General features: G+C 68.4%; 49 protein-coding genes (1 of these 49 running past the window's edge). 24 read left to right on the top strand and 25 right to left on the bottom strand.

Translation table 11 applies throughout. From position 1 onward, the window contains the following. Positions 1-20: 20 nt before the first annotated feature. The 4 genes from ACFVWG_RS01340 to ACFVWG_RS01325 all read left to right on the top strand — a co-directional run bounded on the left by ACFVWG_RS01340 (position 21) and on the right by ACFVWG_RS01325 (position 4200). Positions 21-1055: a DUF695 domain-containing protein gene (locus ACFVWG_RS01340; protein WP_391541130.1), complete on the top strand. Its 1035-nt coding sequence runs from the start codon at positions 21-23 to the stop codon at positions 1053-1055. Positions 1056-1172: 117 nt separating this feature from the next. Next, positions 1173-2567: a M1 family metallopeptidase gene (locus ACFVWG_RS01335; RefSeq protein ID WP_391541129.1), complete on the top strand. Its 1395-nt coding sequence runs from the start codon at positions 1173-1175 to the stop codon at positions 2565-2567. A gap of 62 nt (positions 2568-2629) precedes the next feature. Further along, on the top strand, positions 2630-3130 hold the full coding sequence (locus ACFVWG_RS01330; RefSeq protein WP_391541128.1) for a SigE family RNA polymerase sigma factor: 501 nt from the start codon (positions 2630-2632) through the stop codon (positions 3128-3130). 11 nt (positions 3131-3141) lie between these two features. Then, positions 3142-4200, top strand: coding sequence for a hypothetical protein (locus tag ACFVWG_RS01325; RefSeq protein ID WP_391541127.1), 1059 nt, complete (start codon positions 3142-3144; stop codon positions 4198-4200). A 4-nt stretch (positions 4201-4204) separates the two neighbouring features. On the opposite strand, the gene ACFVWG_RS01320 is transcribed toward ACFVWG_RS01325, so the two are convergent. The 6 genes from ACFVWG_RS01320 to ACFVWG_RS01295 are packed head-to-tail and all read right to left on the bottom strand — an operon-like array spanning position 4205 to position 8645. Further along, the gene (locus ACFVWG_RS01320; RefSeq protein ID WP_391541126.1) at positions 4205-4930 is read right to left on the bottom strand and encodes an ABC transporter permease; all 726 of its coding nucleotides are present in this window, start codon (positions 4928-4930) and stop codon (positions 4205-4207) included. Then, complete coding sequence (locus tag ACFVWG_RS01315) at positions 4927-5649, bottom strand: ABC transporter ATP-binding protein (RefSeq protein WP_391541125.1); 723 nt, start codon at positions 5647-5649, stop codon at positions 4927-4929. The genes ACFVWG_RS01320 and ACFVWG_RS01315 overlap by 4 nt, the downstream gene beginning before the upstream one ends. Before the next feature lie 41 nt (positions 5650-5690). Next, the gene (locus ACFVWG_RS01310) at positions 5691-6257 is read right to left on the bottom strand and encodes an HDIG domain-containing metalloprotein (RefSeq protein ID WP_391541124.1); all 567 of its coding nucleotides are present in this window, start codon (positions 6255-6257) and stop codon (positions 5691-5693) included. Next, entirely contained in the window at positions 6254-6856 is a 603-nt protein-coding gene (locus ACFVWG_RS01305) for a TetR family transcriptional regulator (protein WP_391541123.1), read from the bottom strand. The genes ACFVWG_RS01310 and ACFVWG_RS01305 overlap by 4 nt, the downstream gene beginning before the upstream one ends. Further along, complete coding sequence (locus tag ACFVWG_RS01300; RefSeq protein WP_391541122.1) at positions 6853-7707, bottom strand: sugar phosphate isomerase/epimerase family protein; 855 nt, start codon at positions 7705-7707, stop codon at positions 6853-6855. Before ACFVWG_RS01300 ends, ACFVWG_RS01305 begins: the two co-directional genes overlap by 4 nt. Positions 7708-7712: 5 nt before the next feature. Beyond that, positions 7713-8645 carry a Ppx/GppA family phosphatase gene (locus tag ACFVWG_RS01295; RefSeq protein WP_391541121.1) on the bottom strand — a complete coding sequence of 311 codons (933 nt, stop codon included), beginning with the start codon at positions 8643-8645 and terminating at the stop codon, positions 7713-7715. Positions 8646-8732: 87 nt separating this feature from the next. Between ACFVWG_RS01295 and ACFVWG_RS01290 the strand changes: the two genes are divergently transcribed. From ACFVWG_RS01290 to ACFVWG_RS01265, 6 genes are all read left to right on the top strand, one after another. Then, positions 8733-9476 (top strand): hypothetical protein, encoded by a 744-nt coding sequence (locus tag ACFVWG_RS01290; RefSeq protein WP_391541120.1) that lies wholly within the window; start codon positions 8733-8735, stop codon positions 9474-9476. 63 nt (positions 9477-9539) lie between these two features. Beyond that, positions 9540-10172 carry a VOC family protein gene (locus tag ACFVWG_RS01285; protein ID WP_391541119.1) on the top strand — a complete coding sequence of 211 codons (633 nt, stop codon included), beginning with the start codon at positions 9540-9542 and terminating at the stop codon, positions 10170-10172. Between the two features lie 49 nt (positions 10173-10221). After that, positions 10222-10575: an ArsR/SmtB family transcription factor gene (locus tag ACFVWG_RS01280; protein WP_391541118.1), complete on the top strand. Its 354-nt coding sequence runs from the start codon at positions 10222-10224 to the stop codon at positions 10573-10575. Next, positions 10556-11041 (top strand): SRPBCC domain-containing protein, encoded by a 486-nt coding sequence (locus ACFVWG_RS01275; RefSeq protein ID WP_391541117.1) that lies wholly within the window; start codon positions 10556-10558, stop codon positions 11039-11041. The genes ACFVWG_RS01280 and ACFVWG_RS01275 overlap by 20 nt, the downstream gene beginning before the upstream one ends. Positions 11042-11124: 83 nt before the next feature. After that, a complete protein-coding gene (locus ACFVWG_RS01270; protein ID WP_391541116.1) occupies positions 11125-11604 on the top strand; it encodes a peptidoglycan-binding protein in 480 nt (159 codons plus the stop codon). 42 nt (positions 11605-11646) lie between these two features. Beyond that, positions 11647-14865: a BTAD domain-containing putative transcriptional regulator gene (locus tag ACFVWG_RS01265; RefSeq protein WP_391541115.1), complete on the top strand. Its 3219-nt coding sequence runs from the start codon at positions 11647-11649 to the stop codon at positions 14863-14865. Here the strand turns inward: ACFVWG_RS01265 and ACFVWG_RS01260 are convergent. Both ACFVWG_RS01260 and ACFVWG_RS01255 read right to left on the bottom strand, forming a co-directional pair. Next, positions 14836-16275: a wax ester/triacylglycerol synthase family O-acyltransferase gene (locus ACFVWG_RS01260; protein ID WP_391541114.1), complete on the bottom strand. Its 1440-nt coding sequence runs from the start codon at positions 16273-16275 to the stop codon at positions 14836-14838. The genes ACFVWG_RS01265 and ACFVWG_RS01260 overlap by 30 nt on opposite strands. A 122-nt stretch (positions 16276-16397) precedes the next feature. Next, the gene (locus tag ACFVWG_RS01255) at positions 16398-17468 is read right to left on the bottom strand and encodes a LacI family DNA-binding transcriptional regulator (RefSeq protein WP_391541113.1); all 1071 of its coding nucleotides are present in this window, start codon (positions 17466-17468) and stop codon (positions 16398-16400) included. A 99-nt stretch (positions 17469-17567) separates the two neighbouring features. Between ACFVWG_RS01255 and ACFVWG_RS01250 the strand changes: the two genes are divergently transcribed. Then, positions 17568-19355: a glycosyl hydrolase family 28-related protein gene (locus ACFVWG_RS01250; RefSeq protein WP_391541112.1), complete on the top strand. Its 1788-nt coding sequence runs from the start codon at positions 17568-17570 to the stop codon at positions 19353-19355. Positions 19356-19379: 24 nt separating this feature from the next. On the opposite strand, the gene ACFVWG_RS01245 is transcribed toward ACFVWG_RS01250, so the two are convergent. Beyond that, a complete protein-coding gene (locus ACFVWG_RS01245; RefSeq protein WP_391541111.1) occupies positions 19380-20804 on the bottom strand; it encodes a beta-N-acetylhexosaminidase in 1425 nt (474 codons plus the stop codon). Between the two features lie 91 nt (positions 20805-20895). On the opposite strand from ACFVWG_RS01245, the gene ACFVWG_RS01240 reads away from it, so the two are divergent. The 7 genes from ACFVWG_RS01240 to ACFVWG_RS01210 all read left to right on the top strand — a co-directional run bounded on the left by ACFVWG_RS01240 (position 20896) and on the right by ACFVWG_RS01210 (position 29998). Further along, a complete protein-coding gene (locus tag ACFVWG_RS01240) occupies positions 20896-22104 on the top strand; it encodes an MFS transporter (protein ID WP_391541110.1) in 1209 nt (402 codons plus the stop codon). Continuing rightward, positions 22101-22796, top strand: a complete 696-nt coding sequence (locus ACFVWG_RS01235; RefSeq protein ID WP_391541109.1) for a class I SAM-dependent methyltransferase — start codon at positions 22101-22103, stop codon at positions 22794-22796. The genes ACFVWG_RS01240 and ACFVWG_RS01235 overlap by 4 nt, the downstream gene beginning before the upstream one ends. Before the next feature lie 476 nt (positions 22797-23272). Beyond that, positions 23273-24670: a DNA repair protein RadA gene (gene radA, locus ACFVWG_RS01230; RefSeq protein WP_391541108.1), complete on the top strand. Its 1398-nt coding sequence runs from the start codon at positions 23273-23275 to the stop codon at positions 24668-24670. Positions 24671-25607: 937 nt separating this feature from the next. Next, positions 25608-26546, top strand: a complete 939-nt coding sequence (locus tag ACFVWG_RS01225; protein WP_391541107.1) for a beta-ketoacyl-ACP synthase III — start codon at positions 25608-25610, stop codon at positions 26544-26546. A 218-nt stretch (positions 26547-26764) separates the two neighbouring features. Next, positions 26765-27820, top strand: a complete 1056-nt coding sequence (gene disA, locus ACFVWG_RS01220; protein WP_391541530.1) for a DNA integrity scanning diadenylate cyclase DisA — start codon at positions 26765-26767, stop codon at positions 27818-27820. A gap of 133 nt (positions 27821-27953) precedes the next feature. Next, entirely contained in the window at positions 27954-28526 is a 573-nt protein-coding gene (locus tag ACFVWG_RS01215; RefSeq protein ID WP_391541106.1) for a PadR family transcriptional regulator, read from the top strand. Then, positions 28502-29998 (top strand): DHA2 family efflux MFS transporter permease subunit, encoded by a 1497-nt coding sequence (locus ACFVWG_RS01210; RefSeq protein ID WP_391541105.1) that lies wholly within the window; start codon positions 28502-28504, stop codon positions 29996-29998. The genes ACFVWG_RS01215 and ACFVWG_RS01210 overlap by 25 nt, the downstream gene beginning before the upstream one ends. Here the strand turns inward: ACFVWG_RS01210 and ACFVWG_RS01205 are convergent. Then, entirely contained in the window at positions 29969-30625 is a 657-nt protein-coding gene (locus tag ACFVWG_RS01205) for a hypothetical protein (protein WP_391541104.1), read from the bottom strand. The genes ACFVWG_RS01210 and ACFVWG_RS01205 overlap by 30 nt on opposite strands. A 23-nt stretch (positions 30626-30648) precedes the next feature. On the opposite strand from ACFVWG_RS01205, the gene ACFVWG_RS01200 reads away from it, so the two are divergent. Further along, the gene (locus ACFVWG_RS01200) at positions 30649-31533 is read left to right on the top strand and encodes an A/G-specific adenine glycosylase (RefSeq protein WP_391541103.1); all 885 of its coding nucleotides are present in this window, start codon (positions 30649-30651) and stop codon (positions 31531-31533) included. Positions 31534-31668: 135 nt separating this feature from the next. Here ACFVWG_RS01200 and ACFVWG_RS01195 read toward each other — a convergent pair whose 3' ends face one another. Further along, positions 31669-32619, bottom strand: a complete 951-nt coding sequence (locus tag ACFVWG_RS01195; RefSeq protein WP_132401660.1) for a DivIVA domain-containing protein — start codon at positions 32617-32619, stop codon at positions 31669-31671. Between the two features lie 72 nt (positions 32620-32691). After that, on the bottom strand, positions 32692-34971 hold the full coding sequence (locus ACFVWG_RS01190) for a kinetoplast-associated-like protein (protein ID WP_391541102.1): 2280 nt from the start codon (positions 34969-34971) through the stop codon (positions 32692-32694). A 106-nt stretch (positions 34972-35077) separates the two neighbouring features. Between ACFVWG_RS01190 and ACFVWG_RS01185 the strand changes: the two genes are divergently transcribed. Next, a complete protein-coding gene (locus ACFVWG_RS01185) occupies positions 35078-37837 on the top strand; it encodes a hypothetical protein (protein WP_391541101.1) in 2760 nt (919 codons plus the stop codon). Beyond that, complete coding sequence (locus ACFVWG_RS01180) at positions 37834-38475, top strand: hypothetical protein (RefSeq protein WP_391541100.1); 642 nt, start codon at positions 37834-37836, stop codon at positions 38473-38475. The genes ACFVWG_RS01185 and ACFVWG_RS01180 overlap by 4 nt, the downstream gene beginning before the upstream one ends. Here the strand turns inward: ACFVWG_RS01180 and ACFVWG_RS01175 are convergent. The 7 genes from ACFVWG_RS01175 to ACFVWG_RS01145 all read right to left on the bottom strand — a co-directional run bounded on the left by ACFVWG_RS01175 (position 38412) and on the right by ACFVWG_RS01145 (position 49427). Beyond that, entirely contained in the window at positions 38412-41285 is a 2874-nt protein-coding gene (locus ACFVWG_RS01175; RefSeq protein ID WP_391541099.1) for a BTAD domain-containing putative transcriptional regulator, read from the bottom strand. The two genes, ACFVWG_RS01180 and ACFVWG_RS01175, sit on opposite strands and share 64 nt — an antisense overlap. 137 nt (positions 41286-41422) lie before the next feature. Beyond that, complete coding sequence (locus tag ACFVWG_RS01170) at positions 41423-42250, bottom strand: helix-turn-helix domain-containing protein (RefSeq protein ID WP_391541098.1); 828 nt, start codon at positions 42248-42250, stop codon at positions 41423-41425. A gap of 38 nt (positions 42251-42288) precedes the next feature. Beyond that, positions 42289-43113: an alpha/beta fold hydrolase gene (locus ACFVWG_RS01165; RefSeq protein ID WP_391541097.1), complete on the bottom strand. Its 825-nt coding sequence runs from the start codon at positions 43111-43113 to the stop codon at positions 42289-42291. Positions 43114-43252: 139 nt separating this feature from the next. Continuing rightward, positions 43253-45787, bottom strand: a complete 2535-nt coding sequence (locus ACFVWG_RS01160) for an ATP-dependent Clp protease ATP-binding subunit (RefSeq protein WP_391541096.1) — start codon at positions 45785-45787, stop codon at positions 43253-43255. Between the two features lie 351 nt (positions 45788-46138). Further along, on the bottom strand, positions 46139-46468 hold the full coding sequence (locus ACFVWG_RS01155) for an Lsr2 family protein (RefSeq protein ID WP_132164573.1): 330 nt from the start codon (positions 46466-46468) through the stop codon (positions 46139-46141). A 216-nt stretch (positions 46469-46684) separates the two neighbouring features. Beyond that, a complete protein-coding gene (lysS, locus tag ACFVWG_RS01150) occupies positions 46685-48205 on the bottom strand; it encodes a lysine--tRNA ligase (RefSeq protein ID WP_391541095.1) in 1521 nt (506 codons plus the stop codon). Positions 48206-48215: 10 nt separating this feature from the next. Beyond that, positions 48216-49427: an MFS transporter gene (locus ACFVWG_RS01145; RefSeq protein WP_391541094.1), complete on the bottom strand. Its 1212-nt coding sequence runs from the start codon at positions 49425-49427 to the stop codon at positions 48216-48218. 56 nt (positions 49428-49483) lie between these two features. Here ACFVWG_RS01145 and ACFVWG_RS01140 point away from each other — a divergent pair, with 56 nt between their 5' ends. Both ACFVWG_RS01140 and ACFVWG_RS01135 read left to right on the top strand, forming a co-directional pair. Beyond that, positions 49484-50041, top strand: coding sequence for an ArsR/SmtB family transcription factor (locus tag ACFVWG_RS01140; protein WP_391541093.1), 558 nt, complete (start codon positions 49484-49486; stop codon positions 50039-50041). Positions 50042-50103: 62 nt separating this feature from the next. Then, positions 50104-50748, top strand: coding sequence for a DedA family protein (locus tag ACFVWG_RS01135; protein WP_391541092.1), 645 nt, complete (start codon positions 50104-50106; stop codon positions 50746-50748). Here the strand turns inward: ACFVWG_RS01135 and ACFVWG_RS01130 are convergent. Genes ACFVWG_RS01130 through ACFVWG_RS01105 form a run of 6 tightly spaced genes read right to left on the bottom strand, consistent with a single transcriptional unit; the run spans position 50745 to position 57065 of the window. After that, positions 50745-52043, bottom strand: coding sequence for a hypothetical protein (locus ACFVWG_RS01130; protein WP_391541091.1), 1299 nt, complete (start codon positions 52041-52043; stop codon positions 50745-50747). The two genes, ACFVWG_RS01135 and ACFVWG_RS01130, sit on opposite strands and share 4 nt — an antisense overlap. 54 nt (positions 52044-52097) lie before the next feature. Further along, positions 52098-52862, bottom strand: coding sequence for a type III pantothenate kinase (locus tag ACFVWG_RS01125; RefSeq protein WP_391541090.1), 765 nt, complete (start codon positions 52860-52862; stop codon positions 52098-52100). Then, positions 52862-53716, bottom strand: coding sequence for a carboxylating nicotinate-nucleotide diphosphorylase (gene nadC / locus ACFVWG_RS01120; protein ID WP_391541089.1), 855 nt, complete (start codon positions 53714-53716; stop codon positions 52862-52864). Before nadC ends, ACFVWG_RS01125 begins: the two co-directional genes overlap by 1 nt. Continuing rightward, positions 53709-55373 carry an L-aspartate oxidase gene (locus ACFVWG_RS01115; RefSeq protein WP_391541088.1) on the bottom strand — a complete coding sequence of 555 codons (1665 nt, stop codon included), beginning with the start codon at positions 55371-55373 and terminating at the stop codon, positions 53709-53711. The genes nadC and ACFVWG_RS01115 overlap by 8 nt, the downstream gene beginning before the upstream one ends. 22 nt (positions 55374-55395) lie before the next feature. After that, positions 55396-56223, bottom strand: a complete 828-nt coding sequence (gene panC, locus ACFVWG_RS01110) for a pantoate--beta-alanine ligase (protein ID WP_391541087.1) — start codon at positions 56221-56223, stop codon at positions 55396-55398. Continuing rightward, positions 56220-57065 (bottom strand): Rossmann-like and DUF2520 domain-containing protein, encoded by an 846-nt coding sequence (locus tag ACFVWG_RS01105; protein WP_391541086.1) that lies wholly within the window; start codon positions 57063-57065, stop codon positions 56220-56222. Before ACFVWG_RS01105 ends, panC begins: the two co-directional genes overlap by 4 nt. Before the next feature lie 82 nt (positions 57066-57147). Between ACFVWG_RS01105 and ACFVWG_RS01100 the strand changes: the two genes are divergently transcribed. Further along, a protein-coding gene (locus ACFVWG_RS01100; RefSeq protein ID WP_391541085.1) for a 2'-5' RNA ligase family protein crosses the window boundary here: on the top strand, positions 57148-57671 show its 5' portion. Its footprint extends 34 nt past the window's final position; only the first 524 of its 558 coding nucleotides appear in the window; its start codon is at positions 57148-57150; the stop codon falls past the right edge of the window.

Genomic DNA, 57671 nt, shown 5'->3' with positions numbered 1-57671 from the left:
GGCGAGGGAGGATAGGACGTATGCCCATCTTCAAGCGTCGCAAGGCGGCCGTTGTGGAGGCCGACCCGATCGGCGCGTTCTGGTCCTGGTGGACCTCGGTCGGCTCCGAGCTCGTCGCCGACGCGATCGCCCGCAAGCAGCCCGCGGACATCGGCGCCACGCTGAGCGAGTGGGTCAACCGCGTCCACCCCGAACTCGACTGGGAGCTCGGCCCGGGCCTGCACGCCCAGCACGCCCTGATCGTCACCGCCGCCGGCAACCCGAGCCGCCGCGCGACCGCCCGCCGCTGGCTGCGCTCCGCGCCGGCATCGGACCACCTGTGGGAGTACGCCGACCTCCGGCGACCGGGTCCGGTCAGCACGATCCAGTTCGAGGGACTGCCCGCCGTACCGATTGAGCAGTCTGTTGTTGAGGTCGACCCGGATGCGTCGTCGATCCATGTCGGGGTTTATCACCCGGCGTTTCCGGAGCTGCCGGTCGACGTGCGGCAGCGGGTGACGTTCCTGATCCTCGATCTCGTGCTCGGCGAGGAGATGGTCGAGACGTGGATCGGTGCGATCGACACCCTGGACGTCGTACCGCCAGAGCCGCGGCCGATCTCGGCGCTCCTGCCGGCTGTTGCTGCCTTCGCCGCAGAGCACACGCTCGAGGACGGCAGTCCGGCGTGGAAGATGCTCGAAGGTACCCGCGACGGGCACCGCCTGATCGCGACCGCCGAATACCCGCTGCGCTCGATCCGGCGCCCGCACCTCGACACCCACGTCGAGATCTCCGTCGGCTACCCGGTCGTCCGCGACGACGGCCTGCCCGAGTCCGACATGCTCGACGAACTCCGGGCCTTCGAAGACCACCTCACCGCCCGCCTCGGCGGCTCCGGCAACCTCCTCGCCCACGAAACCTCCGCCGGCACCCGCCTCCTGCACTACTACACCGACGGCACGACCCCCGCCGCCGCCCAACTCCAAGCCGCCACCCCCGGCTGGACCCACGGCAAGGTAGCCGTCACCACCACCCAAGACCCCGCCTGGGACAACGTCTCCCACCTCTCCGGCTGACCCCCGGTGACCGCAGCTAGCGTCCGAAAACACGCCGACCACGTACTCGGTCCTTTCGGACGCTAACGGTCGCTTAGTCTGCAACGTGCCGGTTGTCGTGAGTGTCTAGGAGGACTTGTGGGACGTCGTCGTGGGTTGCTGTCGGTCATCTTGGCTGTGGGGTTGGCTGGGGCATCGGGTTTGACGGCGAATGCGACGCCGTTCTCGCCGGGAGCCGCCGGGGCTGGGGATCCGTACTTCCCGGATATGGGGAACGGCGGGTACGACGTCAGCCATTACGACATCAAGCTCGGGTTCGACCCCAAGACCAAGGCGATCGATGCGACGACGACGATCGTTGCCCGGGCCACCCAAAACCTTTCGCGGTTCGACCTGGACTTCCAGGGGCCGTTGAAGATCAGCAAGCTGACGGTGAACGGGCGGGCCGCGTCGTTCAAGCGGACTGGCGCGCAGGAGCTGGTGATTACGCCGCGGCACGGGTTGTGGCGTGGGAGCAAGTTCGTCGTCTCGGTGACGTACGCCGGTGTTCCGCAGAAGATCGATGACCCGGCGCTCGGTATCTCCGGGTGGGCCGCGACCAAGGACGGCGCGGTCGCGCTCAACCAGCCGATCGGCGCGGCGACCTATTACCCGGTCAACGACACCACGGACGACAAGGCGACGTACACGCAGACCATCACGGTGCCGACCGGTCTGACCGTCTTGGGCAATGGTGAGCCCGGCCGGACCACCACGCACGGCAAGCACACGACCTTCCGCTGGCAGATGAACCAGCCGATGGCCAGTGAGCTGAGCATGCTGGCGATCGGGAACTACAACGTCACGCACGGGCGGTTGGCCGACGGGCGGCAGAACATCACGGCGATCGGCAAGTCGGTCGACACCAAGGCCGGCCAGGGCAAGGTCTTCAACGAGACCACGGCGCAGATCGTCGAGTGGGAGTCGTCGGTGTACGGGCGCTACCCGTTCGGCTCGACCGGCGGGGTCATCGGCGATATCGGCGTCCACTACGCGCTGGAGAGCCAGGGCCGGCCGGTGTACGACCAGCGCAGCAGCAACGTCAGCGGCGGGCTGCTCGCCCACGAGCTCGGTCACCAGTGGTTCGGCGACAGCCTCACCCCGGTGCGCTGGTCCGACATCTGGCTCAACGAAGGCTTCGCCACCTACTCGGAGTGGCTCTACCAGGAGAAGTTCAAGGGCGTCCCGGCGCAGAAGAGCTTCGAGGAGGCCTACGCCGGCGAGGACAACTGGACCGGCAAGGTGGCCGACCCGGGCCGCGACCAGATCTTCGACGACCTCGTCTACACCCGCGGCGCGATGACGCTGCACGCCCTGCGCCTGAAGATCGGTGACAAGGCCTTCTTCCAGGTCCTCAAGCAGTGGCCGACCACCCACCGGCACAGCAACGTCTCCACCCAGATGTTCATCCAGTACGTCGAGCGGCTGACGCACCGCGATCTCGATGGCTTCTTCCAGGCCTGGGTCTACCAGCCGGGGAAACCGGCCCTCTAAGGGTGCAACCTGGGTGAGCAGGCTTTCCGTCTTGGGGGAGACATGGAGAGTGGGAGGCGCGGATGAGCGAGCGGGACCAGGCGTTTGTGGAGTTCGTCGAGGAGGCGAGTCCGTCGTTACGGCGGACCGCCTACCTGATCAGCGGGGATCGGCACAAGGCCGATGACATCGTTCAGGAGGCGCTCTACAAGCTGTACCTGCACTGGCCGAAGGTCGCCCGGGCGGGTAACCAGTTCGCTTATGCCCGCCGGATGGTGGTCAACACCGCGTACGACGGTGGCCGTCGGCCGTGGCGCCGAGAGGTGGCGACCGCGGTGATTCCCGAGCGGCAGGCGGCCGGTGACTTCGCGTCCGGCCATGCGGATCGGGACCAGGTGCTGGACGCCCTGCGATCACTCGGCCCCCGCCAGCGAGCGTGCGTCGTACTCCGGTACTACGAGGACCTGTCGGTCGAGCAGACCGCGGAGGCCCTCGGATGTTCGGAAGGCACGGTCAAGAGCCAGGCGGCTCGCGGCCTCGAATCTCTCCGCAAGGCCATGCGACGGACGAGCCCGGCGCTGTGAAGGAGAACCTGATGAACAACGACCCCGAGGTCGGTAACGAACTACACCGGCTCGCCCACGCCGAACCCCTGACCGATTTCGACACCAACGCAGTACTCACCCGCGGCCGCAGCGGCGTCCGCCGCCGCCGTTTCCTCGGCGTCGGCGGCGGCATCGCCGGCGTCGCCGCGATCGCCCTCGCCGCCACCCTGATCCCCAACCTCAGCTCGGCCGGCCAGGACCCGGGCGTCGCGGGCACGGACAACTCCCAGTTCGAAGCCGTCCCGGGGCTGCCGCACGGCGAGGCTGCACTCTTCGTGGACGTCACCCAGGCGCAGGCCCAGCAGCTCTGCGATCTGCGGTACCCCGGCGAGCATCAGAAACTCAAGTCGACCACCGCACGGACACACCGGGTCGGCAGCAAACCGTCGTTCGAGATGCAGAAGCTCCCGGCGAATGGTCGGCATTTCTGCCAGATTCCCGGCGGCGACAAGCCATCGGCGAAGCTGGTCGCCGCGGCCGCGGCCGATCCGCTGCCCAAGGACGCCGCCGGCCAGCTACGGAACTGCTCGGTGCAGACCTGGGTCGACGTCACCGGATGGCGCATCATGGCCGCCGACCGGTCGGCGGCGCTCAAGCAGGCACAGATCGTCGCGGTCTCTCCGTCGGGCCGCAGCCTGATCGCCTGCAGCCTCGACAGCCGCGAAGGCCCCATGGGCGACATGTCGAACACCTTGTTCTCCCGCCTGCAGGCCCCGGACCCCAACCTGGATCCGATCCTCACCCCCGCCAGCGGGACGAAGTGGGCGGAGATGATCGTCTCCGGCTACGGCGGCGGAGCCTGCGACAGCTCGACGAAGAAGTGCGGCAAGGGCTCCGCCACCGCCTGGGGGCGCGGTCCGGCCGAGACCGCCACGGTCGAGGTCAGCTTGCACGGCAAGTCGTACCGGACGCCGGCCACGGAAGGTTGGTGGGCCAGCACCTGGTCGATCCCGCCCCACACCTGGACCGGCGACCCGAAGAAGCCCGACTACCCGGTCTACAAGGCCTACGACAAGAACGGGAAGTTCCTGAAGAAGCTCGGCAGCTGAACCTTCAGGCCGTACGACGTTTGAGGGTGGCGGCGCCGAGTCCGAGCGCCGCCACGATGAAGGCCAGTACGACGAGGATGTCGAGCGCCGGACTGTTGCCTTGGGCAACTCCGACCACCGCGTCGACGGCGTAGGACAACGGCAGCACCGTGCTCACAGCGTGCAGTACGCCGGGTAGGTGATCCCGCGGAAGCAGCAGTCCGCACAGCAGGATCTGCGGGATCATCACCGCCGGCATCATCTGGACCGCCTGGAACTCGGTGGCCGCGAAGGCGCTCGCGAACAGACCCAGCGCCGTACCGAGAACTCCATCGAGGACAGCGACCACGCCCAGCTGCCAGGCAGCGCCTTGGATGTCCAGACCCAAGGCATACAAGGCGATCGAGACCACCACGAGAGCCTGTACGACGGCGATCACGGCGAAGGCGACGGCGTACCCGAGCAGGAAGTCGAGCTTGCCCATCGGCAGTGTGAACAGCCGCGACAGCGTTCCGCTCGATCGTTCGCGCAGCGTCGCGACCGAGGTCACGATGAACATGATGATCGCCGGGAACACTGCCAGCAGCGGTCCGCCGACGCGGTCGAAGGTGGTCGGCGAGTCGTGGAACATCCACCACATCAACGTGACCAGCAACGCCGGCAGCACGATCAGCATCGCGACCGTCCGATGATCCCGCCGCAGCTGCGCAAGTACCCGGCCCGCGATCGCGAGCGTTACCCGCAGAGTCATCGCGCCTCCGCCTTCCGGTCGATGAGCGTCAGGAACGCCTGCTCAATGTCGTCCGTGCCGACCGAATCCAGCAGCGCCCGCGGCGTCTCATCCGCCAGCAGTTCGCCGTCCCGCATCAGCAGCAGGCGATCGCAGCGCACCGCTTCGTCCATCACGTGACTGGACACCAACAAGGTCGCCCCCTCCCCCGCCAGCCGGTGGAACAGCTCCCACAGGTCCCGCCGCAGTACCGGGTCCAGCCCCACCGTCGGCTCATCCAGCACCAGCAACTCGGGCGACCCCAGCAGCGCAGCCGCCAGCGACGCCCGCGACCGCTGCCCGCCAGACAACCGATCCACCCGTACGTCGGCGTGCGAGCGCAGGTCCACTGCGTCAACAACCCGCTGTACGTCGGACGCCGCGACCCCGAGCACAGCCGCGAAGAACCGGAGGTTCTCCACGACCGTCAGATCGCCGTACACGCTGGGTTCCTGGGTCACGTACCCGATCCGCCCGCGCAGCCCGACAGCGCCGGCCGGTGAACCGAGCACCGATACCGAACCCGAGACGCGCGCCTGCAAGCCCACGATGGCGCGGATCAGGGTCGTCTTCCCGCATCCCGACGGCCCGAGCAACCCGGTCACCGACCCGGTCCGCAGCTCGAAGCTCACCCCGCGCAGGACCTCCCGGTCGCCGCGCACCACTCCGACGTCCCGGCAGCTCACCGCATTTGTCACCATGTGATGAATTAACCCACCAGGAGCGCCGTTCACGCAACACCTCAGACCACGGCATGCCCCGTCTCGGCGCTCAAGTCGTCGAGCACCGGGTCGCCGTACCGGCGTCTCAGGTCCGCGAAGGTCGCCGCCTTGTCCGCACCCCAGCGGCTGACGATCACCTCGTAGCTGTCGCCGCTCACGAAGACCGGCGGTGTCCGCTTGCTGTGGAACTTGTCGGCATACATCACCAACTCCTCCTCCCGGGTCCGCGGCAGATAGTCCGCCACCGGGATCGGCAGGTCTTGATCCAGTACGTCGTTCCGCGTGATCCCGACTCCCGTATGACACGACGCGAACCGGCCGATCTCATCCGGGAATCCCAGTCCAGCAAGGGTTTCGTGGCCGAGTACGCCGTGCCGGATGTACGCCGTACCGGCGACTCGATAGACGCCGAGGTCATGGAGCAACGCTCCCGCGCGGACGAGATCGGTGTCGACGTCGAGCCCGGCGAAGAACTGCTCCGCGAGTGAACACACGAGCTGGCAATGCGTGTAGACCGACTCGAAGTCGGCCTGGGTCGGCGCAGCGTCTCGGTGGATCGCGAGGATCTCGCGGTCGGTCGGGATCACCCGGTGAGGTGGTGCTGAAGGACGGGTGCCAGGCGGTCGATCAGGGTCTGCAGGTCCGCCGAGGCGACCGGCTCCAGCTCGATCAGGTAGCGGACCATCGCCATCCCGATCAGCTGCGTCGCCACCAGACTGACCCGGAGCTCCGCGTCGGGTGCGCCCAGAGCCTTCGAGACCGGCTGCAGGATGAGCTGCGTGATGCCTTCGCGCATCGCCCGGGCGACGGCCTCGCTGCCCACCATGCTGCGGAAGATCGCCCGCATCCGCTGCTGCCCGTCGGGCGACTCCCACACCCCGAGAAAGACGGTCGCAATCCGCCGGCCGATCTCGTCGCGCGGACCGTCGAGCACCGTGGCCGCGATCTCGCGCGGGTCGACCGGCAGCGCCATCGACTCGATGAACAGCTCGTCCTTGCTGTCGAAATAGTGGTGCACCAACGCCGCGTCGACCCCGGCCTCACGCGCGACCGCACGGATCGAGGTGGCCGTGAATCCCTTGTCTGCAAAGGACTTCCGGGCCGCTTCGAGGATCTCCCCGCGAGTATCCGGTCCGCCGGGACGCCGCCCGGCGCGCGGAGCCTCCGTCGTACGGCGGGGACTCACGGAGTCAGCTCCGAGATCTCCCCCTCCGGGGTGACCGCGAACGACGACGAACGGCGGGATGTACGACTGAAGTGCTTCTTGGTGAACTCGAGCGACTCGATCAGATCGACCTCACGCTCGGACCGGCTGGTCGCGCGCCGGGTGTTGATCTCGATGATGATGTGGCCGCGGAAGTCCTGATTCGCCAGCGTGGACAGCAGATCGGCCGCCCGCTGCGTACCGCGGCCGGGCACCAGGTGCTCATCCTTGGCCGAACCGGTTCCGTCGGTGAGGTGGACGTGCTTGAGCGTCCGGCCCATCGTCTCGGCGAGCTCGACGCAGTCCTGCTCGGCGGTCGATGCGTGGGACAGGTCGAGGGTGGTGTGCGCGTAGGTCTGCTCGGTCGGGTCCCAGCTCGGCGCGTACGCCTGCAGGCCCTTGCCGGGCGCGCGCCACGGGTACATGTTCTCGACCGCGAAGATCACGCCGGTCTCGTCCTCGAGCCGCGCGATCCCGTCGACAAAACCACGGGCGTAGTCGCGCTGCCAACGGAACGGAGGGTGTACGACGACGACGTCCGCGCCAAGGTCTTTTGCCGCCGCGGCGGACCGTTCGAGCTTCTCCCAGGGATCGGTCCCCCAGACCCGCTGGGTGATCAGCAGGCAGGGCGCGTGGATCGCTAGTACGGGCAACTGGTGGTAGTCGACCAGCCGCTGGATCGCGTCGATCTGGGTGCTGAGCGGGTCGATGCCCACCATCACCTCGACACCGTCGTACCCGAGGCGGGAGGCCAGCTCGAAGCAACTCGCGGTCGTCTCGGGGTAGACCGAGGCGGTGGACAGACCGATCTTGGCGGCGGTTTGAGACGGCATCGGGCTCACCGGGGCTGGAGCTGGTCGAGCTGGGACAGGATGACGCCTTCACGGAGCGCCCACGGGCAGACCTCGAGGGCGGGCAGGTCGAACAGGTCCATCACCGCGTCCGCGACCAGCGCACCGGCGACCAACTGCGACGCGCGACCGGCCGATACGCCCGGCAGGTCGGCACGCTCGGCCGAGGTCATCTTGATCAGCTTCGGCGTCCACTCGGCCAGGGCATCCCGGTTCAGCGTTCGCGGCACGTAGGGGCCGTCGTCGGACGGTGCAGCGCCACAGATCCGGGCCAGCGAGCGGAAGGTCTTGCTGGTAGCAACGGCCCGCTGCGGCTTGCCGGCCCGCAGCACGCCGCCGGCGACGGCGGCCATCTCCATCCGGATCCGTTTGCGCAGTGCACGGATCTCGTCCTTGTCCGGCGGATCCTGGTGCACACCCTCGCGGGTCAGCCGCCCGGCGCCGAGCGGCACCGACACCGCGACCGTCGGCTCCTCGTCGGAACCGGCCGCGATCTCCAGCGAGCCGCCGCCGATGTCGAACACCGCGAGCCGACCGGACGACCAGCCGAACCAACGCCGTACCGCGAGGAAGGTCAGCCGCGCCTCATCCACACCGCTCAGCACCTGCAGATCGACCGAACTCTCGGACCGCACGCGTGCCAGCACCTTCTCGCCATTCGGTGCCTCCCGCAGCGCGGAGGTCGCGAACGCCATCACCGACTCGCAGCCCTTGTCCTCGGCCAGCTCGGCGGCCTCGGAGATGAACGCGACCAACTCGTCGGCGCCCTCGTCGGCGATCCGGCCGTCCTTGTCCAGGTGCTCGGCCAGCCGCAACTCCGTCTTGTGCGAGTACGCCGGGAGCGGTGCGGCACCGCGGTGCGCATCCACCACGAGCAGGTGGACGGTGTTGGAACCTACGTCGAGTACGCCGAGCCGCATACCCAACAAACTACTTCACTCCCGGTGTATCAGTTGTTTCGGAGTTGCCGTTCGCAGTTCTCCGCACTGGGCGCGTACGCTGCACGAGTGCCTGAGGTTTCTCTTGATTTTCCGCGTGCGTGGGTCGAGTTCACCGATCCCGACGATCCCGACCAGGTCTTCCGCTGTGACCTGACCTGGCTGACGTCCAACTGGACCTGCATCTTCGGCGGTGGCTGCGCCGGGATCTACAAGGGCCGGCCGAACGACGGCTGCTGCACGCTCGGCGCGCACTTCTCCGACGACGAGGACGAGCAGCGCGTCAAGAAGTACGTGAAGGAGCTGACCAAGGAGGACTGGCAGTTCCGCAAGGAGGGCAAGGCCAACGGCTGGGTCGAGACCGACGACGACGGTGACCGCAAGACCCGCGTCTGGGAGGGTGCCTGCATCTTCCTGAACCGGCCTGGCTTCAACGGCACCAGCGGTGGTTGCTCACTGCACGGACTCGCGCTCAAGAAGGGCGTGCACTTCGTCGAGACCAAGCCCGACGTCTGCTGGCAGTTGCCCATCCGCCGCACGTTCCGCGAGGTGGAGCGCCCGGACGGAACGTCGTACACAGAGGTCGGCATCGGTGAGTACGACCGTCGCGGTTGGGGCGCCGGCGGCCACGACCTGGACTGGTACTGCACCGGCAACACCGAGGCGCACATTGCGGTCGAGGCGGTCTTCGAGTCGAGCAAGGTCGAACTGCAGACGCTGATGGGCCTCAAGGCGTACGACGTCCTGGCGGACCTCTGCAAGCAGCGGCTGGAAGCGGCTCGCCCGATCCTGCCGCACCCCGCCTCGCGCTGATTCTTCGTCCGAACGACACGCAGATCCCCCACAAAGGGCGGGGTTTGGGGCAAGAATGCTGGCATGCGTCTGGATCATCTGTCGTACGCGGCCGGCCCTGATGGGTGTCTGGCGACGGTCGAACGGCTGTCCGCGCAGCTAGGTGCGGCGTTCGTCGACGGTGGCGTGCACCCGCGGTTCGGCACGATCAACTACATCCTGCCGCTGGAGAACGACCGCTACATCGAGGTGGTCGACGTGCTCGACCACCCGGCGTCGGACAAGGCGCCGTTCGGCCAGGCGGTCCGGGCCCGCAAGGAGCTCGGCGGCGGCTGGCTGGGCTGGGTGGTCGCGATCCCCGACATGAGCCAGATGGAGAGACGGCTCGGCCGCGAGTCCGTCCCCGGGAACCGGCACCGCCCCGACGGGGTGAACCTGACCTGGCGGCAGATCGGCGTCAAGGGCCTGATCGCGGACCCGCAACTGCCGTTCTTCATCCACTGGGACGACCTCACCCAGCACCCGTCAGTCGGCGGCAAGGACCTCCGCCTGACCGCGCTGGAGATCGCCGGCGACCCGATCCGGGTCACCGACTGGATCGGCCACCCCGCCGACCACCTGCTCGACGACCTCGACGTGAAGTGGGCCGGCCCGAACGGCCAGCCCGGCCTGATCGCCGCCGAGTTCGAGACCCCGTCCGGCATCGTCCGGCTGTAACTCCCCCTGGCCTTGACGCGGGCCTTCCGTCGGCCTAACGTACAACCAAATGGTTGTACATGAGAAGGTCGTCGATCGCCTGCTGCACGCGCTGTCGGACAGCACGCGGCGCGACATCGTCCGGCGCTGCCTGGTCAGCGAGGCCTCGGTGTCCCAGCTGGCCGATCAGTACCCGATGAGCTTCGCCGCGGTGCAGAAGCACGTCGCCGTACTGGAGCGGGCCGGCCTGGTCACCAAACAGCGCAGCGGACGGGAGCAGCTGGTGCGAACCGACGTCGAAGCAGTCCGCCGGGCCCGCGCGGCCCTCGACCAACTCGAAGCCGTCTGGCGCGCCCGCGTCGACCGGATGACCGATCTCCTGAGCGAACCGAAAGGCGATACCCATGACAGTGAAGAGCGTTGACAAGGATCTGGACGCCCTGACCCTGACCTTCGTGGCGGAGTTCAGTGCCACCGCCGAGCAGGTCTGGGAGCTGTGGGCGGACCCGCGCAAACTCGAGCAGTGGTGGGGCCCGCCGACGTACCCGGCCACGGTGGTCGACCATGACCTGACGCCGGGTGGTGAGGTCACCTATTTCATGACCGGCCCCGAGGGCGACAAGCACCACGCGTGGTGGCGGCTTACCGCGGTCGACGCACCGAAGTCGCTCGAGTTCGTGGACGGGTTCGCGGACGCCGACGGCAAGCCGGTCGACACCATGCCCACGAACAGCACCACGATGACACTGACCGAGTACGACGGTGGCACCCGGATGGAACTGCGGTCGGTATTCGACACCGCCGAGGCGATGGAGCTGCTGACCAACATGGGCATGGAGGAAGGCCTGACCCTCTGCATCGGCCAGATGGACGCGCTGCTGGCTGGTTGAGTACGGGCGCAGTACGGACAGCGCCACGGCGATCGCGGTTCCTAGGTTCGGGGTTCGTAACGACCCCAACACTCGGAGGACCCATGAGACGCGGACTATTTGCCGGCCTGACGTTGATCCTGACCGCGGTACCGCTGGCCGTGCTCACGAGCCTGCCCGCACAGGCGGCGTACGGCGTGTGCAATGCGGACCAGTGGCGCAACGTCGGCACCAACGAGTACGTGAAGGTGCCGGTCCGCACAGGCAACGGAATGAGCTGCTATATGGGTTATCAGCAGGGTTCCAACACCGCGGTCGTCGCACTGCAGCAAGCCATCGAACTGTGCTATCCGAACACGCCGGCCGCCGACTACATCGAGGAGAGCGGTGGGGCCGACGGGGTGTACGGCACGGGCACGGTCAAGGCGGTCCGCTGGGTGCAGGCCAACCGTCTCGGCTTCGAGGGCAATGACGTGGACGGCGTTTACGGCCCTGCCACCCGCAGCGCGATGAGGTGGCCTGTGTACCGACCGATCTCCGGGGGATACCTCTTCCAGTCCTGCCGGAACCCCACCCAGATCTGAACCCAGCATGACGGGCCTCCTGCGGTGCGTAGGATGCTCGTTGTGCCCACGCCCCAGGAGAGCGGCTTCGGTGGGTTGTTGCGCAGCCTTCGTCAGGACGCAGGCAAGACCCAGCGGGAGCTCGCCGACCTGGCCGGTCTCAGCACCGGGGCGATCCGCGACCTGGAGCAGGGCCGGAGCCGTGGCCCGAAGCCGGATTCCATAGCGGCCATCACCACCGCTCTCGCCCTGAACGGTGAGGACGCCGAAAGGCTCCGGGCAGCTGCCAAAGCAGGCCGAGCCGTGACCCTCAAGACCGACGTCGACGGACCGCTGCGCATTCGTGTGCTCGGCCCGCTCGACGTTTGGCATGGCGGGATCCCCGTGCCCATCGGCGCCGGTCCGCAACGCATCCTGCTGGCCAGGCTTGCCCTCGCAGCCGGTACGACGGTGAGTCAGGCCGAACTGATCGATCTCCTCTGGCCGGACGACGTTCCCCGCAACGCGGCGAGCCTCTTGCAGACCCGTGTCGCCAGGTTGCGGCGACTACTCGAGACCGGCAGTCCGGCCCCCGAGGTGATCGTCGGGAGCTCATCCGGTTACCGGTTGGCCGCGGCCCCCGATGGCCTTGATCTGCTGGCATTCCGCGCTCTCACGACCGACGCCGTACAGGCTGAGCCTGAGGTTGCTTTAGGCAAGCTTGTCGAGGCGGTGGAGCTGTGGCGCGGGACCATCGATGTCGAGGTGATCGACACCAGTCCGCTCTACGTCGCAATCTCCAACGAGTACGCCGCTGCCGTCCGGGACCTGGCCGGGTTGGCGCGCGACCTCGGTGAACCGGAGCGGGCGCTACGAGCCTTGCGAGACCTGGCCGGGCAGCGCGAGCTCGACGAGCCGCTCCATGCCGAGCTGATCCTGACTCTCGCGGCCGCCGACCGGCAGGCCGAGGCGCTCGCGACGTACGACCGGATCCGCTCCGCACTCGCCGGCCAGCTCGGCATCGACCCCGGCGAAGGGCTGCGCGCGGCCCACCTCGAGGTGCTCCGGCGTGGGGCGTCGGCGCAACCAGAACGAGCGGTTGTCCAGCAGACGCCGTCCGCACCTCCGGACTTCGTCGGCCGCGCGGACGAGCTGTCGGCAATCTGTACGGCGGTCGGCCGGCCCGGCGCACTCTCGTCTCGAGCGGTCCTGATCAGCGGGATCCCCGGAGTCGGCAAGACCGCCCTCGCCCTGGCCGCCGCCCATCGTCTCCGCTCGCAGTACCCGGACGGCCAGCTGTACGCCGATCTGCGCGGCGCCGACGCAGTGGCCCCGGAACCGTTGCAGATCCTCGGCCGCTTTCTCCGCGCACTCGGCATACCGGGACGACGGATCGGAACCGACGCCGCCGAAGCGGCCGCGCTGTTGCGCAGCGAACTCGCCGACCGCCGGATGCTGATCCTGCTCGACAACGCCCAGGACGCGGCGCAGATCCGGCCGCTGCTCCCAGGCGCCGGTGGCAGCGACGTGATCATCACCTGCCGACGGCGGCTACCGGACCTCGCCACCACCCACGTCGTGGACCTTGAGCCGCTCCCGCACGACGACGCGGTCCTGCTGATCGCCGCTACCGCCGGCACCCGACGGCTCGATGACGATCGGTCGGGGGTGAGTGCCCTCGCGGAGGCCTGCGCCCGGCTCCCCCTCGCACTGCGCATCGCCGGCGCACGACTCGCTACCCGGCGGCAGTGGACGGTTGCCGATCTGGCTCACCGATTGGAGGACGGCAACAGAAGGCTCACCGAGCTCAGCCTCGGCGAGTCCAGTGTGCTCAGCAGTTTTGACCTGAGCTACGCAGACCTGAGCGCCGACGCCCAGCGCGCGTTCCGGCTCTGCAGCCTGCACCCTGGCGACGACTTCAGTGCCGAGAGCGCCGGAGTGCTGCTCGGCGTCCCGACGGCGGCGGCGGATCGGGTCCTCGAGGTGCTGCTCGAGGCCAACATGCTCCTGCAGCACACGAAGAACCGCTTCCGGTTCCACGATCTGCTCGGCCTCTACTCGCGCCGGCTGCTCGCCGAGGACGCCGAGGCCACGGCCGCACTATCCCGGTTGCACGCCTGGTACATCGCGACGGTGACGGCCGCGATGGATCTCGTGCACCCAGAACTCGTGCGGCTCGCTGCCCATCCCGCACCGGGCACCCTTTTCGGGTCGCGAGCCGACGCGCTCGATTGGCTCGACGAAGAAGTCACCGCTCTGCTGGCAGTCGTGCAGAACACGGCGCACTCCGAGGACCGGTCGCTGTCCTGGCGCATCGTCGACCAGCTCCGGGGATACTTCCTGCTCCGCAGGCATGTCGACGGCTGGCTACCGGTGACCGAGACCGGACTGGCGGCTGCCGAGGCGGCCGGCGACGATGCCGCCCGGGTGGCGATGCTGATCAGCCGCAGCCAGGCCGTCGGAGCCATCGGACGGGACGATGAAGCACTGTCCGACGGCCTGTCCGGCTACGCGCTCGCGGTGGCCATCGGCCGGCCCGCAGCCACCGCCTACCTGGCCTACCTGATCGGATGGCTCCACCAGCTGCGCGGCAAACTCGCCGACGCGGACCTGTGGACCCATCGCGCGCTCGAACTGACCGAGAACGACCAGCACGGCCACCTCCGAGCGATCGTGCTCAACAGCATCGGGATGATCCGGCTGTACCAAGGCGAATTACAGGAGGCAGCCGACCTGTTCGGCGCCGCCCTGCAGGTCAGCCATACCGGGCCCGACATGGCGACGCTCGCCATCCGGGGGAACCTGGCGAGTGCGGTGCGGCAGCTGGGCGAGGCCGACCACGCGGCCGCGCTGCTGAGCGACGTACTGGATGCCCACCATCGCCGTTCGTACCCTCGCGGTGAGCTGTCGACCCTGGACGAGCTGGCCAGGTTGTACGTTCAGCGCGGCGACGGACCGGCCGCGATGCAGGCCGCTCACCGGGCGTACGAACTCGCGATCACCATCCACGACCCGGCGGCCCAGGCCAAGACTGCCGCGACGGTCGCCCAGGTCCAGCTCGCCCTCGGCGACGCCGCCGCCGCCGTGCGGTGGATCGAGACCTGCCTCCCGATCGCGCGCGGGACCTACCCGTACCTCGAAGCCGAGGCACTGATCACGCTGGCCCAGGCCCGGCGTGCGATCGGCGAACCGGCGGCCGCGAGCGAGGCCGCCGTACAGGCTGCAGCGATCGCCGCAGCTTGTGGCTTCCGTCTGCTCGGCGAACAGGCTGCTCTAGTGGATGTTCTCCAGCTCGGCCAGTGAGGTCTCGAGGTGGGCGAGCAGGCGTTGCAGGTGGGGGACGGTACGGCGGCAGCCGACCAGGCCGAAGTGGAGCTCGTGGTCGTAGCTGGTGACGCTGATGTTCAGCGCCTGACCGTTCATCACGATGCTCGCCGGGTACATGCCGAGGAGTCTCGAGCGGTTCCAGTACAGGGGACTTTCGGCCGGCCCCGGCACGTTGGAGATGACCAGGTTGTACGGCGGGTTCGTGTGCCCGGCGACGCCCGGCAGGACCGCGGACGGGCCGGCTGCGGCGAAGCCGAGCGCGCCGACCATCAGGTTCTGCAGCGGGCTGAGCCCGGACAGCACATCCTTGCTGTACGACGTCGATGCCGTGATCCGTTTGATCCGGCGCTCGGCGTCGGCCTCGTCGGTGGCGAGGTCGGCGATCAACGTCGACAATGCGTTACCACCACCGGGCGCAGCATCGTCCTTACCTCTGAGCGACACCGGCACCATGGCGGTCAAAGGCTTGTCAGGTAAGGCGTTCTGCTCGAGCAGATAGTTGCGCAGGGCACCGGAACACATCGCCAGCAGTACGTCGTTCAGCGTCGCGCCGGTGATCGCGCGGACCTTCTCCAGCCGTTCGATCGGCCACGACTGCGCCGCGAACCGCCGAGCTCCCGTGATGCCTTGATTGAAGATCGTCCGCGGCGCCTGGAACGCGACGGCGGAGTGCTCCCGCAGCAAGCTCTTCAACCCCACCGGGGTCAGCCCCGCAAGGTCGGTGAGCAGCCGCGCAGTCCCGCCGACCGCACTCGCCGCGCGACCCGGCGTACGGCCGATGGCTGCGAGCAGTTCGGTCACGGTCGGTAGACCAGGGCTGCTGTCCACCACTGAATGCGACTTGCTGGGTAAGGCGAAGGTCGCGGGCATCTCCGTCTTGGTCGGGTCCGTGGTCAGCGTGTCCTGCATCCACTTCAGGGCCGTCACACCGTCGATCATCGAGTGGTGGATCTTGCTGTAGACGGCGAACCGGCGACCCTGGACACCTTCGATCAGATGGATCTCCCAGAGCGGCCGATGCCGGTCGAGCAGCGTCCCGTGCAGGCGGCTGGTGAGCTCGAACAGCTCCCGAACCCGCCCCGGCCGAGCCAGCCCGGACAGCCGGACGTGGTACTCGAGGTCGATGTCGTCCTCGTGCTCCCAGGACCAGTAGCCGAGGTCGAGCGCCCGGTTCCGCACGCGGCGGGCGAAGACCGGATTCACCGTCGGCCCGTCCAGCACGTCGTGGTACAGCCGGGAGACGAAATCTCGCGTCCCCTCGGGAAAGACATGATCCCGGCCGGCGCCCTCGGGCAGCTCGAACAGCATCAGCCCGCCGACGTGCATGGGTTGTTCCCGGCTCTCGCCGAGCAGGAACATCGCATCCAGCGGCCCCACCGCGGTCATTCGGCCTCCGCTCCCGGACTGGTCCCGACGCCCTATCGTTCGCCCATACGACCCGGCCCGTCTACCCCTGCACAACCGCGTTCACCGAGTTTTGGTTATTGCCTCAGCTACTGATGAGACAACTATCGGACACTGGCCGCTGCACGGACTTGCACCGGTACGACGACGTGCCGGGGCGGGGCGGCGTACGGGCGAGAGCTGTTCATCCGGCGGAGCAGCAGCTCCATCGCCTGCCGTGCCATCTCCGCCGACGGCAGGCTGCCCTCGACGCTGGTGAGGCCCAGCGGGCCCGAGTCGTCCATGCACGCCAGCTCGACAGAGACGTTCAACACCGCCAGGTCCTCGGCCACCTGCGCCAGCACATAGCCGTTTGCACACAGCAGCACAGTCGGCGGCTCAGCGGCCTGCAACAGATTCGACAGCATCACCAACCGGGGCTTGTCGGCCAGCGGCTCATAGGGACGCAGCAGAGTCAGATCGGGCCGGCCCGCGAGCCCGTGGTCGCGCACCGCCTGGATATGTCCGCTCTGCCGCTCGACCACGCTCGTGCACTCGGTCTCGCCCCAGAGCGTGGCGATCCGCTCGTGGCCGCGCTCAATCAGCTGAGTGGTGAGGCGATAGGCGAGGTCACTGTTGTCGGCGACCACCGCATCAGTCGGTACGTCGGGCCGGTACCGATCGATCATCACGAGCGGGACCCGGCGACGTCGTACCTCGGCCAAGGCCTCTGGATGCAACCGGCCCTGCACGGGATAGAGCACGATCCCGCGAACCCCCTGGGCGAGGGCGCGACGCAGAGCGACCTCCTCCCGCTCGGCCGACTCGGCGGAGTTCGAGAGGACGAGCTGATATCCCTCCTCGGCGCACACGGCCTCGGCGGTGACCAGCATGTTCGCCAGGTGACTCCCGCGCAGCCCGTGCAGACCGTTCACGATGCAGGCGACCGCACCACCGGCCTCCACCTCGCGCCGCCGGCCACGGTCGGCGACGAACGTGCCCTGCCCGCGACGCCGTACCAGCAAGCCCGCGGCGACCAGGTCGTTGAGCGCACGGACCGCGGTGATCGTGCTGACGCCGAACCGCTCGCACACCTGCCGCTGGGTGACGAACGGGACCGTCGGGTCGAACCGACCGGCCTCGATCTCGTCGGTCAGCGCCTGCTTGATCTGCTCGTACAGCGGCACGGCGTCCACCATTGACATGCTAAATGGATTTGATATATCAAACAAGCTACCCCGGCGGGCGCCCTCCCGCGGACGGCCGCCACTCCGACCCCAAGGGGTGACCCTCCCATGCAGCCCTCCCGACTACTCGTCTGCGCTCTCCTCCTCGCCGCCCAATCCGTTGCTGTAGGCAACCAGGCTCGAGCGGCCACACAGGCGGTGGGAGCAACGCTCCCGTTCAGCACGATCGAGGCCGAGTCCGGCACCCTCGGCGGCACCGCCACGATCCGCCGGATCACGCCGGGTACGGCGGTTCCGACCTCCGCGACCCTGGAGCTCGAGGCCTCCGGCTACGCGTACGCCGACCTCCGCAGCACCGGCGATTCGATCGCGATCAGGAACACCACCAACATCTCCGCCAACACCCTCGTCGTGCGGGCCTCGCTCCCGGACGCACCCAACGGCGGCGGGATCACCGCGCCGATCAACCTGTACGTGAACGGCGTGCTGCGCCAGGCGATCACGCTCAGCTCGACACAGGCCTGGAACTACCGCAACTCGACCACGAACCCCGACGATCCGCACGGCGGTGGCCAAGCGATCTTTCTGTACAACGAGTTCCCGGTCTGGGTGACCGGTGCGCCGATCGCCCCGGGCAGCAGCATCTCGCTGCGCAAAGACACGAACAGTACGGCGCCGTCGTACGCGATCGACTCGGTTGACTTCGAGAACGTCGCGCCGGCTCTGACGCAGCCGGCGAATTCCCTGTCGGTGATCTCGTACGGCGCCGATCCGACCACCGCGAAGGATTCGACAACCGCCATCCAGACCGCGGTGAACGACGCCCGCACGCAGGGCAAGACGGTCTGGATCCCAGCGGGCAAGTACCTGACCAACAGCCTGGCCCCGAACGCCGCCTTGGACTTCACCGGCGTGAAGGTCCAGGGCGCCGGGATGTGGCACTCGATCCTCTACCGCCGGGTGCCGCTGTCACCACCGCCGACCTCGTGGCGTTCGCAGATCACGGTGGGTTCGGGGACGACGGTCGCCGACCTCCAGGTCCTCGGCAACGCGGTCTACCGGGGCATCGGAGGTGGCGGCGGTGACGACTACGGTTTCAATGCGGGCGGCTCGAAGGGTTGGCTGCTCGACCGGATCTGGACCCGGCACACCGACGCCAACTGGCTGTCCGGCACGAACGGCGTCGTCCAGAACAGCCGGACCGGCGACACGTACGGCGACGGGTTCAACGCGAACAACGGCAACACCCCGAACCCGGAGAAGCTCGGTCACTACCTGACCATCCGGAACAACTTCGCGCGCGGTACTGGTGATGACGCCTTCGCGACGTACTCGGATGCCGGGGCGAGTGGGACCAACGGCCAGATGATCGGCACCAAGATCCTCAACAACACCGCGGTCGCGCCGTACTGGGCCAACGGGATCCGGGTCGCCGGCGGCCGCGACGTCGAAGTGCGGGACAACCTCGTCAACACCGTCTCGTCGAACAACGCGATGGACATCAGCGTGTTCGGGGACTCCGGTCACCCGCTCGAGTCGGCCACCATCACCGGCAACACCCTGATCGGCGGTGGCGGCTGGAACGGCGTCCGGACCGGCGTGCACATCGGCTCCCCCGGACCGACGTCGCGCTTCCCGAACGCCTACACGAACTTCACGATGAGCAACAACGTCATCCGCGGCTCACTGCGGTCCGGCCTGATGATCGACAAGACCCGGATCAAGGGGACGCTGACCGACACCACGATCGACGGTCCGGCCAACCAGGGCACGCTGATCGTCGGCGGAGTGACCGGCACCGGGACATTCACCCGGACCGTCACCCGCAACCTGCGGCCGGGTCAGGTCGCCTTCCAGAACGACTCGCCGACCACGTTCACCGCAACGATCAACTGACAGGTTCCGGGGCCCTGGGACCGCTCAGTCGAGCGGGCGGTAGTTCACACCCAGGGCCTCGATCCGCGTCAGGTGCGTCCGCAGCCGGCCGAGGAACTCGTCGTACGAGATCTTGGGGGAACCCCAGGCGCGCTCGGCCAGCGCGGACAGCCGCGGGAGCAGCATGTAGCCGACCTGCTCCGGTCCCTCCATGTACTCGGTCCAGACGTTGCACTGGGTCCCGATGATCAGCTCGGCCTCCTCGGCGCTCAGCCCGGCCGGGATCACCTCGAAGTCGTAGACCTTCTCCAGTGGGATGAAGTTGCCGATCGCCAGCGGCTCGGTAGCCGGATCGCCTTGGTAGTAGTCGAAGTAGACCGACTCGCTCGGCGTCATGACCGTCTGGTGGCCGGCCTTGACCGCGACCTCACCGCGCTCGGCGCTGCGCCACGCCATGATGACGGCGTCCTTCGGGCAGTCGGTCTCGACCATCTCGTCCCAGCCGACCAGCCGCCGGCCGGCCTCCTCCAGCACGCTCGCGACCTGCGCGGTGAACCAGCCCTGCAGTTGCTCGGCGTGCTCGAGGCCGAGGTCGGCCTGGCGCTTCTGGGCCTTCTCGGCGATGTGCCACTGCACCGACGGGCACTCATCGCCGCCGAGGTGGATGTACGGGCTGGGGAAGATGTCGAGCACCTCGCGCAGCACGGTCCGGACGAACTCGACGGTCTCGTCGTTGACGTTCAGGACGTCGTCGCTGATCCCCCACTCCTGCCGGACCGTGAGCTGGTGGTCCGGGAAGTTGCCGAGCTCCGGGTACGCCGCGATCGCAGCCTGCATGTGACCCGGCAGATCGATCTCCGGGACCACGGTGATGCCGCGTTCGGCGGCGTACTCGACGATCTCGCGCAGGTCGGCCTTGGTGTAGAAACCGCCGTGCCGGGTGCCGTCGTAGGTGAACTTCCGCTGCTGGTGCGACATCTTGCCGACCATGGTCTCGTTGCGCCACGCACCGACCTCGGTGAGCTTCGGGTACGCCTCGATCTCGACCCGCCAGCCCTGGTCGTCGGTGAGGTGGAAGTGCAGCACGTTCAGCCGGTGCAGGGCGAGCACGTCGATCACCTTGAGCACGAAGTCCTTCGGCATGAAGTGCCGCGCGACATCGAGCATCACCCCGCGCCAAGCGAACTGCGGCGCGTCAGCGATGTGCACAGCCGGTACGGCGACCTTCCCGTCCTCGGCCGGCTCCGCCGCATCGAGCAACTGCCCGTACGTCGTCTCGGCGTGCCGGAGCGCATCCTCGGAGCCGGCCGCCAGCCGGGCGCCGTCCGCGGTCACGTCGATCCGGTACTCGGTCTCGCCGAGGTTCTCCACCACGTCGCGGATCGCCTCCGCGACCGGGTCCGCGGTGAGCCAGCGGGCGTCGGCGACGGTGAGTTCGCGCGGCGCGGGGACGATCGCGATGTCGGGCATCTGAGGAGCTCCCAAGCAGCCAGGGGTATTTATGCAACCCTATTCTAAAATTACTTCTGCTGCGCTGTCAGGTAGATGAGAGAGTGACCTGGTGACCGCCGACCTGCAACGAACGACAGTCCGGGTTCTGGTAGCCAGCAACGTACTCGGTGGCGTGGCGATGGCCAGCGGGTTCGCCGTCGCCGGACTGCTCGCCGAACGCATCTCGGGATCCACCTCGATGGCCGGTCTGGTGGCCACGTCGACCACGCTCGGGGCCGCGGCCCTCGCCGTACCGCTGGCTCGGCTGGCCCGGACTCGTGGCCGCCGGTTCGCGTTGACCGTCGGCTATGTGATCGGCACGGCGGGCGCCGTACTGACTATCGTCGCCGCACAGGTCAGCTCACTCGCTCTGCTGCTTCTGGCTGGGTGTCTGTTCGGCAGCGGTACGGCGTCCAACCTGCAGTCCCGGTACGCCGCTACTGACGCGGCTGACCCGGCGCGTGTCGCACGAGCCCTGTCGCTGGTCGTGTGGGCGACCACGATCGGTGTGGTCATCGGGCCGAACCTCACTGGCGCCGGTGCCAGTGTCGGCGACTCACTCGGCATCCAGCCGCTGGCTGGCCCGTATGTGTTCTCAGTGGTCGCACTGGCGTTGAGCCTCGCCACTATCTGGTTCGGGCTCCGCAGCCTGCCTCGGCCCCGGACTGCTCTGGTCGAACGGCAGCCGCTGGCAGTGACCTTCCGACGCGTCATAGCGATCCCCCATGCCCGCTTGGGCTTGCTGGCGATCGCTACTGCTCATGCGGTGATGGTCGGGGTGATGTCGATGACCTCGGTACACCTGCGGCACCATGGCGCTTCGCTGACGATCGTCGGCTTCGTCATCAGCGGCCATGTCGCCGGGATGTACGCACTGTCGCCGGTGATGGGCTGGCTGGCGGACCGACTCGGCCGCATCCCCACGATCGGTATCGGGCTCGCCGTACTCGCTCTGGCGATGACAGTAGCGGCTCTGGCACCGGACGACGCTCACGGCATGACTGCAGTTGCTCTGGTCCTGCTGGGACTCGGGTGGTCGGCCTGTCTGGTTTCCGGCTCCACACTGCTGTCTCGCTCAGTCCCTGACGACATCCGCACCTCGGCCCAAGGACTGTCCGACCTCACGATGGGCGTGCTCGCTTCACTCTCCGGTACGGCGGCCGGTCCGGTGCTGGCGCATTTCGGGTTCCACTGGCTCGCCGTACTGTGCGGTCTGCTCCTGATCCCGGTCGCCCTGCTCGCGGCGACGACCAGGCAGTCAATACCCTCTACGACGTGAGCATCGCGGACGGTGGGATCCCCAGCCCCAACATCTGGCACCACCCGAAGGTATACGAGGTCGAGAACCACGCGGTCGACCCGGACGGCGTGATCGAGCCGGCCATGCGCGCGATCCGGGACTGGGCCGGTTCCACCGTGCTCGACATCGGTTGCGGGACCGGCTTCCACCTCCCCCGCTTCGCTGCGACCGCGGCCCGGGTGATCGGGGTCGAGCCGCACGGAGCACTCGCGGACGCGGCCCAACGCCGTACCAAAGACTTGCCGAACGTCGAGGTCCGCCAAGGCACCGCCCAACGACTTCCGGTACCGGACTCATCCATCGACGTGATGCACGCCCGCTGGGCCTACTTCTTCGGCCCCGGCTGCGAACCCGGCCTGACCGAACTCGACCGCGTGATGCGCCGCGGCGGAACCGCCTTCGTGATCGACAACGACGGCAGCCGCTCGACCTTCGGCCGCTGGTTCAGCGAGTGCTACCCGATGATCAAGCCCGCCGAGGTCGAACGCTTCTGGGCCTTGCACGGCTGGGACCGCACCGCGTTGGACATGGGCTGGCGCTTCACGACCCGCGCCGACCTCGAATCCGTCCTCCGGATCGAGTTCACCCCCGCCGACGCCGACCGCATCATCGCCTCCCACACCGGCACCTCCGTCGACTACGCCATCAACCTCTGGCACAAAACCTTCTAGCCCCACCGCCCCATCGCCCAGCCCGCATGTGAACGGGCAACCCTCCACCTCGCGCGGCAACCCCACCCCGCACCCCGTCGCCTTCCACGTGACCCCCATTTCCCTGGCTAGGCACCCAAATTGGGGGTTCTGCACTCTTAACCATGGTGCCGAACCCCCCATTTGCCTGGCTAGGCACCCAAATGCCCCACCCCGCACCCCGTCGCCTCCCACGTGACCCCCATTTCCCTGGCTAGGCACCCACATTGGGGGTTCTGCACTCTTAACCACGGTGCTGAACCCCCGATTTCGCTGGCTAGCGAGGGAAATCCGGTACGGCGAGGGCGGGGGGGTGGCGGCCGCGGGTGGGGCCGGGCGGGGACGGGGTGGGCGTGGCGGGGTCGGGGTGGGCGGGTCGGGGTGGGCGGGGTGGGGACGGGGTGGGCGGGGTGGGCGGGGTGGCGGGGACTGTCGGTGGGGGCGGATAGGTTGCGGGTATGGCGAAGGTGGTGACGGCTAAGGGGAAGTCGGCGTTCGCGTGTTCGGAGTGTGGGTGGACTTCGGCGCGCTGGATCGGCCGGTGTGGCGAATGCCAGGCCTGGGGAACCGTGCAGGAGGTCGGGGCGGCGAAGGCGGCCCGGATCACGGCCGGGCCGGTGACGTCGCCGGCGATGCCGATCGCCAAGGTGTCCGCGATCGAGGCCGAGTCGCGGCCGACCGGGATCGGGGAGCTCGACCGGGTGCTCGGCGGCGGCGTCGTACCGGGTGCGGTGATCCTGCTGGCCGGTGAGCCCGGCGTCGGCAAGTCGACGCTGCTGCTCGAGGTCGCGGCGCAGTCCGCGCGCGGTGGGCACCGGACGCTGTATGTGTCGGGTGAGGAGTCGGCCGCCCAGGTGCGGATGCGCGCCGGGCGGACGGATGCGCTGGTCGACGAGCTGTATCTGGCGGCCGAGACCGATCTCGGTGCGGTGGTTGGTCATGTCGACGCGGTCGAGCCGGCGTTCCTGGTGATCGACTCGGTGCAGACGATGGCGCATCCCGAGGTCGACGGTGCGCCGGGCGGGGTCACCCAGGTTCGCGAGGTCACCGGCGCGCTCGTGCGGCTGGCGAAGGAGCGGAACATCGCGGTCGTCCTGGTCGGCCACGTCACCAAGGAAGGCGCGATCGCCGGACCGCGGATGCTCGAGCACCTGGTCGATGTCGTGCTCGCCTTCGACGGCGACCGGCACTCCGGCTTCCGGATGGTCCGCGCCACCAAGAACCGGTTCGGCCCGTCCGACGAGGTCGGCTGTTTCGACATGGTCGACACCGGCATCGTCGAGGTCACCGACCCGACCGGCCTGTTCGTCTCCGAGCACGCCGAGCCCGTCGCCGGGACGTGCGTCACCGTGATGATGGAGGGTCGCCGCCCGCTCCTCGCCGAGGTCCAGGCGCTGGTCGGCGCATCCGCCGCACCCCAACCTCGCCGTACGACGTCTGGTCTCGAATCGCAGCGGGTCGCGATGGTGCTCGCGGTCCTCGGCAACCGCGCCGGTCTGAAACTGCACGACAAGGAGGTGTACGTCGCCACTGTGGGCGGCGTGAAGATCACCGAACCGGTCGCTGACCTGGCCGTCGCCATCGCGGTCGCCTCCTCGGAGATGGACAGGCCGATCCACCCGGGCCTGGTCGCGATCGGCGAGGTCGGTCTGGCCGGCGAGGTGCGCCGGGTCGGCGGTCTGGAGAAGCGCCTGGCCGAAGCCGCCCGCCTCGGCTTCACCAAGGCGATCATCCCGGCCGACATCCCCAACCGCAGCAAGGACCTCAAGCCGATGGACATCCAGGCCAAGTACGGCCTCCGCACCTTCGCCGCCCCCGACATCCGCTCCGCCCTGCTCGCCGCCGGCCTCACCTGAGCCCACCCCGTCGGCCCCAATTTGGTGGGCCCGCCCACCGGCCTGCTCGCCGCCGGCCTCACCTGAGCCCGACCCCATCGGCCTCAATTTGGTGGGCCCACCCACCGGCCTGCTCGCCGCCGGCCTCACCTGAGCCCGACCCCATCGGCCTCAATTTGGTGGGCCCACCCACCGGCGTGTGGGTGAGCTAGCCGCATGCGATGGGCTCACCCCCACGCGGATGAGTCAGCCCATCGCATGGTGGGTGGGCCAACCGCGTGCGGTTAGCCAGCCCACAACCGGATGGGTTAACCCACGAGATTGTGGGTTCTCCACCCGCATGCGGGTCCATAACCCACCAGCCCATGGGTTAACCCACCAGATGCCCGCCGATACGGTCGCGCGGAGCGCCACGTCGTACCGGCGGACTTTGTGCACGGGTCAACCGTGGGGTGCTCGGCGAAGTGGTTGAGCCGTGCTCAAGGTCGCGCGGTCGACCCACTTTGTGCACGGGTCGACCACTTTTGGGGCGGGCAGATGGTTGAGCCGTGCTCAAGGTCGCGCGGTCGACCCACTTTGTGCACGGGTCGACCACTTTTGGGGTGGGGAGATGGTTGAGCCGTGCTCAAGGTCGCGCGGTCGACCCACTTTGTGCACGGGTCGACCACTTTTGGGGCGGGGAGATGGTCGAGCCGTGCTCAACGTCGTACCGGCTGAGGTGGAGGCCACTCGCTCCCTGCGATTCGTCGCCCCACCCATTTGATGGTCAGCCCACCAAATGGGGATCGCCCGGGGACCGGCTCCGGCGAGCTGTGTTCCTGCCCACACCCGCACCCGGGGCGTGAGACTAGGGATGCCCGGGAGCCGACGGGGGAACGTAGGCTGGGGTGGCCCCCCGGGTTCAGTGCTGAGCCCGTGACCCCGCCCGGTGTACGCCGGATGACCGCAGGAGCATCAGATGACCGGATCCAGAGTTGTCGCGCTCGGCCACTACCAGCCCGAGCGGGTGCTCACCAACGCCGAACTGGCGACCATGGTCGAGACCAACGACGAGTGGATCCAGAGCCGCGTCGGGATCAAGGAGCGCCGGATCGCGGCACCCGACGAGTCGGTCGACGAGATGGCCTGGCGGGCCGCTGCCAAGGCGCTGGCCAACGCCGGCATCGACAGCGCCGAGATCGACTACATCGTGGTCGCGACCTGTACGGCGATCGACCGCTCACCGAACATGGCCGCCCGGGTCGCCGCCCGGCTCGGCCTCGGCCACCCGGCCGCGCTCGACATCAACACCGCGTGCTCGGGCTTCGCCTACGCGCTCGCGACCGCCGACCAGGCCATCCGGGCCGGTGCCGCGACGAAGGCGATCGTGATCGGCGTCGAGAAGCTGAGCGACTGGACGGACTGGACCGACCGCACCACCTGCGTGCTGATCGGCGACGGCGCGGGCGCCGCCGTACTGGTCGCGAGCGACGAGCCGCAGGTCGGCCCGGTCGTGTGGGGTTCGGTGCCGGAGATGTCCGACGCGGTCCGGATCGAGGGGCGCGAGGGCTCGTTCCAGCAGGAGGGGCTGAGCGTCTTCCGCTGGGCCACCACGCAGCTGCCGGTGATCGCCCAGCAGGTCTGCGAGAAGGCCGGCATCAAGCCCGAGGACCTCGGCGGCGTCGTCCTGCACCAGGCCAACCTGCGGATCATCGAGCCGCTGGCCAAGCGCCTCGGCGCGGTCAACGCGGTGGTCGCGAAGGACGTGGTCGAGTCCGGCAACACCTCCGCGGCGAGCATCCCGATCGCGTGGTCGAAGCTGGTCGAGAAGCGCGAGATTCCGTCCGGCGCGCCGGTGCTGCTGTTCGGATTCGGCGGCGGACTCTCGTACGCCGGACAGGTCGTCCGCACCCCCTGACGCCGCAGGGGTCCCGCCGTTTCGGGGCCGGTCCCCGCGTAATCGGGAATTGCACGGTCCGGATGCACGAGCGCGTGCACGCGCACCTGCAAGGTCAACCGGATCGAGGGTCCCCGCGAGAGTGCTCCGCGGGGACTTAGCACCCATGGCATCCGCGCAACCGCATAGACTCACCTTCCGTGGCCCCGAACTCCGACAAGAACAGCACCGGCGCCCGGATGCGCGCGACCCTCGCGGCGGTGGCACCGGGTACCGAACTGCGTGAAGGCCTGGAACGGATTCTGCGCGGGCGAACCGGCGCACTCCTGGTCCTGGGGAACGACAAGGTCGTGGACTCGATCTCGACCGGCGGCTTCGAGATCGGCATCGAGTTCACCGCGACCGGTCTGCGTGAGCTGAGCAAGATGGACGGCGCGATCGTCCTCGACCGCGACGCCACCCGGCTGATGCGGGCAGCCGTGCACCTGATGCCGGACCCCTCCATCCACACCGACGAGACCGGCACCCGGCACCGCACCGCCGACCGGGTCGCCCGGCAGACCGGGTTCCCGGTGATCTCGGTGTCGCAGTCGATGCACATCATCGCCCTGTACGTCGACGACCAGCGCTACGTGCTCGAGGACTCCGGAGCGATCCTGTCCCGGGCGAACCAGGCGCTGGCCACCCTCGAGCGGTACAAGCTGCGACTCGACGAGGTCTCCGGCACGCTCTCCGCACTGGAGATCGAGGACCTGGTCACGGTTCGCGACGTGGCCGCGGTCGCCCAGCGACTCGAGATGGTCCGCCGGATCGCGACCGAGATCGACGGCTACGTGGTCGAGCTCGGCACCGACGGCCGGCTGCTCACACTGCAACTGAACGAGCTGGTCGCCGGTGTCGCCGGTGAGCGCGAACTCGTCGTACGGGATTATCTGCCGCCGGCCGGTGGCCGCCGCGCCAAGGGTGTGGAGGACGTCCTGCTCGAGCTGGACGCGGTCAGCCCGACCGACCTGCTCGACATCGGCCAGGTCGCCCGGGCGCTGCAGCTCGGCGGCGCCGAGCAGCTCGACGCCGCGGTCACCCCGCGCGGCTACCGGCTGCTGGCCAAGGTCCCGCGTCTGCCCGGTGCCGTGATCGACCGCCTGATCGAGCACTTCGGCCACCTGCAGAAGCTGCTGGCCGCCAGCATCGACGACCTGCAGACCGTCGAGGGCGTCGGCGAGAACCGCGCCCGGACCGTCCGCGAGGGACTCTCCCGGCTGGCCGAGTCCAGCATCCTCGAACGCTACGTCTGACCTCAGGCTGACAGCGGCCCTCACCTCCCGGCGGAGGTGGGGGCCGCTTGCTTTCTCCGGCCTCGGCAAGTAATACTCCACGTGGAACATTTGACGCGGAACAATCCAGGTGGAGGATGCCAGATGGAGGATGATGGCTGAGCTGACGCCGCTGGCGATCTCGGTCCTCGCGCTGCTGCACGAGCGGCCGATGCACGCCTACGAGATGTACCAACTGCTGCTCCACCGGCATAACCACAAGATCGTGAAGATCCGGCCGGGCTCGCTCTACCACACCGTGGAGCGGCTGGCCGGTCAGGAATTCGTCCGGGCGACCGGGATCGAGCGATCCGGCAACCGTCCGGAGCGGACGACGTACGAACTGACCGACGCCGGCGCCGACGCGTTGCGCGGCCGGGTCGAGATCGGGCTCGAGACCTACACCTACGAGTTCCCACTCTTCCCGGTCGTGCTCGCCGAGGCACACAATCTCGACAAGGACGACGCCGTACTGCGTCTTCGCCGTCGTATCGAGGAGCTCGACCGCGTGATCGCGGAAGAAGACGCGGCCGAGGCCGAGGTCCGCGCCCGCGGCGTCCCCGAGCCGTACTGGTTGACCCTGGGGTACCTGAGGTCCCAGCTCGCCGCGGAACGCGACTGGCTCACCACCACCATCGAACGGATAGAGAGCAAGGACCTGCCATGGCATCCCCGCAAGAAGAAGTGAGGCCCTGGCCGGCGCTGTGGGCGCTGGTCGTCGGGTTCTTCATGATCCTGGTCGACTCGACCATCGTGTCGGTCGCGACCCCGTCGATCCTGGCCGACTTCGGTACCGACGTCGGCAGCGTCATCTGGGTCACCAGCGCCTACCTGCTCGCGTACGCCGTTCCCTTGCTGGTGACCGGGCGGCTCGGCGACCGGATCGGGCCGAAGAAGATGTACCTGACCGGTCTGACCGTGTTCACGCTCGCCTCCTTGTGGTGCGGGCTGACGAACTCGATCGCGATGCTGATCGTCGCGCGCGTCGTCCAAGGGCTCGGCGCCTCGATGGTGACGCCGCAGACGATGGCCGTGATCACCCGGATCTTCCCGCCGGACCAGCGCGGCAAGGCGATGAGCCTGTGGGGCGCGACCGCCGGCGTCGCCGTTCTGGTCGGCCCGATCCTCGGTGGCGTGCTGGTCGACGGCCTCGGCTGGCAGTGGATCTTCTTCGTCAACGTCCCGGTCGGCGTGATCGGCTTCGTGCTCGCGATGCGACTGGTCCCGGACCTGCCGACCCAGAAGCACAAGTTCGACCTGCTCGGGGTCGCCCTCAGCACGGTCGGCCTGTTCCTGCTGGTCTTCGGCATCCAGGAAGGCCAGAAGCACAACTGGGACCAGACCGTCTGGCTGATGATCATCGCGGGTGTCGTGATCATCGGGCTGTTCGTGCTCTGGCAGGCCCGCAACCGCAATGAGCCATTGTTGCCCTTGGCCCTCTTCCGCGACCGCAACTTCTCGCTGGCCAACGTCGCCATCACCACCGTGGGCTTCGCGGTGACGGCGATGGCGATCCCGCTGATGCTGTACGCGCAGGTCGTCCGCGGCCTGAGCCCGACCAAGGCCGCATTACTGCTCGCACCAATGGCGATCATCTCGGGTGCTCTGGCACCGTTCGTCGGCCGGCTGGTCGACACGACGCCGCCGCGGTACATCGCCGGCTTCGGCCTGGCCTGCAACGTGGTGGCGATGACCTGGCTGAGCCAGATCATCTCGCCCGACCTGCCGATCTGGCAGTTGCTGCTGCCGATGGCGTTGATGGGTGTAGCGAACGGCTTCATGTGGGCGCCGATCGGAAGCACCGCCACCCGGAACCTGCCGATGCACCAAGCCGGCGCCGGCGCGGGTGTCTACAACACAACACGTCAGGTTGGCGCAGTGCTCGGTAGCGCGGGCATCGCCGCGCTGATGGAGGCGCGGCTGGCGCACTACCTGCCCGGCATGAGCGGCAGTGTCGGCGGCGAGGGCGCAGCGTCCGGCGGGAAGCTGCCGGAGGTCGCACAGCAGGGCTTCAGTGATGCGATGGCGCAGTCGCTGTTGCTGCCGGCCAGTGTGCTGGTGATCGGTCTGATCGCCGCGCTCTGCTTCGCCAAGCCGGTACGGCGGCAGCCGCCTGCCGCAGCTGCTGCGTCAGGTGATCGTGAAGGCCTGCGCGGATGATTCCCGGCCGGCGAACACGGCCTTGACCACGTAGGTTCCCGGTTTGGCCACCGGCTGTCCAGGGAGGCAGCCGGGGCCGGACCGATGCCCGTTCCAGACCACGGTACTGGCGGCTTCTTTGCCCTTGGCAACGACCAGGGTGGCCTTCGGAATCGCTTGCCCACAATGGCTCGTGGTCCAGATCAGATCGGTACCGGACGTCACCGAGACGGTCAGCGAGTCCGGGTCGACGGTCGCCTTGCACTCGTCGGAGACAGCGTCGAGCCGAACGACGAAGTTCAGCGTCGCACCGGAGACGACCCGCCGAACGGCCGGCAACGTCTCGATCTTGATGTCCGACGCCGAGCACTTCACGTCCTGAGGCGGCGGCGTCTTCGACGGCGTCTCGCTCGGCTTGTCACTCGACTTCCCACTGGGGGTAGGCGTCGGCGTCTTCGTCGGCTTGCTCGTAGGCGTCGGCGTCTGCGTCGGCTCGTTGACGGCCGCCGACTTCTTCGGATCGTCCCCGCCCGGGAACAGCTGAAAGATCAGGAAGAACAGCAGCGCCAGGACGAACAGCACCAGTCCACGACGGAACCAGTACACGCTGGCGGGCAGGTGCCCGACCGGATGGAGCAGGCTGCTCATGCTCGCACCCTAATATCGGGTCTGTGCTCCACCAGACAGGCTCGCCGCTTCATGCCCCCGTTCTGCACTGGTACGACGTCAATGCGCGCGTACTGCCGTGGCGGGAACCAGATGCGGGTCCGTGGGCAGTCATGGTCAGCGAGTTCATGCTGCAGCAGACACCGGTCGCCCGCGTGCTCCCGGCGTACCAGCGGTGGTTGGAGCGGTGGCCCAAGCCCGCAGACCTGGCCGCAGAGCCGTCAGGCGAGGCTGTGCGGGCCTGGGACCGGCTCGGGTACCCACGACGCGCCCTACGGCTGCACGCGGCAGCACAGGCGATTGTGGAGCGCCATGGTGGTGAGGTGCCGAGCGACCACGCCGCACTGCTCGCTCTGCCCGGTGTAGGCACCTACACCGCGGCCGCGATCGCCTCGTTTGCGTTCGGGCAGCGTCACGCCGTCGTGGACACCAACGTCCGCCGAGTGCTCGCCAGAGCGATCACCGGCGTCGCACAGCCGACCATCTCCCCCACTGCGGCTGACCAGAGGCTCGCAGTCACCGCACTGCCGGCAGACGAAGCAACAGCAGCCCGCTGGGCAGTCGCCTCGATGGAGCTCGGCGCACTGGTCTGCACAGCCCGTACGCCGCGCTGCGCCGACTGCCCGATCCGCAGCCAATGCGCCTGGGTGCTGGCCGGGAGTCCGCCGTACGACGGTCCTCCTCGCAAGGGCCAGACCTACGAGGGCACCGACCGCCAGGTCCGCGGCCGCCTCCTGGCCGTCCTGCGCTCCGAGCACGGCGCCGTACCGAAGAAGGCTTTGGACGCGTGCTGGCAGGACCAGATCCAGCGGGAGCGTGCTCTGGATGGTCTGGTCGCCGACGGACTGGTGGAACCGCTCCCGCGCAACCGCTACCGCCTCCCCACCTGATGGGTTAACCCATCAGGTTGCGGGTTCTGCACCCGCATGCGGTGGGGGAACCCACAAGCTCATGGGTGAACCCATGAGATGGGGGTGGGAAACAAGCGGCCGGCTCGGTGAGGAGCCGGCCGTTCGGGTCTTGCTTCAGTTCTTCTTGCTGCCGGTGGTGGCTTCTGCGTCGTCGTCGGCGAGCAGGTCGAGCGGCATCGCCGGCTGGCCGGACAGCGTCGCCAGCATCTGGCGGACGTTGGTCAGCTGCGCGTTGATGCTGTCCCGGCGCTGCGTCGCGGCCGCGAGCTCACGCTCGGACTCGGCACGGATCCGCTCGGACTTGTCCTTCGCGGCGGCGACGATCTCCTGGGCCTGACGGTTCGCGTCGGCCAGCTGCTGCTGGGACAGCCGCTCGGCCTCGGAACGCGACCGGTCAGCCTCCCGCTGCACCTGCGCAGCGCGGTCGGTGACGGCAGCCAGCTGCTGCTCGGCGAGCGCCGTACGCGCGGCGAACTCCTGCTCGACCTTGCCACGGCGCTCGGCCAGGGTGGTCTCGAAGGCTGCGGCGGCCTGGGCGGACTTGGCGCGCTCCTGCTCGTAGAGGGCCTGCGCCTCGGACCGGCGGGCGGTCGCGTCGCGCTCGGCCTCGTCGCGCATGTCGTCGGCCTGCGTGCGGGCCTCCTCCAGGATGCGAGCCGCCTCCGCGTCGACCTCGCTCTTCCAGTCCAGGGAGTACTGCTCGGCCTCCTTGCGGACCTTCTTCGCGTGCGACTCACCGTCGGCGACGATGGCCTCGGCGTCGGTCCGCGCACGGGTCACCAGGTCACGGGCCTCGTCATCGGCCAGCGACAGGATCTTCGCCACCCGCTCACCGAACTCGGTGAAGGTCGGGGCGCGGTCCTTGTTGTCCTCCTGGGCGGAGATCACGGCCGATTCCGCGGCGTCGGTGCGCTGCTGGAGCTCCTGGACGTGCCGCTGGAGCTGCTCCGACTGCTGCTGCAGCGCGGTCAGCGAGGTGGTCAGCTCACGGATGTGCTGGTCCACCTGAGCGGGCTCGTAGCCACGCAGAACGGTACGGAACGGGGTTGGGCTTTCACTGCTCATGTTTTCCGATACTCACTTAATTGGGTGGGTGGATCACACATTGTCACTGACAAGGATCTGACTGTCACGTCCTCATCCTGATTCCCCCGTGGAACCCTCACTGGAAGACATTCCACCACCTGGGCGGAACCCTGGTACAGCGAGTGCCTCGATCACACCCGAAAGCTGGGTGAGCTCCTTGGTGATCTCGTCGCGGCGCTGATTCAAAGCCGCGACCCTCGCCTCGGCATCGGCGAGTAGTTTACGTGCCTGGGCGCGCAGTTCGTCCGCGTGCTCCCGGGCCTGCGCCTCGAGCTGCTGTGCCTCGGCGCGGGACTTGCGGATCAGCTCGTGGGACTGGCGCTGCGCGTCGGCGAGATCCTTGGCCGCGCGCTCGCGCAGGACCTGCGTGCTGGACTGCGCCTCGGTCTCGCGCCGGGTCGCCCGATCGACGATCTCCTTCGCCTCGAGCTCCGCTGCCGCCTTCTGCCGATCGGCCCGGGACTGCGCCTGCGCAGTCACCTTCTCGGCCTCCTGCCGCGCGGCGGTCAGCATCGCTTCGGCCTGCGCGGACGCGGATTCGAGCGTGCTCTCGGCGAGCGCGGTGTACTCCGCGTTCTCCTTGGCGATCGCTTCCTTGGTCTGCTTCAGCCGGCTGGTCGTGCGGCTGACCACGCGCCGCAGGTGTGCCCGCTTCTCCAGCATCATCTTGCCGGCCTGATACGCCGCCTGCTCGCGGATCGTCTGCGCTTCGGCCTCGGCCGTGCTGATCAGGTCATCGACGGTCTGCTTGCTCCACAGCGTCTGCTTCTCGGCCTCGGCCAGCGCCGCCTCGGCCGCCTTGTTCGCGTCGTCGACGATCCGCTGGGCCTCGATCGTCGCGTTCCGCCGGTCGGCCTCGATGGAGTCGACGACCAGTTTGGCCTGCGCCCGCGCATCGGCCATCAGCCGCTCGTTGGACAGCTCGGCCTCGGTCTTGCGCTCGGACAGGTCGGCCATCGCCTCGGCCCGGAGCTTGTCGATCTCCAGCGAGATCGCGGCCAGCTTGGCCCGCTCGGTCTCCTCGAGCTCCGCCGTACGGCGTTCCAGCTCGGCGCGGTTCTCGCCCCGGAGGCGCTCGATCTCGGCATGTGCCTCGGCGATCTGGGCCCGCGACTTCTCCCGGGCCGCCTCGACCTCCACTTCGACCGCGGCTCGCAGCTCGGCGGCCTCGGTCTCAGAGCGAGCGATCAGCTCGGCCTCGTTCTGTACGGCGGCCTGTGACACGAGCGCAGCCTGCTCACCCGCATCGGCCACCAACTGCTGCGCCTCGCGCCCAGCCCGGTCGACCATCAGGTCAGCCGCTTCACGAGCCTCCCGAGCCCCCAGGAGCAGCTCTTCGGCCTCGTCCTTCACCCGGGTGGCTTCGGCCTCGGACTCAGCCTTCAACCGCGCCGCCGCAGCCTCGGACTCCGCTTTCAGCCGGGCAGCTTCGGCCTCGGACGCTGCCTTCAGTGCCGCAGCCGCAGCCTCGGACTCGGCCTTCAACCGGGCAGCCGTGGACTCGGACTCCGACTTCAGCCGAGCGGCCTCGATCTCGGCAGCCTGCGTGACCCTGGTGGCCTCGGCCTCGGACTCTTCCTTGATCCGGGCAGCTTCCGCCTCGGACTCCGACTTCAGCCGGGCACCCTCGGTCTCGGCGCTTTCAGTGACGCGGGCCGCCTCGGCCTCGGCTGCGGCGATCCGGCGGTCGGCCGCGGCCTGCGACTCGGCCCGCAACCGGTCGGCGGTCGCCTGGCTCTCGTTCCGCAGTTGCTCGGCGGTCGATTCAGACTCGCTGCGCCGCTTGGCGACCTCCTCGGCGACCGACACGCGCAACTGCTCAGCCGCACGCTCGGCGCCGGCGGTCATCCGCTCCGACAGGGTGGCCGCCTCGGACCGGACGCGCTCTGCCTCAGTCGTCGACTCCACGCGCAGCTTCTCAGCCGCCTCCGCCGCTTCCCGCCGTACCCGCTCGGCTTCGGCAGTGGACTCGGCCTGCAGCCGCTCGGCGGCGTCCTGCGCCTCGGACCGGACTCGGTCCGCCTCGGCGGTGGACTCGGCGCGCAGCTGATCGGCTGCGCGCTCGGCGTCGCTCAGGAGTCGCTGAGCCGATGAGGTCGCGTCGGCGCGCAGCTTCTGGGCGGCCGCGTCAGCCGCCGCGCGGAGCTGCTCGGTCTCGGCCCGGGCGCGCTCGGCGTCCTCGCGGGCCAGGTCGTTCTCGTACTCCGCCTGCTCGCGCAGGGTGTCCGCGATCCGCTGTGCGCGCTCGAGCACGCCGCCCGCTTGCCGCACACCAAAAGAACCGGTGTCAGCGACCGGTTCTTGGGTCAGGGGCAGACGCGGTGCGTCCATGCGACGAGATGATTCCATCCTCGGCCCCCTTTCCGACAGTCCAGGTCCCATCAACGTGGTCACAGGGTTACAACGCAGTACAGGGGTGCCAGGTAACTTCTTTTTCATGCCGCTGCGCGATCTACCGACCGAATCGCAGGCGGCAGCAGCACTGATCCGTACCGAACTGCTCACGCATCGTAGGACGTTACGGCGCACTGGCAAACCCGGTCTCGTGTTGTCGTGTCTCGCCGCCGGTGCTCTGCTCGCTGTCCTCGTCCCGGGCCGAACAGGCACAGGCTGTTACCTCTGGCGGGCCACCACCCAGCCGGTCGAGGGCCGCACCGCGGCCCTCGTCCTGCCGGTCGCGATGGTGCTGCTGATCCTCGCGGATCGCTTGTCTGCTGAGAGTTTCGGGCTCCGCCGACAGGTCCGCGGCTGGGGTACGGCGGTGCTCGCGGCGGTCACCATGGCGGCCTGGACCGGATTCGTCCAGCAGGACCGACCGAGCTGTGGTTTCTCACCGGCTGTGATCGGTACCCTGGCCTGCGGGACCCTCGCCACGGCCGTTGCGGGCTACTGGGCCACCCAGTTGTTCCGGGGCCCGATGACCCCGCGGCCAACTCCTGTCGACGACTTGCCGAACGTGTCCGCTGAGCCGCTCAATCAGTCCGAATTGCGGGCACTCTTTGTCCGAATGCTCGATCGGATCGAGAGTTGGGCCCCAACTCGGGGCCGGCTGATGCCGTTCGCGACCGGCACTCTCGCCGTACTGGTTCTGCTCTCAACTGTTCTCCCGTGGCGCGACCTCCGGGACCCGGTCGCGGTCGGTCTCGCGGAGGCCGGACTGATCCGGGTGCAGCTCTGGGAGATCCCATCGGCCCGGACCTGGGCGCTGGTCGTCTGCGCGCTCGCCGTCGCGACCCTGGCCACGCGCGGGCCGGTACGGCGATTGGCGGCCGTCGCGTGTGGATCGGTCACCGTCGCCGGGGTGGCCGCGCATCTGCTCTGGCTGCCGCCGATGCTGCCGAACGGCGTGGGCTACCGCCCCGGCATCGGCGCGTGGACCGCTCTAGCGCTGGGCGTACTTCTGATCGCCGCCGGGCTGATCGGTGGCCGTCTGTTCGTTCTGCTGGGCCTCGTCGGCGCAGTGGTCGGACTGCTCACTCCCTCAGCCACAGGTACGCCGTACGTGGCAGAGCCGACTGTGGGCGTGCCACACCGGCTGCTGGATCTGCACAGCGGTCAGCTGGTCGACCGGCTCGGGATGCGGGTCGCTATCGGGACATCTGATCCGCTCGACTCCTTTGCGAGCTCTCTGGACGGTTCGCCGGGACAGTGGCTGCTGGGGCGGACAGGTTCGGAGAGCTCGACAGTCTTCGCGTACGACGACGGCGTCGCCCTACCCGAGGTGACGCTGAACCACGGGCCAACCGCACCGGCGGTGTGGGGTGTTACCGACAACCACCTGGTCGTGCTGGCCGGTGGTGCGGGTGGGAAGCCGTGGGCGATCTTGTCGGTCCCACTCGACCTACCGCAGGCGGACCTCAGCCTCAGCCACAAGGACCCCGACGGGCAGTACTACGTGACGCCTGGAGTGGAGGTGCTCGCTTCTGGAGTCGGCCCAGCGCTCAGCCATCGGAACGCAGACCGGTCAATCGTGGTCTGGGGAGGTGCGACGACCTGGCAGATCCCCGCCAACCAGCTCCGCCCCGGCATGCGGCTGCAGGACTTCCAGGTGGACCCGGGGGCCGGCGCACCGGGTAATGCGGTGTCGAGCGGCCCAGACGGTACGACGGTCTGGCGGACCAGCGAGACCGGCCTGGCAATGGCTCGCCGGGGTGGACCGACTCAGCAGCTGACCGGAGTCGCTCCAGCTGGCTGTCTCTTGAGCAGTGATGCGGCCAGTTCCTCGATGACGGTGGATGCGTTCGCGGTCGATGTGCGGGGCAACGTGTGGCTGGGCGGTGGTGCGCCGACGTCGGTCATCACGCCAGACGGCGTACTGCGGAAGCTGCCTGGTGGGGCCGACGGGATCAGCAGTATCGAGGCGCGGCCGGACGGTTCGGTGCTGCTGGGGACTTCACCAGGTGGTGGGAGTCAGATCCTGCAGATACCCGATGCGGCTAGCGCTGCATCGACGTACCCCGCTGCACCTGATCCACTACCGCGGTGCGATCGACGAAAGCCAGTCCGCGGTACGACGGACTTCCGGGCGACTGTGCTGCCCGCTGTCGAGACCGTGGACCCGCATCAGGGTTCGCCTGGAGTGAGCTCGCTGCTCGGGCTGGATGCCGGCGGGAAGTTGGCTCGCCTTCGGTTGCCGCTCGCGGCACGTAGTTCGGCGCCGGACGGGCAGGGCGGCGTGTGGTGGACGCTCGCGGACCAGCCGGGCCCGGAGCGCGCCGTACACCTCGTACGTGGCCGGACCACAGTGCAGCGGGATCAGCAGCCGCTGCCGGACAATCCGAAGGCTGAGTTCGCCGCTGCGGCCGGGGACCGGTTGGTGACCGCGATCGGTGGCGGGCTGTGCAACTACTACGGACCGGACGGCGTACGACGCCTTGCGGTGAAGGGTGATCTGCTGGCCCTGCTTCCTTCAGGGCAGACCGTGATGCGTCTCGACGGCCGACTGGTCCTGACGGATACCAACGGACGCACCAGCAGCATGGCCGGCGAGACAGCTGGCACATGGTTTACCGGACCCGATGGGAAGCTCTGGGGGTACGACGCTGTCCACCTGCTGCGAGTCGACGCCGGCCGGGTGACTGTGCTCGCCGGCCCGACGCAGGGTGTCCCACAGGCCGCGGACAAGGTGACGGTGATCGGACAGGCCTTGTACTTCGAGCTGGGGAACGACGTAGTCCGCTTGGAGGCCGCCCGATGAGCGCACTCCCGGATGAAGAGCTGCCTGCGCGTCTGACCGAAGCCGAGCAGGCACTGGCCGTTGCCGAGCACAGCTGGCTGGCTCGCGCCGGCCTGCTCGCCGCACTGGCCACCGGACTCACCCTGCTCCTCCCCTGGACCTACAGCCGCCGACTCGGTCTGTCGGTCTGGCAGCTAGGCATCGAAACCCAGCCGCAGCTGGCTCTCACCTGGCTGGTCGGCCTAGCCACCACAGTCGCCGTACTGGTTCTCAAACCCGGCCACAAAGCCCAGACTGCTGCCGGGATCACCGGAGTCATCACCCTGCTCTTCGTAGCCGGCGCCTACCAAGCCGGTCAGCTGCAAGCCCTGGGCGACACCTGGCCCGGCCCCGGCCCAGCCATAGCCCTGGTGACTGCCACCTGCTGGCTCCTCACCACCGCAGCCCACCTAGTTGCCCACCGCAACAACCACCCACCCGACCCCGACCTCATCACCCAAACCATCGCCCACCTCAGACGCCGCGCCCCCATTACCCCCGTGCGTCCGAAAACACGCCGACCACGCACTGCGGACCTTCGGACGCAACGCTTTGATCAGCCGTGGATGGCGGGGGTGCGATCCAGACGGTGTTCGAGGCGGGTGGCCAGGGCTAGGTAGCCGGCGTTGTGGGCGTGTTCGTGGGCCTGGCGAAGGAGGCGGTCGGCACAGGCCGAGTGGGGCGTGCAGTCGGCTAGGCCCGTGAGGGCTCCGACGACGCCGAGGGCGTGACCGCGGTCCTGGCTGAGGCGGAAGGCGAGGTCGAACTGTTCGGCAGCGGCCTCGCCACGGCCGGCGCTGAGGAGACTGCGGCCCAGGTGCAGACGCGCGTCGACCTCGTCGAGGTGCGTGCAGTTGCCGATCGCCAGCGTGAGCGCCTGCTCGTGGATTTCCACCGCCAGCTTGGTACGGCCGAGGCGTCGGTGAGCTTCTCCCTGATGACAGAGGGCGTAGCTCATCGAGAAGTCGAGCTCGTGGACGGCCGCGAGGCGCTGCGCAGCCCGAGTGGCCTCAAGGGCAGGCAGCGGCTCATCTTCGGCCAGCCGGCAAACCGCGATGCCGTTCAGTAGCTCAGGCTCGAGCCGCTCATCACCGATCTCACGCGCCAGGTCCAACGCACGCTCGTAGTACTCCAGCGCCATCGCGAACCCATGCTGCCGAACCGCCAGTGCAGCAAGCCGACTTAACGTCTCGACCACGGCTTCGCGGTCGCCCGCCAGATGCGCGAGACGCAACGACGTACGGAGCAACTCGGCGTGGTTCGACGACGGATCCAGCGTGCCCTGCGTGTACCCGAGCGACCCCAGGATCCGCGACCGCAGCCCCGGCTCGTCCGCCGGCGCCAGCTCCGCGGCCCGCCGCAAGTCGCACAACCCCTTCTGCGGCCCACAACGGAACTGGCCGAAGTTCCCGCGCAGGAACAGCAGCCGTGCCTGACCCTCCGCATCCTGCCGCCGCTCAGCAGCGGCCAGACCAGTCGTCAGTACGGCGTCCAGCTCGTCCAACCGGCTCCGTCCATGCAGGTACGGCGCCAGCACGAGCGCGAACCGAATCGCGGCCGCATCCTCCGCAACCTCCAACGCAGCAAGCAGATTCGGCCGCTCGCGATCGGCCCACGTCAGATCGGGACCAAGCCCAGAGCCCGCCACCGCCAGGTAGTGCTCGACCAGCCGGCCCACAGCGTCGGCGTCGTCGGCAACCTCCGCTGCATACCCACGCAGCAAGTCGTGGAACTCGTACCGCCCCGGCTGCGGGGCCAGCAGCAAGCTCGCGTCCACGAGGCTCTCCAGCAACCCCTCCGCCACCGGTACGTCGATCCCAGCCAGCGCGGCCGCCGCGTTCGCATCGAAGTCCTTGCCCGGGAACAACCCAAGGCACGCAAACAATCGACGCTGGTCCTCCGGCAGATGCTCGTACGACACCGCAAAGGCCGACCGGACCCCGTTCGAGTCGCCGTCCAGCTCGCGCAACCGACGCCGGCCGCGCATCCGTTCGTTCAGGTGCTGCATCGACCAGGCCGGCCGATGCCGCAGCCGCGCACCGGCGATCCGCAACGCCAGCGGCAACCGGCCGCAGTGCTCAGCCAGCTCCCGCACCGCCGCTTCGTCGCCACCATGGCGATCCGACCCGGCGATCTCGGTCAGCAAGGCGGTCGCGTCGTCCATCGCCAGCAACCCGAGACCGAGCCGGCGCTTGGCATCCAGCTCGACCAGTAGCCGCCGGCTCGTCACCAGCACCGCACATTCCGATGCCCCCGGCAACAATGACCGCACGACCGCCGCGTCCGGCGCGTTGTCCAGCACGACCAGCAATCGCAGCCGCGACGACTTCGCCCGCCACAACGACAGCCGATCCTCCAGACAGCCAGGAATCTGATCCGCCGGTACGCCGATGCCGCGGAGCAGGTGATCGACCGCCTGCTCGATTCCGAGCGGCTCGCGTCCCGGCGTGTACCCGTGCAGATCAACGAACAACTGGCCATCCGGGTACTGCGACGCCAGCAGATGCCCGGCCTGAACCGCCAGCGCCGTCTTGCCGATCCCCGCCATCCCGTCGATCGCCAGCACCGGCGGTGCCGCCTTCGCCGAGGTTCGTAGCTCCGAGGTTCGCAGCGCGGCCACCACCTCGGCCAGCTCCGTAGCCCGTCCAGCGAACGCAGCGCCGCCGTACGGGAGTTCGTTCCGTGCCGGTACGGCGGGCGCCTCGACCCGAAGCAAGGTTTGCTGGGCAGCGCGCAGTTCCGGACCCGGCTCGATCCCGAGCTGCTCGACGAGCGTTCGCCGTACCCGCTGATAGGTCTCGAGTGCTTCGGCCTGCCGACCGCTCCCGACCAGCGCGTTCATCAACAACACGGCGAACCGTTCGTCGAACGGGTGGTCGGCGACCAGCCCGATCAGCTCCGGGATCGCCTCGACATGCCGGCCGGCGGCGAGCTGCAACTGGATCCGGGTACCGAGCGCCTTCTCCCGGCGTTCGGCGATCCGGCGGCGCTGCCCGGCCAGGTACTGCCCGGGCAAACCGCTCAACGGCTGACCACGGAACAACGCCAGCGCCTGATCGTGCAGAGCCAGCGCCTGCTCCGGATCACTGTGCTGACCGGCCGCGCGCACGGTCGTCTCGAACCGCTCCAGATCCAGCACGTCAGGATCGAGCCGCAGGACATATCCGGCGGTCGTCCGCTCCAGGCGCGAACCCGGCGGCAGCGATTTGCGGATCCGGTACACGTAGGTCGGCACGACCTTGATCCCGGTCGGCGGCGGATCGTCGTCCCAGACCAGATCGAGCAACTGTTCCGGAGTGAGCACCCGATCGGCATTCAGCGCGAGGACGGCGAACATCGCCTGCTGCCGCAAGGGACCGACCGAAATCTCCGCGTCACCGCTGCGGACGGTGAGCGGTCCGAGCAGATCGATCCGGAGCCCCGACGGCATATTCGCAGTGTAGAAGCGCGAATGCCCTCAGCGACCGGATCCGGACACCTTTCGACCACCGTCGAATAGGTCGCCGATAGCGCGCGGGAAAACCCGCGCAGGACAAACGCGTCCGTGACCGCGTCACCGTGCAGGCGTCACCCTGCTACGTCTGGCCATGCGACGTCGTCGACCGCGAGCCACGGCGCGACCGCCAGGGCTGTGGGCGTGAGCCCGGTGAACGTCGCGATCTCGCGGTTCAGGTGGGACTGGTCGGCGTAGCCGTTCTCGGCGGCTACGCCGGCGGCGGCGTGGCCTGCCGCGAGAAGGTGGGCGGCGTGGTCGAAGCGCACCAACCGGGCGGCGCGTTTGGGGGTGACACCGAGCTGGGACCGGAAGCGGGACCACAGGCGCTTGCGGCTCCAGCCGACCTCGTCCGCCAGGCCGTCGACCCGCACCTGACCCCGGCTGGACAGCGTCCGCCGCCAGGCGTGGGCGACCTGGGGGTCGACCGGCGGGTGGCCGCCCAGCCGCCGACCCAGGATGTCCACCACTATCGCGAAGCGTTGGTCCCACGACGCGGCGGCGCGCAGCCTGTCCTCAGCCCGCCCGGCGTCGCGGCCCCAGACCTCCTCAAGGGCTGCCACCGTCCCGCTGAGCTCGGCCGACGCGCCGCCCAGCAACGCAGCCGCCGCGACTGGATCCAGCCGGATCTGGAGCAACTGTCCGGCTCCCCGGCCCGTTACCCGGAGATCGCCGGGGAGTAGCCCAGCGACGACACTGCCGCGCTGGTGCCCGCCAGAGGCTTCGTAGCCGACACCTTCTCCCCCGCCCAGATCGACGAGCAGGGTGACGGACGGGTGGACGATCATGGAGATGTCCACCGAGGCCGAGGCACGATGGCAGAACCCGGCCATGCTGACCCCCGGGAACCGAATCGACGGGCGCGGGACTGCGATGTCCACCCAGGCCTGGTTAGCTGGCATTCCGGCAGGCAACACATGGCGAGTCTAGGCATCAGGGACTACGGGTCTTCGGTTCGTCGGCCCGCCGCCGTGAAGTCGAGCAGCAGCTTGCCGACCGTCTCGGGTGCTTCCAGCATGGGTAGGTGCCCGACACCGGGTAGCAGCTCGACCCGCGCGCCCGGCACCGCGTCGTACCGGTGCGCAGACGACGGATCCCAACGGGGGTCGGCAGCACCGAAGATCACCTGCACGGGGGCCCCGAGTGCGGCGAGCCGCTCGGGCACGCTCCGTTCGGCGATGTACGCGGTGTTCTGGCGCAGCACCGTCCTCATCACGCGGTAGGTGATGCCCCGTACGTCTGCGACCACGTCGTCCGGGAGGTCCACAGGGCGAACGGCCGTCGCGCTGAGCCCCTTGCGGATCATCGCATCCGAACGCCTCGACCACAGGAGCGCGCCGAGCGGCGGGGCCAACAGCACCCGAAGGATGAACGGCTGCCGGAGGAGCGCATCCGGACTCGGCCCACTACTGATCAACGCAAGCGAACCTACGAGGTCGGGACGTTGCTCGGCCAGCGCGGTGGCGACGTAGCCGCCGCTGGAGTGCCCGGCCACAGCGACGTGACGAATCCCGAGGTCGTCCAGCAGCACCGCTACCTGACGCGCCTGTGCTGGTACGTCGTACGACGGCGCGGGCGGGGACTGGCCGCAACCAGGGAGGTCGACCCGGATGACGTGATGGTGGCCGGCCAGCGCCGGGACCACCGGACCCCAGAAACCGCCCGAGGCCCCCGACCCGTGGATGAGCAACAAAGGCGGCGGCTGCCGCGGGCCGTCATGGACCACGTGCATCTCCTGCGAACGTTCAATGTCGTCTTCACTCATACGGAGAACATGCACGCGCGGCCGGCCGCCAGTCTTGGACATATGTCCCCTGTCAGTTGACGACCGGCGATCACCCCGCCCCACCAACGGCGAAGGGCCCCACACCGAAGTGTGAGGCCCTTCGTCGGACTGCTGGGTGTTACGAGTCCTGCAGACCCGAGGTGCCGCCGGCGGCGAGGTCGGTCAGCTCCAGCTCGGAGGCACCGGCCTTCGGCGTTCCGATGAAGGTGAAGTACTCCGGCAGGCCGTCGGCGTCCACCGTGCCCTCCGGAGCGACGTCGACCAGGACGATCTGGCCGGGCCGCAGCTCCCCGAACAGGATCTTCTCGGCCAGGACGTCCTCCACGTCGCGCTGCAGAGCGCGGCGCAGCGGACGGGCACCCAGGACCGGGTCGAAGCCACGGTCGGCGACCAGTGCCTTCGCCGCCGGCGTGAGCTCGATACCCATGTCCTTGTCCTTCAGGCGCTCCTCCACCTGGGCCAGCATCAGGTCGACGATCTTGACGATGTCTTCCTTGCTGTGCTGGTGGAAGACCACGATCTCGTCGACACGGTTCAGGAACTCCGGGCGGAAGTGCTGCTTGAGCTCCTCCGTCACCTTGGACTTCATCCGCTCGTACGAGCCGGAGGTGTCCGAGGTCTGCGAGAACCCGAGCGCCCCCTTCGAGATGTCCTTGGTGCCCAGGTTGGTGGTCATGATGATGACCGTGTTCTTGAAGTCGACCACGCGGCCCTGGGCGTCGGTCAGGCGACCTTCGTCCAGGATCTGCAGCAGCGAGTTGAAGATGTCCGGGTGGGCCTTCTCCACCTCGTCGAACAGCACGACGGAGAACGGCTTGCGACGGACCTTCTCGGTGAGCTGGCCACCCTCTTCGTAGCCGACGTACCCAGGAGGCGAGCCGAACAGCCGCGAGGCCGTGTGCTTCTCCGAGTACTCCGACATGTCGAGGCTGATCAGCGCGTTCTGGTCGCCGAACAGGAACTCGGTCAGCACCTTCGACAGCTCGGTCTTACCGACACCGGACGGGCCGGCGAAGATGAACGAGCCGCTCGGGCGGCGCGGGTCCTTCAGACCTGCGCGGGTCCGGCGGATCGAGCGCGACAGCGCCTTCACCGCGTCCACCTGGCCGATGTACTGCTTGGCCAGCACCTTCTCCATGTCCAGCAGCCGCGAGGACTCCTCCTCGGTCAGCTTGAAGACGGGGATACCGGTCGCGGTGCTGAGCACCTCGGCGATCAGCTCCTCGTCGACCTCGGCGACGACATCCATGTCGCCGGCCTTCCACTGCTTCTCCCGCTCGGCCTTCGCGTTGATCAGCTTCTTCTCGTCGTCGCGGAGCCCCGCGGCGCGCTCGAAGTCCTGAGCATCGATCGCCGACTCCTTCTCCCGGCGGACCGTCGCGATCTTCTCGTCGAACTCGCGCAGGTCCGGCGGAGCCGTCATCCGGCGGATCCGCAACCGGGCCCCGGCCTCGTCGATCAGGTCGATCGCCTTGTCCGGGAGGAACCGGTCGGAGATGTAGCGGTCGGCCATCTGCGCGGCGTTCACCAGGGCGGCATCGGTGATGGTCACCCGGTGGTGCGCCTCGTAGCGGTCCCGCAGACCCTTGAGGATCTCGATCGTGTGCGCGATCGAGGGCTCGGCGACCTGGATCGGCTGGAAGCGGCGCTCCAGCGCGGCGTCCTTCTCGACGTACTTGCGGTACTCGTCGAGGGTGGTCGCACCGATCGTCTGCAGCTCTCCACGGGCCAGCATCGGCTTCAGGATGCTCGCCGCGTCGATCGCGCCCTCGGCCGCACCGGCCCCGACGAGGGTGTGGATCTCGTCGATGAACAGCACGATGTCACCGCGGGTGCGGATCTCCTTCAGCACCTTCTTCAGGCGCTCCTCGAAGTCACCGCGGTAGCGGGAACCCGCCACCAGGGCGCCGAGGTCGAGGGAGTAGATCTGCTTGTCCTTGAGCGTCTCCGGGACGTCACCACGGACGATCTGCTGAGCCAGACCCTCCACGATCGCCGTCTTGCCGACACCCGGCTCACCGATCAGGACAGGGTTGTTCTTGGTCCGCCGGGACAGCACCTGCATGACCCGCTCGATCTCGCTCTCGCGCCCGATCACCGGGTCGAGCTTCGCCTCACGAGCGGACTGGGTGTAGTTCCGGCCGAACTGGTCGAGCACCAGGGAGCTGCTCGGCGCCCCCTCGGTGGGTGCCCCGGCGCTGGTGGGCTCCTTGCCCTGGTAACCGCTCAGCAGCTGGATGACCTGCTGCCGGACCTTGTTCAGGTCCGCACCGAGCTTGACCAGGACCTGCGCTGCGACGCCCTCACCCTCGCGGATGAGGCCGAGCAGGATGTGCTCGGTGCCGATGTAGTTGTGGCCCAACTGCAGGGCCTCGCGCAGGGAGAGCTCCAGCACCTTCTTGGCGCGGGGGGTGAACGGGATGTGCCCGCTCGGTGCCTGCTGTCCCTGGCCGATGATCTCCTCGACCTGGGAGCGAACAGCTTCGAGCGAGATACCCAGGCTCTCGAGAGCCTTGGCGGCGACACCTTCACCCTCGTGGATCAGGCCGAGCAGGATGTGCTCGGTCCCGATGTAGTTGTGGCTGAGCATCCTGGCCTCTTCCTGAGCCAGGACGACTACCCGACGGGCGCGGTCCGTAAATCGTTCAAACATCGCCAAAGCGCTCCTTGCCTCAGAGGAGTCGGACGTGCCGTGTGGGCCGACCCCCGTACATGCATGCTAGTCCCCGGTACCGACAAGCTCGCTCTGGGCGAACAAACAATCACTGTTGGATCGGACACCCGGGCGGCATCACAAGGGAACAACCCCACGGATCTCCAGGGTGTTCCCGCCTGACCACGATCGGACAGCGTGTTCGCCACCAGCGAATTTCCCCTGATGACTGTCCGGTCAGGCATCCCGGCGCCGTACCACCGCGACCGCGATGTCCACACTCTGAAACAACCGGAATGCGGACGGTCCCGATACTCTACAGAGTACCGGGACCGCAAGAGCCTACTGAAATTACTTGGCCTCGTTGTACGCCGCGCGCACCTCGGCCGAGATCCGGCCGCGCTCGCTGACCTCGTAGCCGTTCTCCTTGGCCCAGGCCCGGATGTCGGCGGAGTCCGAGGCGGACCGGCCGCGTCCGCGGGCCCGTCCCACCGCACCGCGGCGACCGGCCACCCGACGGCCCGAGCCGACGTACCCGGCGAGGGCGTCGCGCAGTTTGGCGGCATTCTTCTTGGAAAGGTCGATCTCGTACGTCGTCCCGTCCAGCCCGAAGGTCACGGTCTCGTCGGCCTTACCGCCGTCGAGATCGTCCTCCAGGACCACCTGCACCCTTTGCGCCATCGATGACAATCCTTCCTGCACCCGTCACCGGGCACAATCCCCTGCCGAATTGTTTGCACCTGATTTGTACCGCACAAACCACCCACTTGTCATTCTCCGCGCGGAATGTTCCACAAAGTGGCGGGAGCCGCGTCGTGACCTTGCGTATTCAAATGCCCCAGAAAATGCAGAGGGCCGCGGGTGTGCTATGCAGCACCCGCGGCCCACTTCAAGAAATCACTCCGGCCGGAGCAAGGGGAACAGAATCGTCTCCCGTATACCGGTGCCGGTGTAGAGCATGATCAACCGGTCCAGTCCCATCCCCATACCACCGGCCGGCGGCATCCCGAACTCCATTGCGCGCAGGAAGTCCTCGTCCAGTTCCATCGCCTCGGGATCACCGGCCGCGGCCAGCAACGACTGTGCCACCAGGCGATCCCGCTGGATCACCGGGTCGTTGAGCTCCGAGTAGGCCACCCCGAGCTCGACCCCGTTGACGAACAGGTCGAAGGCTTCGACCAGCCCCGGAATTTCCCGGTGCGGCTTGGCCAGCGGCCGCGCCGACTCCGGATAGTCACGGACAAACGTCGGCTGGATGAGGTCGTGCTCACACAGCTTCTCGAACAAGTCGACGGCGATCTCACCGGCATTCCGGCCGGGCTGCAGCTCGACCTCGTGCTGCTCGGCCAACTTGAGCAACGCGGCCAGGTCGGTGGTCTGGTCGACGCTCTCGCCGACCGCTTCGGAGAGCAGCCCGAAAAGCGTCGCATGACGGAACGGCCGGGTGAAGTCGATCTCCGAGCCGTCGCGCGCAGTGACGACCGTCCGGCCGATCGCCGCGCCGGCGTTCCGGATCAGCTCCTGGATGAGTTCGGCCATCGTGTCGTAATCGCCATAGGCCTGGTAGGCCTCGATCATCGAGAATTCCGCGGCGTGCGTGGAGTCCAGGCCTTCGTTGCGGAAGGTCCGGCCGATCTCGAAGACCCGGTCGACGCCACCGATCATCGCGCGCTTGAGATCGAGCTCGAGCGCGATCCGCAGCTTCATCTCCTGGTCGAAGGCGTTCAGGTGCGTGGTGAACGGCCGGGCCGCCGCACCACCGTTGGTGAGCTGCAGGACCGGCGTCTCGACCTCGATGAAGCTGTGCGCGTCGAACGTGGCGCGCAGCGACTTCAGTACGGCGGCCTTGATCCGGACCATGTCGCGAGCCTCGGACCGCACGATCAGGTCGACGTACCGGAGCCGGACGCGCGCCTCCTCGTTCAGCGGCTTGTGCTCGTTCGGCAGCGGACGCAGCGTCTTGGCCGCCATCTGCCAGCCGGTCGCCTGCACGGACAGCTCGCCGCGACGGCTCGTCACGACCTCGCCCTGGACGGCGAGCAGGTCGCCGATGTCGACGAGCGCCTTGAACCGCGCCAGCTCCTCCTCACCGAGGTCGGCCAGCGACAGCATCACCTGCAGCTCGGTCCCGTCACCCTCCCGCAGCCGGACGAAGCAGAGCTTGCCGGTGTTGCGCAGGAAGATCACCCGACCAACCACCGACACCTGCTCGCCCGTCCTGGTGTCCGGCGCTAGATCTTGCCCGTCGTACGTCGCGCGCAGGTCCTTCAGCAGGTGCGTCCGCGGTACCGAGATCGGGTAGGGCTGCACTCCTTCCGCCAGCAGGCGGTCACGCTTCTCCCGGCGGACCCGCATCTGCTCGGGCAGGTCGTCCTGCCCGGTGTCGGGGTTCGCTGGGTCCACGTGTGCATCAGTCATAAGCCAAAGGCTAGTGACTGACCGCCTCCACAGCCGAATCCTTTGTTCTGGCCACCAGTACGGCGCCCACTCCCGCAGCGAGCACGCAGACGATCCCGCACGCCAGGAACGTCATCCGCGGACCGAGCAGCGCCGCGACCAGACCACCTAGTGGCAGGGCGATCAAGCTGCAGCCCCGAACGGTCCCGGACAGCGCAGCGACCACTCGGCCCCGGACCGCGTCGGCGACGCGGGTGACGATCAGTGTGCTCACCGCTGCATTCAGCAGACCGCTACCGATCCCGCTCAGCACAGCTCCGGCCAGCAGAGGGACTGCGCCATTCGAGCCGCCCATCAGCAGCATGCCGGCGCCAATAGCCGCCATACCGGCCATCACTGCCCGCGAGCGGGACGCCGACGAGGACAGCCGGCCACTACCCCAAGCGCCGAGGATCGTGCCGGCGCCTTGGCCCGCCAGCAGCCAGCCGTACCAGGCGGCGCCCAGCCCGACGACGTCCGTCACCAGGAACACCTCGACCACGTTGACGGCCTCACCGACCAGCACGAAGCCCCACAGACACATCAGCAGGATCCGGAGCAGCGGATCGCCGAACAGATGGCGCAGTCCCGCCGTGAACCCACCGCGCTCCCGGGCCGCACCAGGCTCCGGCCGGCGCCGGGTCTGCACCAGCCCAGCCACCACCGCGAGCAGTCCAAAGGTGGCTGCATCCACCAGCAACGCATCCCGGCCTCCGATCCACTCCACCAGCAAGCCACCGACCGCTGACCCGACCAGCATGGCGACGCCGATCAGCGCCTGGCTGGCCCCTGTCGCGCGGCCGACCATGTCCTCCCCCACGATTCGCGGGATCAGCGCACCCCAGCACGGCCCGGCCACCGCCTGCCCCACCTGCAGCAGACAGACCAGCCCCACGGTGCTCACCAGGTCGTGACTGAAGGCCAGCGCCACCCCAGCAACTGCCTGCAGCAACGTCGCCCACACCAGTACGGCGCGTGAGTCGTAGCTGTCCACGATCCGCCCGGCCACCGGGATCATCGCCACCGTCGGTACGGCGAAGGCCAGCAGCAGGAGCGTGACCGCCCCGGGCCCGCCGTACTCCTTCACGCGGAGCATCAGCGCGAGCATCGCGATCGCGTCCCCGGCGTACGAGATCGCGCGGGCGGGCAGCACCAGCCGGATGTCCCGGTGGGACCACAGAGAAGTCTGAAGGATTTGCTTCATAAATGTGAAGGTAGTGCTTCATACCTTTCAGGTCAAGCCTTCGCTACGCTGACGCGGTGGCCGAGAACAAGGTGGTGCTGACCGATCCGCGGGCGATCCGCGCGCTGGCGCACCCTGCTCGGCAGCTGGTCATCGACGAGCTCTACAGCGGCCGGGTGATGACAGCGACCGAGTGTGCCGAGCTGGCCGGGCTGACGCCGTCCGCGATGAGCTACCACCTCCGGGCGCTGGAGCGCTGGGGCATCGTGGAGCGGGCCGAGTCCACCGACGGCCGGGAGCGCCCGTGGCGGGCGCCCGCGCAGGGCCTGATCGTCTCGGCGCAGTCGACGACTTCGGGTCGGTTGGCCGGCCAGGCGATGATGCGGGTCGCAGTGGACCGGATGCTCGAGTTGTTCGCCGACCTGCCGGCTGACGACCCCTGGGACGACTCCAGCGCGATGAGCCGCTCCCGCCTCTGGCTCACGCACGAGGAGACCGAGCGGTTGATCGCGGAGCTGCAGGAGCTGACCGACCGCTACCGGAAGGGCCGGACCCAGGACGACCACCCGGACAACACCCGTTCGGTCCACACGATGTTCACCGTCGTACCGTCCGGTGAGGCACCGCAACCCTGATTTTCCCCCGAAGTACCTCTCCGGTCAGCTAACTGGTTGCCGAGCAATGTAACTATGGGTACATGGGGGAAGCGCTAGCAATCGCGATACCGACCGGCGGTCTGGCCATCGTGGCGTACCTGGTGGTGGGGCTCGTCATCGGCGTCGAGAGCATGGGTGTGCCGCTGCCGGGCGAGACCACGCTGATCGCCGCGGCCCTGCTCGCCTCGCAGGGCGATCTGCGGATCGAGTTCGTGATCGGGGCCGCCGCGGCGGGCGCGATCATCGGCGACTCGATCGGGTACTTCATCGGCCACCGGGCCGGCCGCGGCCTGTTCGACCGGCTCAGCCGGCGGTTCAAGCACTTCTCGCCCGACCGCATCGCGCGGGCCGAGAAGTACTTCCACCGGTACGGCGTCTGGACGGTCTTCTTCGGCCGGTTCGTCGCGCTGCTCCGGATCTTCGCCGGCCCGATGGCCGGCACCCTCCGGATGCCCTACCCGAAGTTCCTGATCGCGAACGCGGCCGGCGGCATCGCCTGGTCGGCCACGATCGGGATCGTTGCCTTCCACATCGGTGACAACGCGGACAAGATCTTCGGCCAGGTGTCGGTCTGGGCACTCGTCGCGATCGGCATCGCCGCGGTCGGGGCCTACGTCGTCTACAGGCTCCGCCATCGGCACCGGTCCTCCGAGGTCGGTCTCGAGGCCGAGTCCGCCGAGGCCTAGGGCCGGATCCGCAGGTCCAGTTTCGGGGTGGTCAGACCGCTCATGTTGCGGCCGCCGGCCGCGGCGGCCGGGAGCACCCAGCGGTACGAGTAGGTGCCGACGGCGCCGATCTTGAAGCCGAAGACCGCCTGGCCGCGACGCAGTGCCACGCGCTTCACCGACACCCACTTGCGGGTCTGGCGGTTCCACAGCTGCAGCGTGGCCGCCGAGGTGTAGGCCGGTGCCACTCTGGCGAAGATGGTGACCATCTCGCCGCGCTTCTTGTTGTTGCCGCCGATGTACCCACCGGCGAGCAGCCGGACCACTGCGCGCGTGAAGACGGCCGGACTGGTCGACTCACTCGTCAGGACGCCTGGCTTGGCGTAGGGACTCGCCACGACCTTGTACGGACGACTACCGCCCGTGACGACCGGAATGTCGTAGTGGCCGCCGGCTGTGGTCTTCCCACGAGCCACCGGACTCCACCGCGCGTTCGGCGTGACCTGGGTCAGCACGGTCAGCGGGATACCCGCCGAGGTGGTCTGCTGCAGCGCACAGTCCGTCTCCGCAGCGCAGTAGGTCTCCTGCAACACGACCCGGCCGCGCACGCGCAGCGGCAGGCTGTACTGCGCCAGCGGCGGCACGAACACTGTCGACGAACTGGTCAGACCCACTACCTGGCCACCGACATTGCTCGACCACTCGTTCTCGGTCCGCAACTGGAACAGGAACGGCGGCTTGATGCTGTTGATCACCTGCCGGAGTGACGTCGTACCCGGGCCGATCGGCGCCGGCTGCGCACCCGGCCAGCCGATCATCGGCACGTACTTCTGTGCCTTGGTCCCCTCGACATCCAGCGGGTCCTGCGGAGTGAAGTCCTGCGGCGGCTCCGGCACGGCCCAGCGAATCAGCACCCCACGGCCCTGAGCCACGGCGAACGCCGAGTTCGGCCGGACCGGTCCGTCGGTGTCGAACACCGGAGACTTCGCCGGCTTCCCGGTCAGCCCCTCCTTGATCGTCCCGTTGGTGACAACCACCCGGTAGTTGCCGTCCGGCGGGAACGCCGAGGTCGGAATGTCCCAGCTGTTCGCCTGCCCGGCCGGCAGGTACTGGACGTACGACGGCCCCTCGCTGAGCACACCCTCGATGGTGATCCGGTTCGGGGCGTTGTCGTCCTTCCACGTCACCCGGACAGAGCTCTTCCCAGCCCCCGCCCAACCGACCGCCACCGCAGACGGCGACGGATCCGCCGTACAAGCGGTCAGCAGGGACGCACCGGTCGCAACGACCAGCGCCACGGCGAAACTCCGCCGCACTAGGACCACCTCACCTCAGCTGCCTCACAACCGACGCGCCGAACGATATACCGGTTAGGAGTTGTTGCGGGCGAAGGCTTGGTGCAGACCGTGCAACGTGAGCAGGGGCTCGTGCTGGACCGGTGTGGCCAGGTCGCGGAGCAGTAGCGACGCCAAAGCACCAGTCAGTACGACGGGAGTGTCCGGCGCGAAGGACTGATCCTCACGGATCCGGGTGACCAGTCCGTCGATCATGGCGGCGAAACCGTGGACTGCGCCGGACTGCAGTGCTTCGACGGTGTTCTTGGCGACCAGAGCGCGTGGACGGACCAGCTCGACCCGGCGAAGCTGGGCTGCCACATCACCTAGCGCGTCAGTGGCGGTCTCGATGCCGGGGGCAATCACTCCGCCGGCGAACGCGCCGGCCGGGTTCACCACATCGATGGTGATCGCCGTACCGACGTCGACGACCAGGCAGGGAGCGCCGTACAGCTGGACGGCAGCCAGTGCGTTGGCAATTCGGTCCGTGCCGACCTCACGCGGATTGTCGACCAGAACCGGCAGTCCGGTCTTCACACCTGGCTCAACCACCACACTGGGCACGTTCTGGTAGTAGCGGGTGACCAGGTCGCGGAACTCGTGCAGTACCTGCGGTACGGCGGAGCAGACCGCGATCCCGGAGACCGGGGCCTCACCTGCGAGCAGTCCCTGGATCAGGACCGCCCACTCGTCCGCCGTACGACGGGAGTCGGTCCCGACCCACCAGTGGCGTTTGACCGTGCCCTCGAACACCAGGCCCACAAGGGTCCTGGTGTTCTCGACGGCGACGGCCAGCAGCATCAGACGGCCTTGAGGTCCAGGGCGATGTCCAGCACCGGCGCGGAGTGCGTGAGTGCACCGACCGCCAGGAAGTTCACGCCGGTCTCGGCGACCTCCCGGGCCTTGTCGAGCGTCAGTCCGCCGGACGCCTCCAGCTTGGCGCGGCCGGCCACCTTCTCGACGGCCTCCCGCAGCAGCGGCACGTCCATGTTGTCGAGCAGGATCAGCTCGGCACCGGAGTCGACCGCGATGAGAGCGTCCTCCACCGAGTCCACCTCGACCTCGACCGAGATCTCCGGGTAGGCCTTGCGCACCAGCCGGAAAGCCTCAGCCACGCCACCTGCCGCGATCACGTGGTTGTCCTTGATCAGTGCGGCGTCCGACAACCCCATGCGGTGGTTGCGGCCGCCGCCACAGCGCACGGCGTACTTCTCCAGCGAGCGCAGCAGCGGCATCGTCTTGCGAGTGTCGCGGATGACTGCGCCAGTCCCCTCGACCGCATCCACCCAGCGCCGGGTCAGCGTCGCCACTCCGGACAGGTGGCAGAGCAGGTTGAGTGACGTCCGCTCGGCGGTCAGCAGCTGCTGCGTCTTGCCGCGAATCGTCATCAGCACGTCGCCCCGCCGTACCGACGCACCATCGGTGACGGAGTACTCGAGCTCGACCTGTCCGGGCGCAGCGACCTGCCGAATCACCAGTTCGGCGATCTCCAGCCCGGCGACCACGCCGTCGGCCCGGGCGACCAGCTCGGCGACTGAGACCTGGTCCGGGTCGACCGTGGCGGTCGTCGTGACGTCCACACCACCGGCAAGGTCCTCCTCGAGCGTGGCTCGCACGAGGTCACCGACCCACTGCCGGTCGACGGTGTCATCCATCTTGCCGATTCTCCTTGCTCTGTGGAACGAAGGTCGCTCCAGGGCGGGCACGCTCGCCGTCGGCGGGCAGTGTCAGGTCCAGATTGCCCGACCAGTGTTGATCATCGCGATCCGGGTAGTCCTCACGCCAGTGCGAGCCGCGGCTCTCCTCGCGCACAGTCGCGGCGGCGATCAGGGCAGAGGCGACCGTCACCAGGTTCGTCGCCTCCCAGCCCGGAGTGCCGGGCTCGCCGGCCGGTTGCTCGATCAGCTTGGCCAGCGTGGCACCTGCCTCATCGAGACCGTGCGCGCTCCGGATCACTCCGGCACCAACGGTCATCACCCGCTGCAGTTCCGGTACGACGTCCGCGTCGACCAGACCGGGGATTCGGGTGTCCACGGCCGGCTCACGCTGCTCCGGAAGGCCCTTGGCCAGGTGGTTCGCGATACGGCGGGCGAAGACGAGCCCTTCGAGCAGGGAGTTCGACGCGAGCCGGTTGGCGCCGTGCACACCGGTGCAGGCGACTTCACCACAGGCATAGAGACCTGGCACCGAAGTCTGCCCGTTGAGGTCGGTCCACACCCCACCGGACGAGTAGTGGCAAGCAGGCGCGACCGGGATCAGTTCACGGACCGGATCGATACCGTGCGAACGGCAGGACGCCAGAATGGTCGGGAACCGCACCCGCCACTTCTCATCACCGAAGTGCCGGGCGTCGAGGTAGACATGATCCTTGCCTCCGGCAATCATCTGGCGCGTGATCGCCTTCGCGACGATGTCCCGCGGCGCCAGATCGGCCAGCTCGTGCTGGCCCTGCATGAAACGTTTGCCCTCGTGGTCGACGAGGAACGCGCCCTCACCACGGACCGCCTCGGAGACCAGCGGTTGCTGGCCTTTCGCGCTCTTGCCCAGCCACAGCACGGTCGGATGGAACTGGATGAACTCCAGGTCACGCACCTTCGCGCCGGCCCGCAGCGCCAGCGCCATCCCGTCGCCCGTCGACACACTCGGGTTGGTAGTAGCGGCGTACAGCTGTCCGAGGCCGCCGGACGCGAGGATCACTACACGGCTGCGGATCGCGCCAATACCGTCGAGCTGGCCCTCACCCATCACGTGCAGTGTCACACCGGCGACGGCACCGTCCTCAGCTCGCAGCAGGTCGATGACGAGCGCATGCTCGATCAGACGGATGTCCGGCAGCCGCTTCACCGCAGCGACCAGTGCACGCTCGATCTCCGCGCCGGTCGCGTCACCACCAGAGTGTGCGATGCGGTTGCGGTGGTGCCCACCCTCACGCGTCAGCGAGATCTCACCGTTGGCCATGGTGTCGAACCGCGCACCCAGCTCGATGAGATCCCGTACTGCGTCGGGCCCCTCGGTCACCAACGCCCGTACGGCGTCTGGGTCGCACAGCCCGGCTCCTGCGACCAGAGTGTCCTGCAGATGGTCTTCCGGTGAGTCCTCGGGACTGAGGGCGGCAGCGATGCCGCCCTGGGCCCACTGGGTCGAGCCGGAGGCGACAACATCCTTCGTCACCACCAGTACGGTCCCGAGCTCACGGGCCTTGAGTGCAGCAGTCAGCCCGGCAATGCCCGAGCCGATCACCACCACGTCGACTGTGTCGGTCCAGCCCGGCTCAGGTGCTGCGAGCCGTTGCGGGACTGCGGGTGCGGTCATTTAGTGACCGTACCAACCGAATTCATCGCAGTGTGATGGAAATGTTGTCAATGAGACGAGTCTGACCCACCCGGGCGGCGATCAGCATGCGTGCCTCACCAGGGCCGATCACCGGTCCCAGGTCGGGTGCGCGGAGTGCCAGGTAGTCGATCTTGACCGAGGGGACCGCCTCCAGTTCCGAATGCGCTGCGGCCAGTACGGCGTCCGGACCGTTCATGCCGGCCTTCGCACCGGCCGTGAGAGCGCGGTAGAGGACCAGAGCCTCGTCACGCTCGGTCTCGTCGAGGTACCGGTTGCGTGAGGACATCGCGAGGCCGTCTGCCTCCCGCACTGTCGGTACCGGCACGATGTCGACGTTCCAGTCCAGGTCACAGACCATCTCGCGGATCAGCGTGAGCTGCTGGTAGTCCTTCTCGCCGAACAGCGCCAGATCGGGCTGCGTCAGGTGCAGCAGCTTCGACACCACGGTCAGGACACCACCGAAGTGGCCGGGGCGCACCTGGCCCTCCAGCTCGTCGGCGAGCGGGCCGGGATGCACGGTGACCGAGGGCTCGTTCGGGTAGAGCTCGTCGCGGGACGGATTGAAGACGAGGTCGACGCCTTCGTTCTTGGCGATCGCCAGGTCACTGGCCAGCGTGCGCGGATAGCGGTCGAAGTCCTCGGTCGGCCCGAACTGCAACGGGTTCACGAAGATCGTCAGCACCACACTGCCTTCGGGGCCGACACGTTCGCGGGCCTCGGCCAGCAGCGCCGCATGCCCCTCGTGCAGCGCGCCCATCGTCATCACCACCGCCCGCGGCCGGACCGCCGTCGCCGCCCGCAGTTCGGCCTTCGTCTGGGTGAGTCTCATCGCGGTGCCTCCCCTGTTCGATACCGCTCCAGCACCTCGCCGAACCGGGCCGCCGTGCCCGCGTCCAGCCGTCCGTCCGCCACTGCCAGCTCCACCGTCGCACCGGCCAGCTCGGCGTACGTACTCGCCGTGCGACCGTGCAGTCCGGCCAGATGTGCTGCCACCGTGTCTACATCGCCCCGCACGATCGGCCCGGTGAGCGCATGATGACCGGATCGCAGCGTGTTGTCGAGGGTTGCCGTCAGCAGTGGCCGGAGTGTTGCCGACGGATCCGCAACCCCTGCCTCCCGCAGTACGGCGAACGCTTGGGACAGCAAGGTGGTGAGGTGGTTCGCGGCGTGCACGAGGCCGGCGTGGTAGCGCGCACGCTCCGCCTCTGCCACCCACTGCACCTGTGCCCCGAGTGCCTTCACCAGTCGCTCCACAACCGCCTTGGCCGCATCTGGCGCGGTGGCGGTGAAAACCAGGTCCTGCAGCTCAACAGCATCCACACCGGTGAACGTCATCGGCGGATGCAACGCCACCGGGGTCGCCGGTAGACCCTGTAGTGGAGCGAGCCCGTGTGCACCCGACAGATGAACGACGTACTGCCCCGTGGTCAGCGGGAGCGCGTGAGCAACCGCAGCGATCGCCTCGTCCGGCACCGCGACCAGTACGACGTCGGCGCGGCCGGTGACCTCGTCGGGCGACACCACCGGCACATGCGGAAGGAAGCGGGCGGCGCGATCACGTGACGCGCTCGACCGCGCGGAGACTCCGACCAAGGGATACCCGGCGGCCGCCATGGCTGCTCCCAGGGCGGTTCCGGCCCGGCCGGCTCCGATCAAGCCGATCCGTTCCATACTCACTCTCTCCGTCGTTCCAGTCCCACGGGTGGGTACCAGACGATCTTCTGGTCAGCCTAGGCGATGGCAGGATGGCGTGGTGAACGATGCTTGGGCTACTCGACGCGGATTGACCGCGATTCTGATCACAGTGCCGGAGCTGGCGGCGTACACGGACCGGTGGCGGTCGGTGTCGCGGACCAGCATGCGGCCGGACGTCCCACTGAACGAGCTGATCCCGCCGCACGTCACTGTGCTGGTGCCGTGGCTCCCAGAGCCCACTGAGGCCGACATCGAACGGTTGCGGGTCGCAGTGGACAAGGTGCCGGCCTTCGACCTCAGCTTCCTGGAGGCCGGCCAGTTCCCCAACGGGACCGCCTGGCTGCGCCCGGAGCCGTTCGACGAGATCCGTGGGGTGATTCAGACCGTCGCAGCGGCCTTCCCCGAGTGCCCGCCGTACAACGGTGAGTTCCCGGACCCCCACCCGCACCTGACGATCTCCTCGTCCGCCCAGGGCGGCCCGGCCGTGGTCGCCGACGCCCAGGCCACATTGGCCCTCGAGCCGGCCCCAGTAGCCAAGCTCACCGAGCTAGGCCTGTGGCGCGACGACGAGCACGGCGTCTG

This window comes from Kribbella sp. NPDC058245, from assembly GCF_042882005.1.
Classification (GTDB): Bacteria; Actinomycetota; Actinomycetes; order Propionibacteriales; family Kribbellaceae; genus Kribbella.
Note: the sequence above shows the minus strand (reverse complement) of the source record. Positions and strands in the feature narration are given on the sequence as shown.

What these genes read in the sequence shown, in the direction of transcription:
- ACFVWG_RS01300 (WP_391541122.1), bottom strand. Translation starts at nt 7,707, where the DNA reads ATGCCGTCTCAAACCGCCGCCAAGATCGGTCTGTCCACCGCCTCGGTC.
- ACFVWG_RS01270 (WP_391541116.1), top strand. Translation starts at nt 11,125, where the DNA reads ATGAGACGCGGACTATTTGCCGGCCTGACGTTGATCCTGACCGCGGTA.
- ACFVWG_RS01105 (WP_391541086.1), bottom strand. Translation starts at nt 57,065, where the DNA reads ATGGAACGGATCGGCTTGATCGGAGCCGGCCGGGCCGGAACCGCCCTG.
- ACFVWG_RS01340 (WP_391541130.1), top strand. Translation starts at nt 21, where the DNA reads ATGCCCATCTTCAAGCGTCGCAAGGCGGCCGTTGTGGAGGCCGACCCG.
- ACFVWG_RS01165 (WP_391541097.1), bottom strand. Translation starts at nt 43,113, where the DNA reads ATGAGTGAAGACGACATTGAACGTTCGCAGGAGATGCACGTGGTCCAT.
- ACFVWG_RS01180 (WP_391541100.1), top strand. Translation starts at nt 37,834, where the DNA reads ATGAGCGCACTCCCGGATGAAGAGCTGCCTGCGCGTCTGACCGAAGCC.
- ACFVWG_RS01295 (WP_391541121.1), bottom strand. Translation starts at nt 8,645, where the DNA reads ATGCGGCTCGGCGTACTCGACGTAGGTTCCAACACCGTCCACCTGCTC.
- disA (WP_391541530.1), top strand. Translation starts at nt 26,765, where the DNA reads ATGCGCGCGACCCTCGCGGCGGTGGCACCGGGTACCGAACTGCGTGAA.
- nadC (WP_391541089.1), bottom strand. Translation starts at nt 53,716, where the DNA reads ATGGATGACACCGTCGACCGGCAGTGGGTCGGTGACCTCGTGCGAGCC.
- ACFVWG_RS01205 (WP_391541104.1), bottom strand. Translation starts at nt 30,625, where the DNA reads ATGAGCAGCCTGCTCCATCCGGTCGGGCACCTGCCCGCCAGCGTGTAC.
- ACFVWG_RS01330 (WP_391541128.1), top strand. Translation starts at nt 2,630, where the DNA reads ATGAGCGAGCGGGACCAGGCGTTTGTGGAGTTCGTCGAGGAGGCGAGT.
- ACFVWG_RS01175 (WP_391541099.1), bottom strand. Translation starts at nt 41,285, where the DNA reads ATGCCGTCGGGGCTCCGGATCGATCTGCTCGGACCGCTCACCGTCCGC.
- ACFVWG_RS01155 (WP_132164573.1), bottom strand. Translation starts at nt 46,468, where the DNA reads ATGGCGCAAAGGGTGCAGGTGGTCCTGGAGGACGATCTCGACGGCGGT.
- ACFVWG_RS01135 (WP_391541092.1), top strand. Translation starts at nt 50,104, where the DNA reads ATGGGGGAAGCGCTAGCAATCGCGATACCGACCGGCGGTCTGGCCATC.
- ACFVWG_RS01275 (WP_391541117.1), top strand. Translation starts at nt 10,556, where the DNA reads ATGACAGTGAAGAGCGTTGACAAGGATCTGGACGCCCTGACCCTGACC.
- radA (WP_391541108.1), top strand. Translation starts at nt 23,273, where the DNA reads ATGGCGAAGGTGGTGACGGCTAAGGGGAAGTCGGCGTTCGCGTGTTCG.
- ACFVWG_RS01195 (WP_132401660.1), bottom strand. Translation starts at nt 32,619, where the DNA reads ATGAGCAGTGAAAGCCCAACCCCGTTCCGTACCGTTCTGCGTGGCTAC.
- ACFVWG_RS01190 (WP_391541102.1), bottom strand. Translation starts at nt 34,971, where the DNA reads ATGGACGCACCGCGTCTGCCCCTGACCCAAGAACCGGTCGCTGACACC.
- ACFVWG_RS01280 (WP_391541118.1), top strand. Translation starts at nt 10,222, where the DNA reads ATGGTTGTACATGAGAAGGTCGTCGATCGCCTGCTGCACGCGCTGTCG.
- ACFVWG_RS01115 (WP_391541088.1), bottom strand. Translation starts at nt 55,373, where the DNA reads ATGACCGCACCCGCAGTCCCGCAACGGCTCGCAGCACCTGAGCCGGGC.
- ACFVWG_RS01210 (WP_391541105.1), top strand. Translation starts at nt 28,502, where the DNA reads ATGGCATCCCCGCAAGAAGAAGTGAGGCCCTGGCCGGCGCTGTGGGCG.
- ACFVWG_RS01185 (WP_391541101.1), top strand. Translation starts at nt 35,078, where the DNA reads ATGCCGCTGCGCGATCTACCGACCGAATCGCAGGCGGCAGCAGCACTG.
- ACFVWG_RS01260 (WP_391541114.1), bottom strand. Translation starts at nt 16,275, where the DNA reads ATGACCGCGGTGGGGCCGCTGGATGCGATGTTCCTGCTCGGCGAGAGC.
- ACFVWG_RS01225 (WP_391541107.1), top strand. Translation starts at nt 25,608, where the DNA reads ATGACCGGATCCAGAGTTGTCGCGCTCGGCCACTACCAGCCCGAGCGG.
- ACFVWG_RS01320 (WP_391541126.1), bottom strand. Translation starts at nt 4,930, where the DNA reads ATGACTCTGCGGGTAACGCTCGCGATCGCGGGCCGGGTACTTGCGCAG.
- ACFVWG_RS01160 (WP_391541096.1), bottom strand. Translation starts at nt 45,787, where the DNA reads ATGTTTGAACGATTTACGGACCGCGCCCGTCGGGTAGTCGTCCTGGCT.
- ACFVWG_RS01285 (WP_391541119.1), top strand. Translation starts at nt 9,540, where the DNA reads ATGCGTCTGGATCATCTGTCGTACGCGGCCGGCCCTGATGGGTGTCTG.
- lysS (WP_391541095.1), bottom strand. Translation starts at nt 48,205, where the DNA reads ATGACTGATGCACACGTGGACCCAGCGAACCCCGACACCGGGCAGGAC.
- ACFVWG_RS01325 (WP_391541127.1), top strand. Translation starts at nt 3,142, where the DNA reads ATGAACAACGACCCCGAGGTCGGTAACGAACTACACCGGCTCGCCCAC.
- ACFVWG_RS01215 (WP_391541106.1), top strand. Translation starts at nt 27,954, where the DNA reads ATGGCTGAGCTGACGCCGCTGGCGATCTCGGTCCTCGCGCTGCTGCAC.
- ACFVWG_RS01315 (WP_391541125.1), bottom strand. Translation starts at nt 5,649, where the DNA reads ATGGTGACAAATGCGGTGAGCTGCCGGGACGTCGGAGTGGTGCGCGGC.
- ACFVWG_RS01170 (WP_391541098.1), bottom strand. Translation starts at nt 42,250, where the DNA reads ATGCCAGCTAACCAGGCCTGGGTGGACATCGCAGTCCCGCGCCCGTCG.
- ACFVWG_RS01145 (WP_391541094.1), bottom strand. Translation starts at nt 49,427, where the DNA reads ATGAAGCAAATCCTTCAGACTTCTCTGTGGTCCCACCGGGACATCCGG.
- ACFVWG_RS01245 (WP_391541111.1), bottom strand. Translation starts at nt 20,804, where the DNA reads ATGCCCGACATCGCGATCGTCCCCGCGCCGCGCGAACTCACCGTCGCC.
- ACFVWG_RS01250 (WP_391541112.1), top strand. Translation starts at nt 17,568, where the DNA reads ATGCAGCCCTCCCGACTACTCGTCTGCGCTCTCCTCCTCGCCGCCCAA.
- panC (WP_391541087.1), bottom strand. Translation starts at nt 56,223, where the DNA reads ATGAGACTCACCCAGACGAAGGCCGAACTGCGGGCGGCGACGGCGGTC.
- ACFVWG_RS01125 (WP_391541090.1), bottom strand. Translation starts at nt 52,862, where the DNA reads ATGCTGCTGGCCGTCGCCGTCGAGAACACCAGGACCCTTGTGGGCCTG.